The organism is Hymenobacter persicinus (assembly GCF_004167665.1).
GTDB lineage: Bacteria > Bacteroidota > Bacteroidia > Cytophagales > Hymenobacteraceae > Hymenobacter > Hymenobacter persicinus.
Genome location: NZ_SEWE01000012.1, coordinates 55,683 through 106,103 on the forward strand (window position 1 = coordinate 55,683; position 50,421 = coordinate 106,103).

A 50,421-nucleotide genomic window follows, 5' to 3' on the forward strand; every position below is an offset into this window, starting at 1 on the left:
CGACGGCCACATTTTCGACTCCTCGGTGGCCCAGGGCAAGCCGTTGCGGCTGCGCGTGGGCCGCGGGGAAGTTATTCCGGGCTGGGACGAGGTGCTGCTGCACCTGCCCGCCGGGGCCCGGGCCTGGGTTTCCATTCCGGCCCGGCTGGCCTACGGCGCCCAGGGCGTGCGCAACCCCGACGACGAGCGGCGCTACCTGATTCCGCCGGACACCAACCTGGTCTTCGAGCTGGAAATAGTTAAAGTCAAGTAGCCTCCCGCCGGAGTCAGCACCAACGAAAAGGCCCACCCTATCCGGATGGGCCTTTTGCTTGCGGGTAGTTTTCCTTTGGCCCTACTCAGCCAGCACTTCCGACAGCACGTCGAGAGAGCGAATGTCGCCGAGCTTCTCGATGTGAAGCTGGTAGTAGCGAATCAGCACGTCGAGCAGTTCGCGGCGGACCCGGCCGTTGGGAATGGTGGTGCGGGTGGGGTCGCGCAGCAGCTCGTCGAAATAGTGGTCGAATTCGCGGAAGCGCAGCGCGGCCGGGCCGGGCCCCTGGGCGCTGGTGGCCGGGGCGGCGCTGGCAAAAGCCACCTGGGAGGTCACTTCCTCGCCCGACTCGGGCCCGAAGCCCAGGTAGCCCGCAAATTCGAGCAGGAAGGCCAGGGCAAAGTTTTCGAAGCCCTCCTTCTGCTGGTCGAAGGCGAGAATGGAATCGTGCAAGAAGTTGAACAACGGCTCATTTTCCTCTTCCTCGAGCAGAGTGCGGCCCATAATTTCGGATAGCACCAGCACCACGCTGCTCTTGCGCACGTCGTAGGGCAGGGTGCTGAAGGGAATGGCGCACCGAAACTCCGAAAGCCGCGTGATGCCGCCCTGCCGGGAGGTGTAGGCCACTAGGTCGAGCAGGGTGAAGGGCTGAAACAGGGCAATGCGCCCCGGAGGCTTGGCCTTGCGCACCCCATTGACGATGTAGGTCTGCAGGCCCAGCCGCTCGGTATACACCCGGGCAATGATGGACGTTTCGCGGTACTTGATGTAGTTCAGGACAATGCCCCGGGTCTTGATAAGCATGCGTTGCTGGGCTGGATTCGTGGATGACGGGCCCGGACAGTAGAACACCGGCCGGCGCAAAAACAGTCCCGGCCGGCCCGGCGGCGCCTTATTTGGCCACTACCGCCACCTTGCTAATGCAGCCGTTCTTGCCTTCGGCATCAGAGGAGAGCACCAAGTATACGCCCGACTGCACTTTGCGGCCGTTGTAGTCGGTCAGGTTCCAGACCACGGTACCCCCGCTGGGCCGGGTTTGGTAGACGAGCTTGCCGGTCACGTCCGTGATTTTGACGTAGCCGTTGTTGGCCAGACCGGAAATACCCACTTCGCCGGTAAAATCAGTGCGTACGGGATTAGGCGACACTTTCGCGCACGAGACCTTACCCTCCGTCACCGTGGCCGAGCCCCGGTAGGCCACCACGCCCCCGGTCGTGGCCACGAAAACCTCGCCGGTCCGGTCGTTGATGTCAATATCGACGATATTGTTGGTGGGCAGGGGGCTGTTTTCGGTCGTGAAGTGCTGCAGGGCCTCGTCGGCGTCTTCGTTGAAGAGCCACAGGCCCCGGTCGGTACCAAACCACTTGCGGTTACCTCCATCCACGGCCACGGCGTGCACCACTTCGTCGCGCAGGGCCGGGAAGCCCGAGCTGGGGCCCCGGCGCACGATGGGCGTGCGGAAGTCGACGCCGTTGCCGGCCAGAAACACTTGGCTGGGGTCATTGTACACCGCCACGCCCTTACTGGTGGCCACCCAGATATCGCCTTTGCGGTCCTTCACCACGTCGTAAACCTCGCCCGAGGGCAGGCCTTCGCCGCCGCTGGCAAAGTAGCGGACGCCCTTGGTCTTATCGTCGTAGCACACCATGCCGTTGCCCCCCAGGCGCGCCTGCGAAACCCAGGCGTAGCCGTTGTCGTCGAGGGCCAGCCGCTCCAGGTTTTCCGAAGATGGGAAGTACGCCGTGCTCCGCCAGGTGTTGGCCGTAGAGTTGTAAATCACTAGGCCGGGAATACCGCTTTTCTGGTGGCGGTTGACCATCCACACGTTGCCCGAGCCGTCGGTAGCCACGTCAGTGATGCGGGTGTAGAGTGGGTCGTTGCGCAGGGCGTCGGCCGAGTACAACGGTACGCCGGGTGTACCCAGAGTGAACTGCTTGAACTGCCCGGGGCCCTTCCACTGCAGTAGCCCGTCGCCGTAGGTAGCAATGTAGAGCGTGCCATCGGGGGTGCGGGCGCCGCGGGTGAGGTCCTTCAGGTTGGGGTAGTCGGCCCGGCTCGGATAGTTCTCGTCCGTGAAGTTGGTCCAGCGGCCATCCTTGTACTCGTAGAAGCCGGCCCGGTAGTCCTGCTGCAGGTAGCGGTCAAAATAGCCCCCGCTGAAGATGTCAACGGTGTTGGTACGGGCGTCGGCCAGGATGCTGAACGAGCGGGCAAACGCGGGGGCATTGGCCACAAACTTCTCCACCTGCTGTCCATTGGTCGTCTTGAGCAGGCCGCTTTGCAGGTCAGCAATGTAGAACGTGCCCGACTTGTCCTGCAACGCCATCTGGGGCCGGGGCACCAGGGCGGCCGTGCCGAGGCGGCTAACGGTGTTATCGGCTTTCAGAATGGATAACGTCGGGGCACTATTGCTTTCACTGGCAATCAGCAGGCCGGCCGGAGAAGCCGTCAGCTGGCGGTACCGGTCGGCGTACACCGAAAACACGGGCTGCCAGCCGGGGCCCGAGCAGTTGTAGCAGAAGATATTGCTGAAGTCGGCCCCGACGTAAACCCGGTCGCCCATCACGGCCATGGTCCGGTACTTGGGGTTGGTGCCGCCGGAGTTGTCGGGCAAGTCGATGGTCCAGCGGCGGTAGTCAAACAGGTTGTCGGTGAGGCGGCCGCGCATAACCCCAAACGAAGTACCCGCAAACAGGGTCCCGTTGGCAATGGCCGTCACGTAGACCTGGGCGGGCTGCCCGTTGGGGCCGATGTTGCCGTAGGTGTCGCGCACTTCCAGCTTTACCATATCAACCACCGCCAGGCCGAAGTTGCACGAGAGGTAGGCCAGCTTGCCGTTGAAGAAAATGTGGTTGATGGATTTGCTGCCCGTGAGCTGCTTGCGGGCAATGTCGCTGATGTTGCGGATGGAGCCGTCGTCGCCGAGCACGTCCAGGTTGCCGCTGGTGTAGGCCACCAGGGTTTGCTTGGTGGTGGCATCGTAGGCCACGGTGCTCACGCCCACGTCGTGCAGACCGTCGCGGCGGGAAAGCAGCTGGGTGGTGTTGAGCTCCTTGTCGTAGACGAAAAAAGCGTCTTCAGCCGCCACGTAGATGCGGTTGCCGGCATCGGCTAGCACCCGGGCGCGGTTGTTGGGCAGGTGCAGCTGCCAGTCGCCGAAGCCGGCCGTGCTCTGGGCCCGAACGGCAGCGGCACTGGTCAGGAGCAGCAGGAAAGACAGGAGGCCGGACCACCGGCGGGCGCGTAGCAAAACACTCATGGGCAAGAAATAGCAGCGGATAGAAAACCTGGAAAGCTAACGCCTTCCCGCGCGGATTAGTGCTTAGCCGCGGCGCTGGTGGGCTCGGTATTTTTCTCGCGCATGCCGTCGAGAAAGCAGGGGCGGCAGCGGGCCTCGTACGAATCAGTTTCGCCGAGCAGGATCTTGCTTTCCGAGGCCGTGATGCGAAACGAGTAGGAGGCAATTTCGCCGCAGCACACGCACACGGCGTGCACCTTGGTCACGTACTCGGCCACGGCCATCAGCGCGGGCATGGGGCCGAAGGGCTTGCCCAGAAAGTCCATGTCGAGGCCGGCCACAATCACGCGGGAGCCGCGGTTGGCCAGCTGCACGCACACATCTACCAATGACTCGTCGAAGAACTGAGCCTCGTCGACGCCCACCACGTCGCAGGAGCCGGCCAGCAGCAGCATTTCCTGGGCAATGGGAATGGGCGTGGAGCGGATGCTGTTGGCGTTGTGCGACACCACGTCGAGCTCGTGGTAGCGCGTATCGAGGGCGGGCTTGAAGATTTCAACCCGCTGGCGGGCAATCTTGGCGCGGTTGAGGCGGCGAATCAGCTCCTCGGTCTTACCCGAAAACATGGAGCCGCAGACCACTTCAATCCAGCCCCGGCGGGCATTCATTTCGCGGCTGGTGCCGACGCGGGGTTCTATAAACACAAGGGTAGCAGTTTGTAGTGACCAGTGGTCCGGGGCCAGGCGGCCGGACGGAACGTCTAAAGTACGGCTTTCGGCCCGGCGGCCCAAGCCCGGTCCGGCCCACCAGAAAACAGATAACAGGCAGTCAGGGCGGTAGCGGCGCGGAAAAGATTTTGGCCCGGCCTCAGGGGGTGTAGCGCTGGTGGGGCAGCTGGGTAGCCTCGGGCGTGCGCCCCGTCACGTCGCCGGCGGGCAGGCGGGTCTGGCAGGTAAGCCGCTCGTGGGGCAGCAGGCGGCCAGCGGCGCGGTAGCGCAACTCCGCGTCGGTGGGCGGCGTTAGGTGTTCGAGGCCACTCACGACTTCAAGCCGGCAGGTGGTGCAGCGGCCCTTGGCCCCGCAGGCGTGCATCCAGTCGAAGCCGGCCGCGTGCAGGGCGGCGAGTAAGGTAGCGCCGGCGGGCACGTGGAGTACGGCGCCAGGCAGGTTTTGCACGGTTAGAGTGGGCATCTTTACCTAAATTGCCCGTTGAATCAGGCTTTCGATGAAAGACAAATATAGCCACGCCAAGCGCGAACAATACGGCCGCCGGCTGGCCGCCCACCTCTGCGACCAGCATTTTGCCACCCAGCCCACCGCCACCCTCGACGGCCCCGCGGTGCTTCGTTTCACTCCCATCCGGCAGGTCAACCTGTTTGTGGTGCAGCAGCTGCTGGCCCAGTGGACCGGCGAAATGGCCCGCCTGCGCAGTCCTTACTTCGACTTTGAGGCCGACGACGTGCGCCAGGCCCTGACCCAGTTTATGAACACCCTCTCGCGGCGCATCAAGGTGAGCCGCGAGGCGTTTGAGCCCCTGCTGGCCCGCGCCATCAGCGACACGCTCGGCGTGGTGACGGATTCGGGCCAGACGTTTGAGGACAAGCTGCTCGGCCCGCAGCCCACGACCACCGTGGAGCAGCTGCGCGACACGCTCCGCTACCTTGACATCGACAAGCCGCTGTTTCAGGGCTTTATCGACACGCTGACGCCGGGCACAGCCCTGGAGCGGGAGTTTCTGGCCGGCCGGTTCCGCCTCTACCAGGAAGCCAACTACAAAAACCACCAGCCCCTGGAAAAGCTCGTGGGTGAGTTCAGCGCCCTGCTGCCCCTGACCATTGCCGACCTGTGGACTGACGGCCCGGTGGCCGCCCCGGCTCCAGCGCCGGCGGCGCCCGCTGCTCCTGCCCCGCCCAGCGCTGTAGTGGAGCCAACGCCGGAGCCGGCCAAACCCGCGCCCGTAAGCCCGCCCGATGCGGCACCAACAGCTGCAGAAGCGTCGGCATCGGAAGTGGCCCCAACGCTGCCTGCGCCACCCGTGGCTCCTCCGCAATTCGTCACCCCGGCCCCCGCTCCGGCAGCGCCGGTGGCACCCGTGCAGGCCGCGGCGGCACCGGAAGCACCGCGGCGGCCCCTGGCGGAAACGGCTCAAACCGGCGCCGTACCGCTCTACCAGAAGCTCAAAGCTGAGCACGCCGCCCCAGCCCCGCTCAGCGAAACCCTGCGCGCGGAGCATCCCACGACGACCCTGGCCGATAAGTCGGCGCCGAAGGTGGAATCGTTGCGGGAGGCCATTTCCATCAACCAGCGCTTCAGCTTCATCAACGAGCTGTTCAATGGGGAGAATATGGAGTACCACACCGCCATTCAGCACCTTGATTCCCTGCCCGACGCCGACGCGGCCAAACGCTACGTAACCGAGGATTTGGGCCGGCAGTACGGCTGGGTCCGCAAGGAGGAGCACATCAATAAGCTGCTCAAGCTTATTGACCGCAAATTTGCCTAGCCGGGCTCGTGGCTGCTAACCGGCAGGTTGGGCCTGTGATGCGCTGGCGGCAGCTGCTGCTGGTGTATCTGCTGTGCGTGGGGGTGCTGGCTGGCAGCGCCTACACCATGTACGTGCACTACGACTTCTCCCACTCCCTCGACACGCGCAGCTACCTCAGCATTGCCCGTGGGGAGTTCAAGGGCGTCAGCCTCACGCGGCGCTACCGGGTGCTGGTGCCGGCCGCGGCGGCGGCGGCGGCTTGGCCCCTGGAGCAGGTCTATGCCCGCGTCTGGCCCCAGCGCGCCGCCACCGACTGGCCCCTGCGGCTGGCCTTCTATGTGGTCAACACCTTGGTTCTGGCCGCGGCGGGGCTGTTTATCTTCCGCAGCTGTTTGCAGTTTGGCGCCTTCCCGGGCGCGGCGGCGCTAGCCGTAGTGGCAGTGCTGGCCAGCCGCTGGGCCGTGTATATTGCCGGCCTGCCGTTGGTCGACAGCCTGTACATGCTCGTGTTTGCCTTGGCGTTTTTCGGGGCAACCAGTGGCTCTGCGGGGGCATTGGTCGCCTGTATCCTGCTGGGGCCGCTGGCCAAGGAGTCGTTTGTATTTCTCGTGCCGTGGCTGCTCGTGTTTGGCTCCCGCACCCTGGCCTGGCCCCGGCAATTGGCCTTGCTGGCCCTGGCTGGAGCCATAACTTACGCCGTGCGCCACTGGATTGACGGGCAGGCCGGCTCAGCTCCCCAGGAAAGCGTCGCTAATGCCCTGGACCACCTGCACAACCTGCTCTACTCGCTGCGGCGGCTGTTTTCGGTGAAGGGCGTGGGGGAAATCTTCAGCATCTTCGGCTTCTTCTGGCTGGTGCTGCTGGCCGGCTGGCGCGGCACCGCTGGCACCCGCCTGGCCTTGGGCTGGGCTGGGGCGTCATTCGTGGCCGTGGTGCTAGTGCATATGCTGCTGTCTGGCGACCTGGGCCGGATGGGCTACCTGGGCGCCCCGGTTTTTGCGGTGGCCTGCGCCCAGCTGCTCACTTTTCATCCGGCCTTCCGCTGGCTGCGCCTGGGTTCGGGGTCAGCGGCGACGTAGAAGCCGGCGGCAGAATCTCGGTCAGGTAGCGCGGCCCGAAGAATGTTGGAAAAGAGTCGAGGCGGACTGCGCGGAAGCCGCGCAGCAGGGCCGCGTTCTGGTCGCCATACACGAGTTGGGCCCGGTCGAGCAGGCGCGGGCTGCCGAGGCAGTCGGTGAGCACCCGGCGGCCAGCCCTATGCTGGGCCTGCACCCAAGCCCGCACCCAGGCCGCCGACTGCCCCGGCCGCTGCACTAGCAGCGTGGGCGCGGGCAGCACGTTAGGCGGCCCCACGGGATTTCCGGAGTAGTAGTGCAGCTGGTTCAGCACCAGGTTGTGATTGTCGAGCAGAAACCAAGTGCGGGGCTGGGCTGGAATAGCCGTCAGCAGGGCTGCCGTGTTGGTAAAGCGCAGAAAGTGACTTGGCACCAGCCCGAAGGCCAGGTTCCAGAGCAGCATGCCGGCGCCCGCCGCCCCCAGGCTGCGGGCCGGCAGCCACGCCAGGCCACTCCCCACCACGGCGAAGAGGGCCGGCAGCATCACCATAAACTCCGCGTTGCCTTCCGAGTAGGCCGCAAATGCCAGCTGCAGGATCAGAATCAGGCCGTGCGTGCGCCTGACGGCAGCCAGGGTCCCGGTCGGAGCCAACTCAGTCCTGGCCAGCCGGTTTTGGAAGCTCCGCCAGCCGCTCCAGGCGGCCCAGCCAAAGAAGCCCGCGCAACTGAATAGCACCAGATACAGCACCGGAAAGGCCCGGACCAGGACCGTCAGGGAGCCGTGGACCTGTACAAAGGTGCGCACCAGGTTAGCCACCGTCAGCAGAACGCCATGCCCGGACCCGGAGCCCCCCGCCAGCCCGGCGTAGTAGTCGTGAAACACGAACCGCCACAGGGCGGGCACCGTCAGCGGCTCGTTCCAGGCGGACAGGGCCGCCGCGTAGGCCGCCGGCACCAGCAAAGCCGGCAGCGCGAAAACGAGCAGTTCTAACCCTTTGCGGCGGCCGTACCAGCCGGTACCGAGCAGCAAGCCCAGCCACCAGAAAAAGTGAATCTGGTGAAACAGGCAGGCCAGTGCCGCCCAGAAGCCGGCCGCCAGCAGCGGCGGGAGGCGGAGAGCGGCGGCCAGCCGGTAGCGCGTCCAACTCAGGCTGCCCAACATTGAAAACAGCACCGGCAGCACGTAGGCTTCATTTTCGGTGGCAAAGCGCAGCAGCCCGAAGCTGGCGCCCACCACTAGCGTCCAGGCGGCAATGCGGCGGTCGGGCTGCCCAAGGCGGCGCAGCAGGCGGGTCAGGGTGAGCAGCGTGGCGCCGGCGGCCAGGGCGTTGAGCAGTTTCAGGGCGGCCAGCGTGTCGGGGAGCAAACCCAGCAGGTGCAGCAGCTTCACCCACAGCCAGCCCGCGGGGTTATAGAGCAGGTGGTGGGGCAGCAGCAGCTCATGCCCATGGCGTACGCAGGCCGCGTAGTACCAGGCGTCGAGCGTGGAGTTGCGGGTCGGCAGCAGCAGGCAGAGTAATAGAATTAGGAATGCTGAACTATGAATTATGAACTGGCGGTACCGCCCTGGCTGCAATTCAGAACTCATAAGTTACCATTCAGCATTATCGAACCAGGTCCTGCTTGCGGTAGGCGTCGATGGCCAGCAGGATAAACAGCAGGGTGGTAAACGACCAGAGCGAGGAGCCACCGTAGCTGAACAGGGGCAGCGGAATGCCCACCACCGGGGCCAGCCCGATGGTCATGCCGATGTTGATGGCGAAGTGGAAGAAGATGACGCTGGCCACGCAGTAGCCGTAGGTGCGCCCAAACACGGATTTCTGGCGCTCCGCCACGTAGAGTACCCGGCCCAGCAACGCCATAAAGAGCAAGATGACCACCGTGGTGCCCAGCCAGCCCCACTCCTCGCCCACGGTGCAGAAGATAAAGTCGGTGCTTTGCTCGGGCACGAAGTCGAACTTGGTTTGGGTGCCCTGCAAAAATCCCTTACCCACGAGCCCGCCCGAGCCAATGGCAATCTTGGACTGGGTCACGTTCCAGCCCACGCCCAGCGGGTCGGCGGAGGGGTTGATGAGCACCTCAATGCGCTTGCGCTGGTGGGGCTGCAGCACGTTGTTGAAGAAGAAGTCGACGCCGAAGACCATGCCGATGACTACGGCCCACACGCTCAGCGCCAGCGGCAGGTGGTGGCGCAGCACCTTGGTGTTGAAGGCAAATACGCCCCCCAGAATCAGGGTGAAGGCCCCGACCAGCCAGAGCTTGGGCACCAGCAACGCCAGAATCAAGATAACGGCGGCCGCGGCCAGGATAATCAGAATCAGCGGGGACATGCCCTCCCGGAAGTACGCCAGCAGGAAAGCGGCAAACACCAGCGCCTGCCCGGTTTCGTTGGCGGCAATGATGAGCAGCGGGGGCAGCAGCGTCAGGCCGGCCAGCACGAGCTGGTCGCGGAAGTTCTGGTGGCGCAGGTTGATGCTGGCCATGTAGCGCGACACGGCCAGGGCGGTAATGAACTTGGCAAATTCGGCCGGCTGCAGGCGCACCGGCCCCAGCTCTAGCCACGACCGGGAGCCGGCAATGGGCCGGGCAATGAAGGGCGTGACGATGAGCAGCGCAATCATGGCCCCGTAGAGCACGAAGGCAAAGGTATCGTAGGCCTTGTAGTCGACCACGACGAGCACCACGATGAGCACCAGGGCCGTGCCGATCCACAGAATCTGCTTGAACCAGTTGTACTGCATCAATTCGGCGAAGCTCTGTCCGCTGAACAGGCCGCCGGCCGGCGCGTCGGGCGAGTAGCTGGCCGCGTACACGTTCAGCCAGCCCAGGCCCAGCATCACCGCGTAAAGCAACACGGTGACCCAGTCAATGCTACGGGAGTATCGGGCGGGAGAAGAAGGCATGGGAAGCTAAACGGGGGCAAAGATGCGGGAAACAGGGCGCACTACCGGCTCGGCGCTAATGGTGGCGAATAAACCGGTCGGTGCCGGGGCCAATGAGCCAGTTTTCCCAGCGCGGGTTGTTGACTTTACCGCGCAGGTACTTCTCCATCATCAGGGCGGCCATGGGCGCGGCCGAGCTGCCGCCGAAGCCGGCGTTTTCGATGAAGACGGCAATGGCAATCTTGGGGTCGTTGGCCGGGGCAAAGGCGGCAAAGGTGGCGTGGTCCTCGCCGTGAGGGTTCTGCACGGTGCCGGTCTTGCCCGCTACGGCAATGCCGTAATGCGCCAAGCTGGCGCTGGCCCCAGTGGCTCCCCGGCCCCCGTCGACCACGGCGCACATGCCCGGAATCAGGGACTCAAAATGGCGCTGCTCCACGCTGGTGACGTGGCGCTGGGTGTACTCGGGCAGCGGACCGCCCTGGCCGATGCCGCGCACAAAGTGGGGCGTGTAGTAGTAGCCGCGGTTGGCAATGGTGGCCATAACGTTGGCCATCTGCAGGCCCGTGATGCCAATTTCGCCCTGGCCGATGCTGAGCGAGTACACGGTCTTGAAATTCCAGTGGTGGTAGCCGCGCAGCTTGTCGTAAAACTCGGGGGAGGGAATCAGCCCCTTTTTCTCGCTCGACATATCCACGCCCAGCTTTTCGCCCAGTCCAAACGACATCACCTGCCGGCGCCACTCGGCCAGGCCCAGGCGCGCGTCCTCGAACTTGTTGGTGGACCGGCCCCGCAGCACGCTGGCGCGCATCACTTGGTAGAAATACGGGTTGCAGCTGTTCTTGATGGCAATGCTCAGATTGCGGGGCGGCTCGTGGCGGTGGGTGCAGCGCACCAGCTTCCAGTTGCAGTCGAAGCCCGTCTCGGGCGTGACGACGCCCATCTGAAGGGCTACCAGCTCATTCACCAGCTTAAACACCGAGCCGGGCGGGTACGTCGCCATCAGGGGGCGGTTGAACAGGGGCCGCTCGGGGTTGTTGAGCAGCTCCATGTAGCGGTTGCCCATGCCCTTGCCCGTCAGGATGGATGGCTCGTAGAGGGGGGCCGACACGAAGGCCAGAATCTCGCCGGTCTTGGGGTCGAGGGCCACGATGGAGCCCCGTTTGCCGGCCATGAGCGTCTCGCCGTACTTCTGCAGTTCGATGTCGATGCTGGTGTGCAAGTCCTGGCCGGCAATGGAGAGCGTATCGAACTCCCCGTTGCGGAAGGCGCCCTTCTCGATGCCGCGCACGTTGACCATGCGGTACTGCACCCCGCGCCGACCCATGAGCTTCTGCTCATAGAACGACTCCAAGCCGGTGATGCCCAGGTTGTCGCCGGGCAGGTACTTGGCGTACTTGGGCTTTTCGAGGAAGGCGGGCGTGATGGCACCCACGTAGCCCAGGGCGTGGGCCAGGTTCTCGGTCTTGTAGGAGCGAGCCATGCGGGCCTTGATGCTGAAGCCGGGAAAGTCAATCAGGTTGTCCTGGATGGCGGCCAGCTCGGGCGTGCTCAGGTTCTGCACCAGGGGCGAAGCCTTGACGCGGGAGTAGGCGCGGGCGGCTTTGAGCGAGGTACGCAGCTCTTCCAGGGGCAGCTGCAGCAGCTGGCAGAAGCGGGCCGAGTCGAGCTGCTTGACTTCGCGCGGTACTACCATCAGGTCGTACACGGGCGTGTTCTGCACCAGGATCTGGCCGTTGCGGTCGTAGATCAGGCCCCGGTACGGCACCTGCACCAGACGCTGGAGCGTGTTGCGGTCGGCGGCCAGCTTGTAGCTGCCGTCGAGGACCTGAATGTAAAAGAGACGAGCCCCAAATACCAATGCCACCGCCAGGAAAATGGCATGCACCACGTATTTGCGGCCTTCGAGGTATTGCAAAGCGAGAAGAAACTGAAGGTAAACGTACTACGGCACTGCGGCCGGATTCACAAAGGTACGGAAGGGGAGATGGTGAAATGGTGAAATGGTGAGTTTTCGTTCTTCCCCGCCCCTGCTTACCATCCTTAACCTCAACCAGCCTAAAATCATTCGGCGGCCGCCCGGCCGACTACCCGCCCCGGGCTGGCTGGTCCAGCGCCCGGCCTCGCTGGCCGGCCGCTGCACTTGTGCTGGGCTTATCCGAAGCCCTTGGGATACACCCAGCACATGTGCAGAGGGTATCCCAAGCCCTTCCGACAGACTCTGCACCTGTGCAGAACTTATCCGAAGCCCTTCGGACAAGCCCAGCACACGTGCAGGACGTGTTCGAAGGCCTTCGGATACGCTTAGCACGTGACAAGGACGTATGCGTAGGGCTTCGGATAGGCTTCGGCTAGGTGCGAAACGTCCGCTGAGCCCTCAGTGACATAGTCGTACAGCGTTACCTATCCTGCAACCCGCTCCATTACCGGCTCCACCACCGCCCTAGCTCACCCAGGCTGCCCCAGCTACTTCACCGGTCAAATCACGCTTCACCATTTCACAGTTTCACCACCTCACCGCCCCTACCGCGTGCGGCGCGAGGGGACGAACAGCAGCTGCACGATGAGCAGGGTGAGGCCCGTAAACAAGGTGCTGACCACGATTTTGGCCAGCGTGAGACCGAAGGTGCGGAACGAGCCCAGCTCGAGCAGGAAGAAGGCCGCGTGGTGAATGCCGACCAGCAGGGCCAGGTACACCACGAACCACTGCCCGCCCATCTGGTGCACGTTCACCGAGTCGGCGGCGTCGTAGCCGTCGCGGGGGGTGAGCAGGCGCAGCACCCAGGGCCGCAAAAACGCCAGCAGCACGGCCGCCGCCGCGTGCAGGCCGCCGGTGTCGTAAAACAGGTCCATGGTAAAGCCCACCACGAAGCCCAGCCCGAGCTGCACCACGATGGGCGTGCCAATGGGCAGAAAGAGCAGAAAGCCCAGGTAGAAAAAGCACCAGCCCAGGTCGAAGAGCACCAGCTTGCTGATGATGAGCATGTGGATGGCCAAATAAGCGGCCAGCCGCAGCAGCTGAATCAGGATAACGCCGACTTCTCTCATGGCCGCGCCTCCTCCCCTTCCGGCTTCAGGCCGGCCTTGAATTCCAGCGTGTCGCGCTCCATCTTGGGGCGGCTGGTGACCACGTACACGTAGGTCAGCTTGGTAAAGTCAACGGCCAGCCGCACCCGTACGGTCCAGAAGTTTTTGTCGGCTTCCTTCACAAACGAGTCGACGGTGCCGATGCGGACGCCCTCGGGGAAAATGGCGTTGTAGCCCGACGTGACGATGGTGTCGCCGCGCACGAGCTTATTCTGGCGCGGAATGTAGTCGAGCAGCACGTGGGTGGGGTCTTCGCCCAGCCACTTGATAACCCCGAAGGTGCCGTCGCGCAGGATCTTGGCCGAAATAGCCGTCTTGGAGTGCAGCACCGACGTGACGGTGGCGTAGTGCTCACTGGTCACCTTCACCCGGCCCACCACGCCGGCGGCGGCCAGCACGCCCATACCCGCCCGTACCCCGTCCACGGTGCCCACGTTCAGGGTCAGGTAGTTGTCCACGTTGCGCAGCGAATTATTGATAACCCGGGCCGGAATCAGCGGGTAGTCGGGGTCCCGGGCCGGAATCTGCTTCAGCCCCAGCAGCAGGGAGTCGGGCCGGCCCAGGCGCTGCAGGCGCGCCTGAGTCAGGCTGTCCCGGCTCACGGGCAGCGAGTCGGCCACCCGGTTGCTGGCGTCGGCGCGGTAGAGCTGCTGGCGCAGGGCCGCATTTTCAGCCACCAGCCCCTGGTTGACCTGCACCAGCCGGAAGTAGTCGTAGATGCGCGTGCGCAGGTCGAGCACTTGGCCCACGTAGGCGTTGGAGGAGTTGAAGAAGGCGGCGCCGTGGTAGTTGCTGTTGCGCACCAGCAGCGTCAGACTCAGCACCTCCAACAGCCCGAACACCAGGATGCCCCGGTAGCGGAAAAGGAAGGCGAAGAGGTTGCGCATGATGAGGGAGACGTGAGAAAATGAGACATGAGAAGTGAGACAGACGACCTCGTTGGCTGATGCCGTCCCTCCCACTTCTCATGTCTCACGAGCTCAATTCTTAGGTCAGCAAAACGCCCTTAAAGGCCTGAATGTCCTTGATGGCTTTGCCGGTGCCGCGCACCACGGCGCGCAACGGGTCGTCGGCAATGTGGATGGGCAGCTTGGTTTTGGCGGCCAGGCGCTTGTCGAGGCCGCGGAGCAGGGCGCCGCCGCCGGTCAGGTGAATGCCGTTTTCGTAGATGTCGGCCGACAGCTCGGGCGGCGAAATCTCCAGGGCCTTGAGTACGGCTTCCTCAATTTTGGCCACCGACTTGTCGAGGGCAATGGCAATTTCGGATGAAGTCACCTTGATAACCTTCGGAATGCCGGTCATCAGGTCGCGGCCGCGCACCTCGAAGTCGGGCGGGGTCACGTCGAGTTCGGTCAGGGCAGCGCCCACCTCAATCTTGATCCGCTCGGCGCTCCGCTCCCCAATCAGCAGGTTGTGCTGGCGGCGCATGTAGTCGAGAATGTCCTGGTTGAATACGTCGCCGGCCGTCTTGATGGACTGGTCGCAGACGATACCCGACAGGGCGATAACCGCAATTTCGGTGGTGCCGCCCCCGATGTCGATAATCATCGAGCCCACGGGCTGCTCCACGTCGATGCCGATACCGATGGCGGCGGCCATGGGCTCCTGAATCATCCAGACTTCCTTGGCCCCGGCGTGCTCGGCGGAGTCGCGCACGGCGCGCTTCTCCACTTCCGTGATGCCCGAAGGAATGCAAATCACCATGCGGTGGGAGGGCTGAAACAGACGCCGACGGGTATCAATCATCTTGATCATGCCCTTGATCATCTCCTCGGCGGCGTGGAAGTCGGCAATAACGCCGTCTTTGAGGGGCCGGATGGTTTTGATGTTGTCGTGGGTCTTCTCGTGCATCTGCTGCGCTTGCCGGCCCACGGCAATTACTTTGTTCGTTGTGCGGTCTTTGGCAATGATGCTCGGCTCGTCCACGACGATGATGTCGTTGTGAATGATGAGCGTATTAGCCGTCCCCAGGTCAATGGCGATGTCGCTGGTAAGGAAGTTGAAGAAACCCATTGAGTAGCGGCAGGTTAAAAGAAGGCGCACGGATGGAGCCCGTGCAAAGTGGGCGCAAAAGTACGGAAGTTTCGGCGAAGCGCAGCCGGTATAATCATGGCATGCACGGGATCCGGCCGGAGGTATTGCGGTCATTGCGAGGCCCAACGCTGAAATCCGCCTTCTTCGTATTGTATCATTCCGTCCGCCTGCCGCTGAGCCGCAAAAAGCCCCAGCGCGAGCAGGCGCCGGGGCTTTCGGAGTTAATTTCAGACTAGACTACCGTCTCAGGGTTTCCGGAGATGGGCAAACTGAGCCTTGAGCTGCTCGCGGCGCATCCGGCGGGCCCGCCGCCAGCCCAGCAGCCGCCCGACGCTGCCCAGCAGAAAGCCGGCGCCCAGCAGCGTAAAGCCCAGGTGGGGACTGGCTAGGTGCCCGGCCCGGATAACCAGCCCGCTCAGCAGCAGCACGACGCCAACAACGTACAGCGTGATTTCGAGGGGGCCGGGTTTCATACGCTAGAGAATTAGGAGTGCAATGCAACCATCAAGTGTAGTGAAAACTCCGCTTTTGCTCCGTCTGGATGCTTGGCGCTTAGTGCTTGAAGTGACGCACGCCGGTCATCACCATGGCCATGCCGAGCTGGTCGCAGGCGGCGATGCTGTCGGCGTCCTTGATGGAGCCGCCGGGCTGCACCACGGCCCGGATGCCGGCCGCCCCGGCAATTTCCACGCAGTCGGGAAAGGGGAAAAAGGCGTCGGAGGCCATCACGGCCCCTTGCAGGTCGAAGCCGAAAGCTTTGGCTTTCTCAATGGCCTGGCGCAGGGCATCCACCCGGGAGGTTTGGCCCACGCCCGACGCCAGCAGCTGTCCGGCCCGGGCCAGCACGATGGTGTTGCTCTTGGTATGCTTGCAGATTTTGGCCGCAAACACCAGCGCCTCGATTTCCTCGGCCGTTGGCGGCGACTGGGTCACGACCTTGAAGTCGGCGGCCGTTTCGGACTGCCGGTCGAAGTCCTGCTCAATAACGCCGTTGAGCAGGGTTTTCACCTGCTTTTTGGGGAACTGCACCGGCTTTTGGCGGAGCAGGATGCGGTTTTTCTTGCTTTGCAGAATGGGCAGGGCCGCCGCCTCGAACTCGGGGGCAATGAGCACCTCGAAAAACAGCTTGTTGAGTTCCTGGGCCGTGGCCTCGTCCACCGGCCGGTTCACGATAATCACGCCCCCGAAGGCCGATACCGGGTCGCAGGCCAGGGCGTGCAGGTAGGCTTCGGTGAGCGTGGGAGCCTGGGCCACGCCGCAGGCGTTGGTGTGCTTGAGAATGGCGCAGGCGGCCGCCCCATCCTGAAATTCCTGCATCAGCAGCACGGCCGCGTCCACGTCGACGAGGTTGTTGTAGCTGAGCTGCTTGCCGTGCAGCTGGTCGAACAGGGCGGGCAGGTCGCCGTAGAACGTGCCGGCCTGGTGGGGGTTTTCGCCGTAGCGCAGGGCCGTAGCGGGCTTCTGGCTCACTTTCAGCGCCGTGCCATCGACGGCCGTGCCCTGGCTCAGGTACTGGAAAATGTGGGTGTCGTAGTGCGAGGTCGTTTCGAAGGCGGCGGCGGCGTAGTGGCGGCGGTCCTCGAGGTCGGTGGCGCCGTTCTTGGCCCGCAGCAGCTCCGTGACGGCCTCGTACTGGTCGCGGCTGCTGACCACGAGCACGTCGCGGTAGTTTTTGGCCGCGGCCCGCAGCAACGAGATGCCGCCGATGTCAATCTTCTCAATCGTTTCTTCCTCCGAGGCGTCGGCGGCCACAGTTTCCTCGAACGGGTACAAATCCACGATAACCAGGTCGATGGGCGCAATGCCGTGCTGCTCGGCCTCGGCCAGGTCACCGGCCTCGTGACGCCGGTGCAGAATGCCACCGAACACCTTCGGGTGCAGGGTCTTGACACGCCCGCCAAACACGGCCGGGAAGCCCGTCAGGCTCTCTACGGCGGTTACTTCGGCGCCCTGTTCTTCCAGAAACTGCTGAGTGCCGCCGGTGGAATACAGCTTCACGCCGTGTTCTTTGAGCAGCGCCACCAGAGGCTCCAGACGGTCTTTGTAATAGACGGAAACGAGGGCGGAGCGAATCGGCTGCGACATGGTACGAATGGTTTGGGCTGAACGATTTGGACGCACGAAGGTAGCCACCTCCCCGTCGGGGCCCCAACCCGCGGTGTTACCGAATTGTTACCCTGCCCCCATCTCAATGATTGAGTCGTACGTATCGATACCGTTGAGCCGGCCATTTGCTGCTGCTGCTGAAGCGCAGTTGAGTCCTTCCACCTCCTTTCCTACTTTCTATGTCCCTGCTGGCTTACCCCGCGGCCGATTCCGCCCCCGACGCTTCGCCGGAGGCGTCGGCTGCCGCTCCGGTTGCATCTTCCGTTTTGCCCGACCCCGAAGCCGCCGCTGCGGCAGTGGCCGGACAGCTGGCCAGTGCCGCAGCGGCCACCGACCAAGAAGGCGGCTTTCCCACCCAGGAGTTTGACTGGCTGCGCGCGGCGGGCCTGCTCACGGCCCCGCTCCCCGCTGCGGAAGGTGGTTTCGACCTCATGGCGCCGACGCATACGCTACGCTTGCTGCGCACGCTCAAGCACATCGGGCGCGGCAACCTGGCCGTGGGCCGGGTGTACGAAGGCCATGCCAACGCTTTGCAGCTTATTCAGCGCTTCGGGCGGCCCGAGCAGGTACGGCGCTGGGCTCAGGATGCCCGCGCCGGCCATCTGTTCGGGGTCTGGAACACCGAGGCCCAGGACGGCGTGCAGCTCGAGCCCCTGCCTGGGGGCCGCTACCGGCTGCGGGGCAGCAAAACGTTCGGCTCCGGGGCCGGCCACCTTTCCCGCCCGCTTATCACCGGCGCCCTGCCCGACGGCGGGGGCTGGCAGATGTTTGTGCTGCCCACCGATGAGCAGCCCACGACGCTAAACTCCTCGTTTTGGCAGCCCTTGGGCATGCGGGCCACGGCCAGCTTCCGCGTCGAGCTGACCGGGGCCGAAATCGGACCCGACGACCTGCTGGGCCAGCCCGGCGACTACTACCAGCAGCCCTGGTTCAGCGGGGGGGCCATCCGGTTTGCCGCCGTACAGCTGGGCGCGGCCGAAGCCGTGTTCGATGAAACCCGCCGCTTTTTGCGCGAGTTGGGCCGCCTCGACGACCCGTACCAGAAAATGCGGGTCGGGGAAATGGCCATGCTCATTGAAAGCGGCAACCACTGGCTGCGCGGGGCGGCTGAGCATGCCGCCCGCCCGCTGGCTCACGCCGAGGCGGAGGCCACGGTGGCCTACGCCAACCTGGTGCGCACGGCCATTGAGGAAATCTGTTTGCGAGTGCTGCCCCTGGCCGAGCGGAGCGTAGGGGCCCGCGGCCTGCTGCGTCCCGAGCCCTTTGAGCGCCTGCACCGCGACCTGACCCACTACCTGCGCCAGCCCGCCCCCGATGCCGCCGTAGCCGATGCCGGCCGCTTCGTGTTGCACCATGCTGCCCCGGCTTACTCGCTCTGGAATGCCTGATCCTGTTGTGCTGCCCTTCGCCGAATTTCCCCTCCAGCCTGCCGGCTTTGCCGCTACGTTGGGCTCCACGGTCGTCATTGCCCCTCACCCTGACGATGAATCGTTGGGCTGCGGGGGTCTGCTGGCGCTGCTGCGGCAGGCTGGCCAACCCGTTAGCACAGTGCTGGTCAGCGACGGAACCATGTCGCACCCCAACTCCCGCAAGTTTCCGCCCCTGGCCCGGCAGGTGCTGCGCGAAGCCGAGTTGCGTGAGGCTCTGCAGATTCTGGGCGTAGCGGCCGACGCGACCCTGCACCTACGCCTGCCCGACGGGGCCGTTCCCAGCCGCGGGGCAGCCGGATTTGAGCCGGCCGTGGCGCGCCTGCGGGCTTATTTGGCCGCCCAGCAGCCCCAGACCGTGCTGGTGCCCTGGCGCCGCGACCCTCACCCCGACCACCGGGCCACGAGTCAGCTGGTGCACGCGGCCTGCGCCGAACTGCCCGTTGCGCCCCGCTTGGTGGAGTACGTCGTGTGGGCCTGGGAGCGGGCGGCCGCAGCGGATTTGCCCCAGCCAGGGGAAGTGCACGGTTGGCGGCTCGACATTACGGCGGTGGTCGGCATCAAGCAGCAGGCCATTGCGGCCCACCGCTCCCAGCTTAGCCCCGTCATCGATGACGACCCCACGGGGTTTCGGCTTTCCGAAACGATGCTGGCGCACTTTGCCCAGCCCTTTGAGGTGTATCTGGAAGCCAAGTAGCCTACCCTGCCGCCGAGCCTGTGCTTAGGACCGGAGAGAATTCCGCAGCCCGGGCGCCGGTTTTTGCGTTTAGCCGGAGCAGCGCATCGTTGCCTTACTCCGCCCGCATGAATCAGAACCAGCCCCATACGTTGCCCGCCGGTTATTTCGACGAGGTATACCGCGCCAACACCGACCCCTGGAATTTTGAAACCAGCGCCTACGAGCGGAAAAAGTACGCTACTACGGTAGCAGCCCTGCCTAGCCCAACGTACCAGCGCGGCTTCGAGGTGGGCTGCTCTTTGGGCGTGCTGACTGAACAATTGGCCCAGCGCTGCGCCCACTTGCTGGCCGTGGATATTGCCGAAGCTCCGCTGAAGCGCGCCCGGCAGCGCTGCGCCCATCTGCCCCAGGTCGAATTTCAGCAAATGAGCCTGCCCGCCGAGTTTCCCGTCGGCGCCACGTTCGATTTAATTGTGCTGTCGGAGGTGGGCTACTACTGGGCGCTGCCCGACCTGGAACGCACGGCCGAGTTGCTTCTGGCCGCACTGGAACCGGGCGGCCACCTGCTACTGGTGCACTGGACCCCGCCCGTGCACGACTACCCCCTCACCGGCGACGAAGTGCACGACTTCTTTTTACGCCAGGCCACCCCGGCCGGTCCTCTGGAGCACCTGGAGGGCCAGCGCCACGAAACGTACCGCCTGGATTTGCTGGCCCGGCGCTAACGGGCTACGGGCGTTGCTTCCTGGCAGGCCACCAGCAGGCGCAGCTCCCGGACCGCCTGGGTTAGGGCCATGGGGGGCCAGCGCCGCAGCCAGCCAGTACGCGTCTGCTCCTGCTGCACCCAATGCCAGAGCTGTCCAAACGTGAAAGCCCAGCGCAGGCGCTGATCCAGGTCAAAAGAGTCGATGCCAAGCTGGGCACCCACGGCCTGCACCGCGTCGGAAGGCAGCCTGAGCATGGGCAGGCTACTCTGGTTGGTTTGCCGCCAAAGCTCCCGCAGCTGCCGACGGGCCTGCCAGAGGGCCGCCAGCCGGGCGGGGCTTTCCACCACAGGCTCCTGCTGCTGCTCGTGCAGGGCAGCCCACTGCCGCAGCTGCCACGAAAGCCCCACCTCCACCCTGCCCTCGTGCCGGTCGGAGGTGAACACGCGCACGGCCGGACTGTGGCGTACCCGCAGGTCGTGCCGACACAGGGCCTGGTAAAGGGCCTCGTCTTCCAGATAAGCTACCACGGGCAGCCCCCCCACCCGCCGGTAGGCCGCCGCCGTGATGGCGAAGCTGGCCCCGAAGTGCTGGTGGTGGCGGGGCCACGGGTCGGCGGCATCCGGGTCGAGCAGGGCCTCGAGGCGGGCGCGTAGCAGCTGATAAGCCGTGTCGCGCAGTTGATAACTCCGGGTGGCCGCGCCCGGCGTGGCCGGCAGCGTCAGAATACGGCCGCCCAGGGCATCGGCGCGGTAAGTGAGCATTTCGGCCTGGGTAGCCGCCAGCCAGTCGGGGGCCGCGCAGGTGTCACCGTCGGTGCTCAGAATCAGCCCGGCGCCGGGGCAAACCAGCTCCAGGCGCCGGTAGGCCTCGTCCATGAGCAGGCGGCGGGCCTTGCCCACGTGGGCCTCGGCGGGCGGCAGCGTTATTTCGGCCACGTGCACCACCAGGTCTGGATGGGTCGCGGCAAACCGCCGGGCCACCGCGGCCGTGGCGTCTTGGCAATTGTTGGCCAGCACCAGTACTTCGTAGCTGCCGGGGCTCAGCGGCTGCCCCCGCAGGTCGGTTTGCGCCGCCAGAGCCGCCAGGGCCCGGGGCAGGCTGTCGGCTTCATCCTTCACCGGAATCACGACGGTAGCCCGCAACTCCAGTCGGGGTGCCGGATTGCTCCGCCAGGGTTCGGCTGAAACGGCGGCTGCCGTAGCTTCCTGAGCGGCGTGAAAGCGAAAAGGGGCAGCGTGTTCCATCAAAGGCGCTTACGCCGAATGGGCGCCCGGGGATGGTCAGGCGGCACTTTTTCCCGGCATATCCACCACTTTTCGCGAGAGTCGGCAGCTGAGTAGCCAACACAGATTTAGCGCTCAACAAGTTAGCCCACCCCACCAGCCAGCGGCCGGACCTCCGCCCGGGTTAAAACGCCTCGCCGATGCTGAAGTAAAGGCCTGAAGAGCCGCCGCGGCCCACGCCGTAGTCAAAGCGGATGTTGAGCCGGTCGCGGCGGTTGAACTGAAAGCGCACCCCGGCCCCACCCGTGGCCTTGAGGCTGTTTTGGCCCAGCTCCGACACCGTGCGGCCCACCTGGCCCAGGCCGCCAAAGAGTACGCCGTTGAAGCGCCCGATCAGCTTGCAGCGCAACTCGCCCTGCACGGCCAGCATCTGCCGGTCACGGTAGCGGCCGTCGTAGTAGCCGCGCAGGATTTTGTCGCCGCCCAGGTTGGCCAGCTCCCGAAACGGCACGCTGCCCACGTTGAACTGCCCGACCAGCTGCACAGCCAGAATGGTTTTGTTCTGCTGATCCAGGGGCTGGAAGTGGCGGGCATCGAGCAGGAAGCGGCTGAAGCGAAAGTCGCTGCCCAGGACGCCGCCGTTGAAAAAGCTGCTTACTTCTAAGTAATTGCCCCGAAAAGAGCTCAGGATATTGTCGCGGCCGTCGTACACCACCGAAGGCCCGAGGCCGGAGACGAACGTGCTTTGTTCGTACTCGCGGGCGGGGCGTCGCAGTAGCAGGCTGGGCCGCTGCTGGGGCGTGCCCTCGTCGATGTTTTCCTTGATCTGCACGTCGCGCAGGTAGGTGCCGCGGTATTGCAGGCCCACAAACAGGTTGCGGCGCACCTGCCGCAGCACCCGCTCGGCCACAATGAGCACCTTGTACTGAATCACCGACTTGTCGTCACGGCTGGTGCTGGGGCCGTAGCCGTAGTAGTTGATGGGAAACTTATAGTAGTTGCTGATTTCACTGGTCAGCAGAAACCGCTCCCCGGGCGTAAACACGTTGTGGGTCAGCTGCACCAGACTTTGGTTGCGCTGGGTGCGCCAGGCCAGCAGGCGGGCATTCGATTTGCGCGAGGCGGTATCGGTACCAAAGCGCCATACGGGCAATACTGCCAGGCCGTAGCCCAAGCCGGTTTCGGGCTGAGAAAACACGATGGGAAACGGAATAAAGCTGGGCTTGTCGCGCCGGCCGGCCGGGGCCACGGCAGCCCCCGTGGCCGGGTCGTCGGGGCCGGGCGGGCTGGTTTGGGCGTAAGCGGGGCAGGCCAGAAAAGCCGTCAGCAGGAGTAGCGGGTAGAGTTGACGCATAGGCAGCAGGAGCGGGAAAGTCGCGGCCGGATCAGGCGGCGGCGGCGGAAGATACAGGTTTGCCACCAACTCCGCCGGCCGGGCTCACCAGCGGCAGCCCGGCAGCAACTCCGGCGCGGCTTCAGCCCAAAAAAAGCCCTTCCGACGCATCGAAAGGGCTTTTCTGATTACCTGCGTTCCGCTTTAGAAGGCTTCGCCGACGGCGAAGATGATACCCGAGTTGCCGCCCGAGCCCACGCCGTAGTCGAGACGGATGTTGAGCCGGTCGCGGCGGTTGAAGCGGAAGCGGCCACCGAAGCCGGCCGCCACTTTCGTGTCTTTGAACTTGTAGTCGGAAAGGTTGTAGCCCACCTGGCCCAGGGCGCCGAACACGGCCCCATCGATGCGCCAGAACAGCTTCTGCCGGATTTCGGCCTGCACGGTGGTAAACTGCCGGTTGCGGAAGCGCGCCTCGTAGATGCCGCGCATCAGGTAGGCGTTGTTGTAAGCGGCCCCGCCGAGCGTGGCGCCCATGCCGCCCAGCTCCCGAAACGGCACATTACCGGAATGGTACTGGCCCATGAACTGCGCCGCGAAAATGGTGTTGTTCGAGCCAAACAACGGGTTGAAGTGGCGGGCGTCGAGCTGGTAGCGGGTAAACTTGTAGTCGCTGCCCAGGCCCGAGCCATTGAAGAGCACGTGCGCATCCACGAAGTTGCCGGTGTAGGTGGCCAGCTGGTTGTCGCGGCCGTCGTAGAGCAGGGCCGGGCCCACGCCGGAGCTGATGCCGCCGTCGCGCTGGTCCTGGGGCAGCCGGTAGTACACGTTGTCGGGGTTGCCGGCCTCGCCGCCGTCCTTGAGCTTGACCTTACCCAGGCTCGTGAGCCGGTAGCGTAGCCCCACAAACAGGTCAGGCGCCACGATTTTGAGCACTTTTTCGTCGAACACAACCAGCGGATACTGAATCGTAACCTCGTCGCGCTTGACGGTATTGTTGCCGATGCCGTAGTAGTTGAAGGCCAGATCGTAGTAGCTCAGCTCCCCGGAAAGGAAGAATTTCTCCTCCGGCGTGTAGATGTTGTGGGTGAGCTGCACCGTCGTCTGCTTTTTCTGCGAAATCCAGCTGATCAGGCGGGCATTCGATTTGCGTACGGTGGTGTCGGTGCCGAAGCGCCACACGGGCAGAATAGCAATGCCGCCGGCAAAACCGGTTTCCTGCTGGTAAAAGGCAATGGGCACCGGAATGAAGTTGGGCTTCTTGTCCCGGCGGCCGTCATCATCGTCGGCCGCGGCCCGGCCGGGGATGGTGGGGGCGGGCACCGAAGTCGGGGCCGCGTCGGGGGTGGCAGGAACGGACTGGGCACGGGCCACGGAGGTCAGCAGACCGGCGGCCAGCAGGGGGTACATGAAGCGCATAGAAGGGAGGTTGGGCAGGAAATACGGCTCGCCGCCCAGCGGACCCACGGTCCGGCCATTGCGGCGGCGATATATGCTAACGCAACCGTTGGGCTTACGGTTTTAGCCCACTCCCACCAACGTCATCGACAGCACCCCGGCCAGCATGATCCACTTGCACCAGGCGCTGAGGCGGGCAAAGTCGCGGCGGCGGTCGGCGCGGGCCAGCTGCCGCCCTAGCCCCAGCAGCGGGCCCACCACGGTCAGCAGCAACCAGCCACTGAGCAGCCAGTGCTGCTGCTGCCCGGCCCGCACGGCCGCCCCGATGACGAACCCGAGCAGCCCCAGCAGAAAAAACGCGGCCACCCACTTCGTCCGGGCCACGCCCCACACGATGGGCAACGTGCGACAGTCGTGCTCCGCGTCGCCGCGCATATCCTCCACGTCTTTCACGATTTCGCGCACCACGGTCAGCAGAAAGGCCGCCAGCGCGTAGCCCCACACGGTGGGCTGGCCGGTGCGCAGCTGCAGTTCGGGCAGCAATACCAGCGCGGCCGTGAGCGTGGCAATGCTCAAGTTGCCGACCAGCGCCAGGCGCTTGAACCGGGCCGAGTACCCCCACAGCAGCAGAGCCGAGCCCAGATTGACCAGCCCCAGCAGCGGCGACAATGCCCCGGCAATGAGCACGCCCAGGCCCGAAAGCAGCAGGTGGGCCAGCATAGCCCGGCGGCGGTTGACCACCCGCCCCACCACCAGCCGGGTGGGCCGGTTGATGGCGTCAATCTTGACGTCGTAGTAGTCGTTGATAACGTAGCCGGCCGCCGCAATGCTCAGCGCCGCCAGCGCCAGCAGCGCAAACCGTCCGCTGACCAGCGCCGAATCGAGCAGGCAGGCCCGCACCAGAGCCAGGCTCAGGGCCATGATGAGCAGGTTGGGCAGGCGCACGAGTTGCATCAGGGCCGCCAGCCGGCCCGGTTCGGCAGGCGGACCGGGCGCAGGGGCAGCGGCGGAAGAGGCGGCAGGCAGCATGATGACTCGAAAAGGCGGGCACAAAGATGGGCAGTCCGGGGCTGGCAAGCACCCCACCCCGGCAAAAAGAAAGCCCCTCCAGGCGGAGAGGCTTTCTGACAAGCTATAATAACCTGGGTAGGAAAACCTACACTTTCTTCACGTTAACTGCATTCACGCCCTTGCGGCCTTCCTGCGTTTCAAACTCCACGCGGTCATTTTGTTGGATCTGGCCCCCGTTAAGGCCGGTAACGTGCACGAAGAAGTCTTCCTTCGTCGTGTCATCAGTAATGAAGCCGTAGCCCTTCGACTCATTAAAGAATTTTACGGTTCCTGTTTTCATGAAAAGAAAAAAAAGAATGAATGGATGATTGGGTAAATATAAAGGGATTTTAGAAAACCACAATCCGGTTTTGCCCCCACCCGACCGGTCAAAACGGTGAAGCAGCGGCGGTTATCTGCGCCGCCCCTACCAAGTTTGCTGGAGCTTCATGACGGCCTCAATCAGCTCGCGCACCGCCCCGCGGCCGCCGGGTAGGGTCGCCACGTAGTTGCTGATTTGGTGCACGTCGGCGGCAGCATCGGCGGGGCAGGCCGCCACGGCGCAGCGCCGCATCACCTCAATGTCGGGCATGTCGTCGCCCATGTAGGCAATGTGGGCCGGGTCGAGGCGGTAGGTGTTGATGTAATTGTTGAAGATCTTCATTTTGTCGTCGACGCCCAAAAAGATGTCGTGCACGTCGAGCGACTCCAGGCGCTTGCGCACCCCTTCCTCTTCCCGGCCCGAGATGACCACGATGCGGTAGCCGCGCCGCAGCGCGTGCCGGATGGCGTAGCCGTCGCGGATGTGGAAAGCCCGGGCCTGCTCCCCGGAGTTGAAAGCCAGCAGCGTGCCGTCGGTCAGCACCCCGTCAACGTCCAGAACGAAGGCTTTGATAACGGATAAGTCGGGGGCCATAGCGGGTGAACTCATAACGGGCAAAGGGAAACAGAAAAGGCGGGCGCCGGGCTGCGCCGACAGGAAAAAACGCCGCCCCGAAATGAAGTCCGGGCGGCGCCAACAGGTTTACTTACAAAGCAGCGTGCCGACGGAAAGCCGACCAGCGGGCGCGGCTTATTTCTGGTTGTCGCGCCACTCGTACACCCACTTAGCCTGGATCTGCTCCAGGTGGCCTTCGTTGGACTGCTCCCGGGTGCCGGCGAAGTTGGGCAGACTCATAATCCAGTCCAGCAATTCGGTGAAGCGGATACGGTAGATTTTGGCCTCGCCAAATTCGTCACCAAACTTCTCGTAGAGAGCCATGGCAATGTCTTCATGATCATTCCACTGGATCGGGGGCTCGAAATGGGCCATATTTTTTCGGTTCAGAGTTGAGCATTACCCGTTGCAGGTTGGCGGTTGGGCAGTCGAAGTGGACTGGCAACCGGCCCCTCGGAACGGGCAACGGAAAGGTTAGTGCCCCAGAAACTCCTGGGGAGGAATCATAATGACCAGGTCTTCGCTGCCGCCCTGCACCACGCATTGGCAACCCAGGCGGGAGTTGATGCGCGGATTCACGGCCCGGTCGATGAAGTCTTCCTCTTTGTCGCTGATTTCGGGCAGATCATTCTCGCCCTGCATCACATAGACGTGGCAGGTGCTGCAGCCGCAGACGCCGCCGCAGTTGTGCTGCAGCTGGATGCCATTGTTGAGCGCGACGTCCAGTACCGACTCGCCCTGCGCCGCAACGTGCGTCTGCTCGGGCTGGCCGTCCTGGAATTTAAAGGTGATGTTAACGACTTTCACAATGGAGGTGCTTGGGAAGGCAAAATGCGGGCACGAAGGTACGCACCCCGGTTTCCGAATCAAAGCTGCGAAGGCTCCCCGTTGTTTGCCCCCGCCCCCGGATTTTGCGCCTGGATACTAGCCGTCAACTCATTATATACCGTCAGCCACCCCGGGTGCGGGGCCAGCGCCGCCCGGTGAAAGTCAAGCGTAGCCGAGTCGTGGCGCACGGCGGGGCCGGTCTGCACGCCGAAGGGCGGGTGGTGCAGAGCTTTTTCCACCGTTTCCCGAATCAGCGGGTGCAGCAGCTCAAAGGGTACGCGAGCCTGCTGGGTCAGGGCGTGGCTGATGCCCAGCAGGTGATTAGTGAAGTTGCTGGCAAAAACGGCCGCCACGTGCAGCGCCTGTCGCTGGGGCGTGGCTACCGTAAACACCGTTTTGCTCAGGCTGCGGGCCAGCGCCAGCAGCGTTGCCTCATCGGTGGCCGCACCCGCCTCCACGCACAGCGGCACCGTCGTCCAGTCGATGGCACGGCCGGGGCTGAAGGTTTGCAGCGGGTAAAACACCCCGCCCCGCAGATTAGCAAAGCCATCGAATACGCTCAGCGGCAGCGCCCCGGCCGTGTGCACGACCAGCGCCCCGGCGGGCAGCGCGGCCGCAGCCAGCACCGCCGCTACGGCTGCGTCGGGCACGGCTACGATGTACAGGTCGACGGGCGGTAAGAGCTTCAGGTCGGGGCCGGTAGCGGCCACGGCGCCGGGAATCTGGTCAGCCAGGGTGGCGGCGCCGGCCGGAGTCCGGTTCCAGACCCAGGCCACGTGGTGCCCCGCCCGCCAGAGGGCCGGGCCGAGGTGGGAGGCAACCCGACCCGCTCCCAGCAGCCCGATGCGCAGCGAGGAAGAATCTGCGGCCATAAATAATAAGGACTAAAGAGAGGATGAAAGGTACTAGGTCGAGATAGAAGTTACCTCAACAAGGTTTTTTTTTCCGGGAAATTTAGCACCTTGTACTCGCGAAGCCTTGGTAAGAAATCAGGATTATTGGCTTCCGCAGTTTCCCTCCGTTTTTCAACGTTTTTCATTCCACCTTTTTTCATCACAACACCCTTACTTTATGACAAACTCGTACACTACGGGTCGTTCGGCACAACGCTGGCGGCAACTGGCCCTGGCAGCCCTGCTGGCTACCGGAGCCACGGCAGCCCAGGCCCAAACGCTGAACTACGGCCTCGGCGGCGCTCAAAACCTGGCGGGCACGTACACCGACCTCGGCACGACGGGTACCGTTATTGCCACCCCAAACAACGACGACGCCAACTCGGCTGCCACGCCCATTGGCTTCTCGTTCAGCTTCAACGGCACGGCTTTCACCGACTTCGTGCTTAACACCAACGGCTATCTGAAGCTGGGCACGGTAGCTCCGGTAGCGCCGTACTTCTCGGCTGGCCCGCAGGATTTCACCGCTGGCCCTATCCAGGCTGCCGGTCAGAACAACCTGCTGCTGCCCTTCAACGTGGACCTCACCGACGCTACGGCTGCTCCAGCTGAGTTCCGCACCATCACCACGGGTACGGCTCCGAACCGGGTCTGCACTATCCAGTGGAAGAACGTGAAGGACAAAGCCAACACCATTGGCACCCAGTACGACGCCTTCGCCTTCCAGGTGAAGCTCTACGAAACCACCAACCGCGTGGAGTTCGTCTACAACACCGGCGCAGCTGGTGCTGGTCCGGACGCCTTCAAATACGTAAACGTAGGCATTAAGGGCTCGGGCAGCGGCGCTGGCCAGCTCGTGCTGTGGACCAAAGGCTCCACCGGTGCCTGGTCGACGGCTACCCCGCTGGCAGGTGACTACACCACCGGCGTAGGCAACGCCCACAACATCCGCAGCACCGTGCGCCCCGATGCCGGCCGCACGTACCGCTTCTCGCCTGCTGCCAACAACGATGCTGCCGTTCAGGCCATCTACACCCTGGGCAAACTGCCCATTCCAATTGCCGTACCGCACACCATCCAGGCGGTTATCCGGAACGTGGGCTTGAACGCCCTGACCAACGTGGGCGTGACGGCCACCACGCCCGCACCTAACGCCTACTCCAGCACCAAGACCATTGCTTCGCTGGCTGTAGGTGCTTCGGCCACCGTTACCTTCGACCCCTATACGCCTACCACGGCGACCTCGCAGGCCGTAACGGTAACCCTGGCCGGCGACGATAACACCCTCAACAACGTCAGCACGTATCAGCAGCTGGTCAACACGACCACGTTTGCCTACGCTCAGCCAGGCGTAGCTCCGGCTTCGGCCACGAGCGGCATTGGCTTCAACACCGGCTCCGGCATTCTGGCCGTGCGCTACAACACCAACGCTCCGCGCACCGCTACGGGCGTAACCGTACGTCTGGAAGATGCTAACAGCGTAGGCCGCACCGTTTACGGCGTGGTAACCGACGCTGCCGGCACCATCATCGGCCAGTCGGCCAACTACGTGGTAACCACCGCTGACCTGAACACGGACCACGTCTTCAACTTCACCACCCCGGCTGCCATTGCCGCTGGTGACTTCTACGTGGGTCTGGCTCAGACGGCCAACGCTACGGGCTACTTCCCAGTAGGCTACCAGACCGAAAACCCAAGCCGTCCGCTGGCTACCTACAGCATTCCGCTGGCTGGTGGCGCTCCGGTCGACCAAGTTGCCGGCAACCTGGGCACGCTGATGATTGAGGCCATCACGGCCGCTCCTGCCAGCTGCACGCCTCCAACGGCCGTGACCGTAACCGGCACGACTGCCAACTCGGCTACCATCACCTTCACGGGCCCAAGCAACGCAACCAACTACACCGTTATCTACGGGGCTACGGGCTTCAACCCTGCTACGGGCGGCACGTCGGTAACGGCTACCAGCTCGCCGTTCACCATCACCGGCCTGAACTCGTCGACGACCTACCAGTTCTACATCCGCACCAACTGCGTGGCTCCTGATCAGAGCACCCTGGTTGGTCCGTTCAGCTTCTCGACGTCTTGCGTAGCGCCAATCATCACGGCCTTCCCGTACACGGAGAGCTTCGACGGCGTAGCTGCCGGGGCCCTGCCCTGCGGCATTACGGTTCTGGACGTCAACAACGACGCCAAGACCTGGCAGGTAGTAGCCAGCAACCCAGCTTCGGGTGCTAACTCGATGCGCTACTCCTACAACGCCGCCAGCGCCGCTGACGACTGGTTCTTCACCCCGGCCTTGTTCCTGCGCGCCGGCAGCCGCTACCAGCTGCAGTTCAAGTACCGCGCCTTCGGCTTCCCCGAGAAGCTGGAAGTGAAGCACGGTGCTACCGCTACGCCAGCCGGCATGACCACGACCATCTTCCAGAACGCCAACATCACCAGCAGCACTTACGCTACGACGGTGGCTGGTACCGGTGCTGGTCAGGTTAACGCCATCACGCCTACGGCCAACGGCAACGTGTTCATTGGTTTCCACGCCTACAGCGACGCCGACCAGTTCAACCTCTACGTTGACGACATCAGCATTGCTCAGGTAACCGGCACGTCGGCTGCTCTGGACCGCGCCATCAGCGTGTTCCCGAACCCATCGACGGGCGTAGTAACCCTGGAAATCCGCGGCGCTAACGCCAAAGGTGCCATGCAGGTGGAAGTAATCAACGCCCTGGGTCAGCGCGTTCACTCGGAAATGGTTAGCGACAACGCTCCCAACAAGATGGACCTCTCGAACCTGGCCGCTGGTCTGTACACGCTGAAAGTGAAGTCGGGCAACGACTTCTCGATCCGTCAGCTGGTGATTCAGAAGTAATTTCTGAACTCCTCCGCACTGAAAAGGGCAGCCACTTGGCTGCCCTTTTTTTGTGCCCTTTAAAGAAAACAGCCCGACCCTGATCAATGCTGGTAATAGCGTATTTAACCCCACCGCGCGGCTCAGAAGCGCGAGGCCGCAGCTTCGAGGTGAAGTCTCGCGCCGAAAAGGTGCAAGGTCGCGGCTAACGGGGCAGCAGCTGAAGGATCTAAAGCCGCGGCTACAAGGTGCAAGGTTGCGGCTACAAGGTGCGGGGTCGCAGCTAGGCGCCGCGACTCTGCCACTTGGAGCTGTAGTTGGCCACTGTTGAGCAGCAAAATGCCCGAACCAGGCTGGTTCGGGCTTTTTTTGAAGAGCGCCTCAGGCAAGCTTAGGCAATCGGCGCGGGTTGGCGGCTGACTCTCGGCTTTTTCACAACCGGAGTGGCGGCCTGGGGGGCGCGCCTCGCCTCGCGGCGGTGCTTGGCAATGGCCATACCGAAGCCCAGCGCCATGAGCAGCGTGCCGCTCCAAAGCAGGTTGATAAATGGCTTCTCGGTGGCCTTCAGGATGATGTAGTCCTTCTGGGTGGTGCTCACGCCGAAGGTAAACTTCTTGTTCGTGGGGTCCACGTTGACGAAGCTCAGGCGCAGGCCCAGGTCCTCCACCTCATCCGGCACGCGGCCGATGAGGCGGTTGCGGACCACGAACACGGGGTGCACGTGGTACTGCTTTTTCTCCCCCGATACCACAAAGTCGGCTTGGATGGCAATGTCACCTTTGGTCAGGCCCAGGCCGGCCGTTTCGTGGGCGGGCTCCACGTTGCGGAACACGGCGAAGTAGTCATTCAGGTAAATCGTGTCGCCGACGCTGAGCACGTGCTCCTTGACCTCACTCCAGTCTTTTTCCTTGCTCGGGTCGGGCACGGAGCTGATGTGGGAGTAGATATCATGGCCCAGGAACTTCTTGATGTCGGGGGAAGCCAGCAGGCCGCCCATTTCCTCGTTGACCTGGGCCCGCGGGTAGAGCGTGAAGGCTTCCCCGGACTTGCGGTCCTTGTACTCGACGCGGTAATAGGTGTTTTCGGGCAGAATTTCGACCGTGTCGCCGGCCTTGTAGTAGAGCTTGTCGCCGAACTTGATGTCGGAGCGGGCCAGGGCTTTGTACTCGTCGTCGGTGCGGAAGAGAACTTCTTTGTTGACGTACTCGGGTACGCCGGGCACGTCGAAGTACTGGCCGGTGTAGCTGATGTCGTAGCCGTCCATGGGCGCCATTTCGTTGCGCCAGAGCAGCACGTTGTCCCGGTTCAGCTCCTCGGTGAACTCCTTGGAGTAGACCATGCCCGACACGTTCTTGGAAATGATGTTGGAATAGCCGGCCGAGGCCAGAATACCAAGCAGCATCAGGGCAATGCCGACGTGGGCCACCGCCCCGCCCGAGAGAGCCACGCGGCGCTTGAGCAGGGTGAAGATCATGCCCAGGTTAGCCAGCACCCCAAACAAGGCCGTGGTGAGCAGGGCAATGTAGGCCGGGCTCATGGTGAGCTTGTTATAGCGCACAAGCAGAATCACGAGGGCCGCGCCGAGCAAGGTCAGGATGCCGGGCACGGTGAGCGAGTTGGTCAGGGTTTCCTTGTCGTTGCGCTGCCACCACATGATTTGGGCCAGGCCCGAGAGGAAAGCCACGAACACGCCCATCCACAGCTGGATTTTGGTGTAGTGGGCAATCTGGTCGGCGGGCAACGCCAGGTTCGACTTGATGCCGATAAAGCCCAAGAAAGCGTTGTAGACCGGAATGCTGGTCGTGAACAATACCTGGAACGCGCCCAGGCAGAGCACCGTGGCGCCGATAAACACCCACAGCTCGGGGCTGTAGGTCGTCAGCTCCTTTTCCGACACCGGAATGTCCTTCCAGCGGCTCACCAGCAGCCCAATGGCCAGCACCACGAAGGCGCCGAGGTAAATCAGCAGCTGACCCGACAAGCCCAGGTCGGTGAAGGAGTGTACGGAGGCGTTGCCCAGCACGCCCGAGCGGGTGAGGAAGGTAGCGTAGAGAATGAGCAGGAAGGTGGCAATGACCAGCACGAAAGAAGTGCGCAAAGCCGTGCGGCTGCGCTGCCACAGCACCAGGCCGTGCACCGAGGCCACCAGCACCAGCCAGGGACTGTACACTGCGTTTTCGACCGGGTCCCAGTTCCAGTAGCCGCCGAAGTTCAGCGTTTCGTAGGCCCAGTAAGCACCCATTACAATGCCCACGCCCAGGATGAGGCCGCCGAACAAGGACCAGGGCAAGGCCGGCTTCACCCAGGTCGTCAGTTCCCGCTTCCAGAGGCCGGCAATGGCGAAGGCGAAGGGCACCAGCGTGAGGGCAAAGCCCAGGAACAGCGTGGGCGGGTGAATTACCATCCAGTAGTTCTGCAGCAGGGCGTTCAGGCCGGTGCCGTCCTTGGGCACGAAGTTGGGGTTGAGCTTGAAGACGGGCAGATCCGTGAGAAAGTCGCGCAGCAGGATAAACGGCGAGGATCCAATCTTCACGTTGAAGATGACCACGCCCAGAATCATCGAGGTCAGAAACAGCTGCACGAAGGAAAACACGGCCATAACCGGGGCTTCCCACTTGCGGTTGAAGCGCATGATGGCCAGGCCAATGACCACGTGCCAGAAGATCCAGAGCAGGAAGGAACCCTCCTGCCCTTCCCAGAAGCAGGAAATCATGTAATGCACCGGCAGGTGGTTGCTGGAGTGGCTCCAGGCGTAGTAGTACTCGTACCGGTGCTCGTAGATGATGTTGAACAGGCACAGGATGATGGCCACCACGGCCGCCGAGTGCACGAAAAACGCCCCCCGGGCCAGCCGCAGCCAGCCGGCGTCGGTGTCGCCCAGGGCCCGGCCCTTGCTGGCCATGAAGTAGGAGTACGCCGCCACCGTGGCCGCCACGAAGGCCAGAATGACACTCAGGTGCCCGGCGTCGCCGATGAAAGTGTTGAGCATGTTGTCAGAATTATGAATTCTGAATTCTGAATTATGGATTGCAAACCGGCCGGCGCAAGCCCGACCAATTCAGAATGCATAACTCAGAATTCATAATTACCGCGAAGCGGTAGCGCCCTTGATGTCCTTCTCCACGTACTTGGAAGGGCACTTGAGCAGAATCTTGTCGGCCACGAACACGTCGTTGCGCATGGCCCCGGTGATGACCACCTGCTCCGACTTGTCGAAGTCCTGGGGCTTGGGGTTGAAGAAGATGACGCGCTGGGCAATACGGTTGGTGTCGACCAGCGTAAAGGCGAAGTAGTTGGGGTCCAGGGTCGGGTTGTACTCCAGGCCCATGATGTTTTTCTGCCCGTCGCGGGGCAGGCGGCCCACCACGTGCACCTTGGTCAGGTTGCCCTCGGCGGCCCGCTCCCGGGCTTCGCGGAACGAGACGTACACGCTGGCGTCGCCCACCGTACTCATGATGATGCCGATGGCTACGGCAATGACGGCAATGGCAAGAATGTGTGATTTTTTCATGATGCTTCCACGGCACCGCTCCACCTCGGGCGGCTTTGTTGAACAACCAATTAGCCCCGAAAAATCCGTCGGGCCGGAGACATTTTGCAATTAACTGCGCTGGGTGCAAACCGGCCATGAGAATAATCAGGTGGCCGGCAGCAGTTGCGCCCTAGTCTTTCAGTTCCCGCTCGAGGCGGCTCACTTTCCGGTCCAGGGACACGAGCAATGCCAGCAGGCCGGCCAGCACCACCGTGATGACGGCCACGACCACGTAGATCTTGCCGTCGTGGCGCAGAGCGTCGGCCATTTCGGGCGTGTCGGCGGCCGACTGGGCGGCGGCGTGCACAACGGGCAGCAGCAGGGCCAGGAGCAGCAAAAAGGCCGGACGGAGCTTAGACAAGCTGTTTCTCATATACTTTTTGTTTGAGCAAGGCAATGCGGCTGGCCACCTGCGCCAGCCAGAAGGCCAGCAGGGTCCAGCCAATCACGGCGGGGTAAAACACGAGCCGCATGTCGTTGTCGAGGTCGTAGCGGGCGAAGGCCGGGTTGCCGCCCGCGCCGGGGTGGAGCGAGTCGGTCAGCCGGGGCAGGATGTAGAACAGCGGCATGGCCGTGGCGAAGGCGAAGATGTTGTAGATGGCCGACACCCGGGCCCGCTGCTGCTCGTCGGTGAAGGAGGAGCGCAACACCAAGTAAGCCCCGTAGATGAGCATGGCAATGGCCGCGCCGTTGAGCTTGGGGTCGTTGGTCCACCACGTGCCCCAGGTGTATTTGGCCCAGATGCTGCCCGTGGCCAAACCCACGCAGCCCATCAGAATGCCGGTGCGGGCCGCCTCGTGGGAGCGGATATCGAGCTCCACGGAAGGGTTGCGCAGGTAGCGGACGGAGTACACCACTGAGGCCACCAGGATGAAGGTCATGCCGAACCACATCGGCACGTGGAAATACAGGTTGCGGATGGTTTCATTGAGAATGGCCAGCCGCGGTACCGGCATCAGCAGCCCCGCCACCGCCACGTAGAGCAGCAGCACGACCGTCAGCGCCTTCCACCAGTTTTTTTTCATCGGGTACAACTTGAAATATCAGCGCGGCTTAGCTGCGCCACAGAAAAGGAAACAGCAGGTACGACACGGCCACCACAATCATGTTCAGGGCCACCAGCGTGAGCAGGGAGCTGCGGCTGGCTTCCATCTCCAAACCATCCAGGGCATTTTTGGATACTTTAATCAGCAGCAGCAGCATCGGAATCATCAGCGGGAAGCCCAGCACGGCCATCAGAGTACTGCTGTTGGTGGCCTTGGCCGCAATGCCCGACACGAGCGTGAGGGTGGTGGCGAAGCCCAGAGCTCCTAGGGCGACGTTGCCCACAAACAGCAGACTGTTCTGGACGGGGTTGCCGAGCACCATGGCGTACACCCCGAAGCCCACCAGCGCCAAACCCAGCAGCAGCAGGGCGTTGTAGATGATTTTGGCCAGAATTACGGCCTGGGGCCGTACCAGCGTGTAGTAGTAGAGCAGCCGGCCCCGACTTTCCTGCAAAAAGCCCTTGGCTACGGCATTCACGGCCGTGAAGAGCAGGATAATCCAGAACAGCGCATTCCAGGCCGGGACGGGCAATTCACCACCGCGCAGGGCAAAGCTCAGGTAGCAGACGAACACCGTGCTGCCCACGTAGAGCAGCATGCCGTTGAGGGCCGCGCGCTGCCGCCATTCCAGGCGGAAGTCCTTCTGAATCAAATACCAAATCTCGCGGAAGAGCAGCACAGCAGCGCAATTGGTGAACAAGGCCGCAAAGATACAACCCAACTCCCGGATGGGCTGCACTGCCCGTCATTATTCCACAGTCCGCGCCGCCCCTGCTTACCCTATTCATGCAAAAAGCCCGACACGCTGCGTGCCGGGCCTTTTATAGGCTTTTCAGGATGTAATTGCGCTAGCGGGCCACCACAAACTTACCGGTAGCCACCGCCCGGTCTTGGGTGAGGCGGTAGGTGTAGAGGCCGGGGGCCAGGCCGGCCACCGACCAAGTGAAGCGGCCCTGTACGGGCTGCACCGGCTGGACGGCCACCACCCGGCCCGTCAGGTCCAGCACCTGCAGGGTTACGGCCTGGGCAGTAGCGGGCAGTTCAAACGTGAGCTGGGAGGCCACCGGGTTGGGGTACGCGGCGGCTGCCAGCGGCTGCGCCGCCGCCGTGCGCGTCACGACCGGCGTGAGGAAAGGCTGGAAGTCGACCAGGCCCAGGGCGGCGTTGTCGGGTTGGTGGTAGATGTGGGTTTCGATAACGGCGGCCGAGGTAGAGCCCCAGTTGTTATTTTCGGCGCTGAAGGCGTCCGGGGTGTTGTTGTAGAAGTCGTAGACCTGCCCGCCGTTGCCGTTGCCGGTCAGCGTGTTGCGGCCCACGTCGGTGGAGTCAGTGCTGGCCAGGTTGCCGAAGCTCACCCGCGGGCCGGGCGAGGCCGCCGCCGAGCGCAGCATGGTCACGCCGTAGAGGTTGCCGCGGATAATATTGCGCGACACCACCCCGGTCTGAGTCTGGCCGCCCTGGAAGTTCAGGCCGCTGCCGCCGGTCTGGGCGTTGGGGTTGATGTTGTTGTTTTCCACCACGTTCTGGGTGATGAAGCTGTTGATGCTGCTGCCGATAATGGCAATGCCGTAGCGGTTGTTGCGAATCACGTTGCGCCGGATCTGCACCTGTGTCACGGCCGAGCTGCCCAGCAGGTTCGACACGCTCACGCCCCCGGCCATGTCGTAGCGGCCCACCACCACGTTGCCCTGGATGATGATGGGCGTCGGGCCACCCACGCCGAGGTTGATTTGGGGGTAGTTGGCATTTTCGGTGTCGTTAAAGGCAAACAGGTTGTTGCGAATGATAGGCGAGGTAGGTCGGTTGGCCGGGCTCAGAATGGCCGAGCGGGCATTGCCGTAGAGGCGGCAGTTGGTGATGCTCGGCGTGCCCCCCGACAGGTTGATGGCCCCGCTGTTAGTCGACTTGGTGCCGATGCGCGACACCTGGTAGCGCACCACGCAGCTGTCCAGGATCAGGCTGGCGTCCACGACCTTGATGCCGCCGCCGTACTCGACCACCGTCCGGCGCAGGCGGGAGCCGTTGCTGGTGGCCGAAAACCAGAAGCTGTGAAACGGATTGGCCGGGTCAATGGCGGTTACTTTCACCGAGTCGCGCGGGTGCACCAGCAGCACGCCGTCGACGTAGAACAAGGCCAGCGAGGCCATGCGAATGGTGGCGTTGGTGCTGATGTCGAGCGTGTCGGTGGCGGCCAGCCGAATCGTGTCGTTGACCTGGAACACGCCGGCCCCGCCGGTGACGTAGCCCCCGGAGGCGGCGGCCAGCTGGGTCAGGTTCCAGTGGCGGCCGGTGCCGGGCGTCTGATACTGGGCGTAGCCGGGGCGCAGGCCGGCAGCGAGGAGCAGCAACAGGAGGAGAAGTTTTTTCATAGCAAAGCAGGTGGAGTGGAAAGCTGAAGCCTGGGAAAGGTATTGCTAAAAATACAAAAAAGCCGCCCAGGCTGTCCCGGGCGGCTTTGCTGAGCGTGGGCGGAGCTTCTGACCTAGAAGTCGTAGCCCAGGGTGAAGTAGAATTTGGGGCCCTTCTCCACGTAGTCTTCCTGGCCCCAGGCCACGTCGGCCTTGCCGTAGAAGCCCAGCAGGGTGGTGCGCAACCCGAAGCCATAGCCCAGCAGCATAGGGTTGCGGAAGTTGACGACCGTGGCGCTGAAGGCGTTGCCGTTGCCGCCGGTAATCTGGGTGTTGAAGGAGTTGTTCTCGTTGAACGGGTTCGGACCCGAGTAGGCCGAGCCAGCGTCGCCGAAGGCCGTGAGCTGCAGGTTGCGGAAGAAGCCCGAGTAAATCGGCTTGCGCGACAGGTACTGCACGATGGGCACGCGCAGCTCAGAGTTGAACAGCACGTATTTCGGGCCCGTGCGCTTGCTGTAGTTGAAGCCCCGCAGGTTGGTCACAAACTGCTGGTAGAACATCTGCGTGGGGTCGGCCGGGAGCTGGTAGCCGTCCTCGTAGCGGGCGTTGAGCCAGTTGTCCATGCCGCCGAGGCGGAAAGTCTGGCTGGCGTCGCCGAAGAACTGCCCGTAGCTGGCGCGGTTGGCCCACACAATCTGGCGGTGCAGCTTCTGGTAATGACGGATGTCGACGTAGAGCTTGCCAAAGTTCTGGTGGCCCTCATCGAGGTTGTTGAGCTTGAGCATCCCGATTTTCATGCGGGTGCCCTCCATCATGTTCACCCCGGTGGCAATGGCGTTGTCGAACACGATTTCGCCGCTCACACCCGCGTAGTTGCGGTTTACGTCGAAGGTATTGGTAAACTCGTCGAGCACCGTGCGCGACACGTTCACAAACCGCGGCCCGCCGCGCACGCTCAGGTTGTGGGTGAGCGGGTAGGCAATGGTGGGCGACACCTCGTGCCGGCCGAAGCGCAGGCGGAAGCCGCCGTCGGTGGTGAAGAAGTAGGCCTGCTTCTGGTAGCCGATGCTCCAGTCGTAGCGGTGCACCAGGTTGGTATACTGGGCCGTGATGTTGCTGGTGCGCAGGTCGGTGAGGGCGAAGATGCCCGCCTGGATCCGGTGATTCTCAAACAGGTCCGACATATTGGCCTGGGCCACAATGCCCACGCCCAGAATCGGGTCGGCCGCCAACGACGACACCACGTTGTCGACGCTGAAGCGGTTGTCGTACCGATACGGGCCGCTGATGCTCGACGCATCGGCCGGCGGGGTGGTCGGCAGCGCCACTACCGTTGCGCTACGCTTGCGCTTGGGCGCCGTCCGGGTGGGCGTGTCTTCCTCGAACTGGTAGTCGTTGGTGTTGATGGAGCCGTCGTTTTTGTCCGAGTTCCGGGCCGGGGCATTGTCGGTCGGCTCCCCGGTTACGGCCGGCGCGGGCTTGGGCGCCGCGGGCTTCGCCGGAGCCTTTGAGCGGTCTTCCAGGGTCTCCTGCCGGGCGGTCTTGTAGAGCGTCACGTTTTCGGGCAGGGTGTAAGTCGGATACAGATACACGAAGCTGCGGGCCCGGTCGGCGGCCACGAAGCCCAGCGCCCCGGTAGCCGCGTTGTAATCGTAGTCGTTGATGTTTTGCAGAAACGTGCTGACGGGCGTGCTCTGCTTGGTGCGCAGGGAATACTTGTAGAGGCTGCGCACCCCGCTTTCCTCGCCCAGGTACAGCACTTCCTCATCCGACAGCACCCGGGGACGGCCTTCGTTGGAAATGGTGCTGACCAGCGTTTCCACGGGCTGGGCGCGGCCGTCGAGGTGGTAGATGAACAGGTCGTAGTTGTTGACCACATTGGCAAAGTTGCCCTTGGCCGTGCCGGCCGAGTCGAGCCAGCGGTTGGAGCTGAACACGATGCCGCCGCCCCCGGGCAGGAAAGCAGGCTCCACGTCGTCGAACACGTCGTTGGTAAGCTTTTCGGGCGTGCGGCTGCCGGCCCGCAGCAGGTATAGGTCATTTTGCCCGTTGCGCACCCCGCTAAATACCAACGACTTGCCATCGGGCGAGTAGCTCAAGTCCAGGATTTGCGAAAACGGCTTGAAGATGGTGGAGGCGCCCCGGTTGAAAATGGCGTCGACGACCTGCGAAATCATGTTGGTGGGCCCGCCACTGGCGTCGCGCAGGTGCAGGCTCATGAATCCCTTGTATTCCTCGGCCACGGCTACCTGCCCGTTGCTACGCCAGGCCAGGGCCGGCAGGCGGGTTTCTACCTGCTGATCCGGGGTTTTGTAACCGCCCCGGTGAATGGTGTGCCGCTTCGAGCCGTCGCGGTTGGCCACCACAACGCGGTAGCGGCCCCGCTCGTTGCTCACGTAGGCCAAGCGCGCCCCATTCGGGCTCAGCACCGGCTGCGAGTACAGAATGCCCTTGCGGTTGTGCCGCACCAGGGCGCGGTTTTCCTCGGGCAGCACGTAGGCCGTCTGGGGCTGGGCGTTCAGCTGGCGGTAATAGGCCAGCCAATCCTTCAGAAACACCTTGTAGGGCACGTTCAGCGAACTGCTGATGCCCACTTCCACGTCGCGGGTGATGCGCGTCAGGTTGAGGATATTCTGGATGGTGGTGTAGCCGTAGCGCTCCGCAATGTAGTTCCACAAACTCTGGCCGGCCAGCTGCGGATTGCGCAGAAAGAACTGGGAAGCCTTGTTGCTTTCCTCCTTCTGCACCATGTCGCGCATGTAGTTGTCCATTTCCACGCTCCAGCCCTCGGCCGTGTAGGCGGAGGCCCCACTGATAAACCACTCGGGCAGCTGGAGCAGGTAGCTGCTCTGGATGACTTCCTTCAGCGAGCCGCCGTACATCATGTCGTTGAGCAGCACGCGGGTAATCTGGGCGCTCAGGTCGCGCTTAAACACGGTTTGCTGGCCCTGGAAGGCAATCTGCACCTTGCTCATGCGCACCAGCGAGGTTTCGCCGCCGGTCTGGTACTTGTCCGCGTCGAGGCCCACGTTGCTCTGCCGCAGGTCGCCCACGGAGTTGTAGAGCATGATGGTGGTTTTCGAGTACGGGTAGTAGCCAATCAGGGACGTGACGCGCTGCAGCTCCTTTTCGGCGTACTCCGCCGCCCGCCGCGCCGTGGTTTCGCCCCCGGCGTAGTAGTAGAAGTTGAAGTTCTGGGTGCTGAGCATCTGCCAGTCGAAGTCCTTGTACTGAATGCGGACCCGGCCGAACGGCTCCTGGGCCGACTGAGCCCGGGCCGTTTGGGGCAGCAGGCCGGCCAGCAGCAGGGCCGGTAGGGCCAGCTGCCGCAGGCGGCGCGTCAGAAGTAAGGATACGTGCTCCATAGAAAAGGCCAAAAGCAGGGAAAATCAGAGAGAACTACCGGCCAGCGCACGACCAGCTACATATAACGCATAATACCGCAGAATATTGACTTCGGGCCACAATTCCGCCGTGCCTTCCAGCGCGTCGGCCAGGTGCGCTGCCAGCCGGGGAGCCAGCATCACCCCCGTGGACCCAAATCCGTTGCAGACGCTCACCGCGGGCAGCTCCGGATGGGTGCCGAGCAGGGGCTTCCGGTCGCGCACCGCGGGCCGCACCCCGGCCCACTGCCCGGTTACCGTAAACGGCAAATCGGTGAGGGCGGCCAGGCGCTGGCTGAGCTCGGTGCGGGCCTCCTCGGTGGTACCGGCGGCAAAAGGCGGCCAGCGGTAGGTGGCGCCCACCTTGAACCGGCCTTCTCCCAGCGGCACCACGTAGGCGCCCTTGTTGAGCACCTGCGCTTCCGACAACCCGTTGCACTGCACTTCCAGCACCTCACCCTGGTTGGGCGTGATGGGAAGCCACTTAAAATAAGGATTCTGCACGGCGGCGCTGCCTTCGCAAAACACGACGCGGCTCGCGCCCACGTCGCCCGCGTACGTGACGCCAGCCGGGCTGACAACAAGCTGCCGCGGGTCAAAAGTTTCGTGCCGCAGCCACCCGTTTTGGCGGCCTTCGGCGGCCAGGGCGGCCAGCACTTCCTTCACCGCCACGTACCCGCCGCCGCGCACCCAGACGCCCCCGAAATCTTGGCGGACGCCGGCGGGCGGGGCTTCCCGCGGATTAATTTCTTCCACGTAGTGTTGCCAGGGATGGTCGGCGCTGCGGGCCAGCATCGTGTTTTGCTCGGCCACCGACGAGAACAGCTTCAGAATGGGCGCTTCAAACAAAAACTGCTGCTGAAAGCGCTCCTCCAGCTCCCGGTAAAACGCCCGGGCCGCGGGCAGCAGCTCATCGGCCCGCCAGGCCAGGGCAAAGCGCTTGCCGGCCACCGGGTTCATCAGGCCCGCCGCCACGTTGGAGGCCGAGTGCGGGTTGGGCGCGTCGAGCACCAGCACCCGCCGGCCCCGCCGCCGCAGTTCGTAGGCCAGCGTGGCGCCGGCAATGCCGTGCCCGACAATCAGGTAATCGTAAGTGGTCATGTGGCGGGCAAGGTAAGAGGAAAAGCAGAGTCGGGCCGGGGCCGGACGAGCCGCCGCGCCGCCGAGCCGGTCCTGGCGGCCCCGGAAAAATGGTCGTCTGGGCCGGTATCCTTCCCTACTACCCGCGCGGGGCCACGTATGTTCACGGCAAGACTCGTAACTTACCCACCCATTCTGACCGGCGCCCGCCGGCCCCATTTTATCTGCTGCATGACCGTTTCTGGGTTTACTTTCAACGCCTTTTCCGAAAACACCTACCTGCTCCACGACGCCACCGGCCAGTGCGTAGTCGTGGACCCCGGCTGCTACGACCGCGCCGAGCAGGAAGCCCTCCGCCAGTTTGTGGCCGACCAGGGCCTGCAGGTGGTGCTGTTGGTCAATACCCATTGTCATATTGACCACGTTTTCGGCAATCAGTTTATTCTCGACACCTATAAAGTGCCGTTCCTGATTCACGAGGCCGACCTGGGCACGCTGCGCGCCGTGCCGGCCTACGCGCCCAGCTACGGCTTTGCGCACTACTCCCCCGCCGAGCCCACGGGTTTTCTGACGCCCGGCGAGCCGGTCCGCTTCGGCGACACCGAGCTTGAAGTACGCTTTGCCCCCGGCCACGCCCCCGGCCACGTGGTATTCTACCACGAGCCCACCCAGACCGTTATCGGCGGCGACGTGCTATTCCAGGGCAGCATCGGCCGTACTGACTTGCCCGGCGGCGACCACGCCACGCTCATCAGCAGCATCCGCACCCAGCTGCTCACCCTGCCCGACGCCGTGACGGTGTACCCCGGCCACGGCCCCGCAACCACCATTGGCGCCGAGCGGCGCACAACCCCTTTCTGCGCTAGGCGCGTCCGTTAGCTTCCTACATGAAGAATCATCTTCCCAACGCCGTTACCTGTCTGAATCTGTTTGCGGGCTGCTTGGCTTTGTGCAACGTATTTGCCGGCCACCTCGAAACCGCTGCTTACCTGGTGGGCTTAGCCGCCGCCTTCGACTTTGCCGACGGCCTGCTGGCCCGGGCCCTGCACGCCTCCTCCCCCATCGGCAAGGACCTGGACTCCCTGGCCGACATGGTTTCGTTCGGGGTGGTGCCGGGTGCTATTCTCTACCACCTGCTGGGCCAGTCCACGGCCGGGATGCCGACCTGGCTGCCGTACGCGGCGTTTATTGTGACGGTATTTTCGGCCCTGCGCCTGGCCAAGTTCAACAACGACACCCGGCAGACCGACTCGTTTATCGGCTTGCCTACGCCGGCCTGCACCCTGGTGGTGGCGTCGCTGCCGCTGATTCTGGCCCACGACACGTTCAACCTGACCTCGGCCATTCTGAATCCCTGGGTGCTGCTGGGCCTCACGCTGCTGCTGTCGGGGCTGCTGGTGGCGGAAATCCCGCTCTTCGCCCTGAAGTTTAAAAACCTGTCGTGGACCGACAACTCCCTGCGCTTCGTATTTCTGCTGTTGGCCGTGGCGCTGCTGCTGGTACTGGGAGCCGCGGCCATCCCGCTCATCGTGTTGCTGTACGTGCTGCTGTCGGTGGTGCGTCCTGCTTTTGGCTAATCTTTTGAATAGAAAGTCCACAATATTTCCCCGTTTCGGTAGTTAAGTACCCGGCCGGCAGGTGAACCGCTTCCGGCGCCTGCGTGTTGCAGAGCCACTGTTCCCCTTCCTTCCGTCCAACGGCAACGAAATCAACTCTATGCGCTACTTTACTTTCCTGGTATTTATTGGCTTTCTGCTCGGGGGCGGCGCTTTTCCGGCGGCGGCCCAGTCGGGTCTGACCGTGCAGGGGCGGCTGAGCTGGAAGGGCACGGCCCAGACCCTGAAGCGCAACGGCCAGGTGCAGGATGTACCCACCTTTGCCGGCGCCGTGTACCGGCCCGGTGAAGAAGCCGGCCGCTACCTGCTGCGGGTGGCGGGCAAAGTAGCCGAGGGCCAAGTGCGCAACGCGGTGTACGCGCCGTTTACGCCCGCCGAGGCCCGCTTAATCAATCTGAATAATCTGGCCACCGAAACTCCCGTGGTGCTTTCCAGCGGCCTGCAAAAGCGCCAGCCCGTGACCATGGTGGCCGTGCTCAGCGTGCGCCGCAGCCCCCAGTCGGGCCAAGCCGAAAAGCTGATTTCCTTCGACTATACCTACTCCCTCGACGAAACGCCTCAAGCAGCAGCCCGGGGTATCAAGAGCCGCACCCACGTGGCCACTTCGGCGCTTAATCAGGGCCAGTGGTTTAAGGTCGGGGTGCCCACCAGTGGTATCTACAAGCTCGATAAAAGCGCGCTGCAGGCTCTGGGCGTAAACATGCAGGGCCTCGACCCGCGCCGCCTGCGGGTGTACGGTAACGCCATGGGCACCCTGCCCCAGCGCAACAACGCCTACCGCCCCGACGATCTGGCTGAAAACGCCATCTACGTGGCTGGTGAAAGTGACGGTAGCTTCGATGATGCCGACTACGTGCTGTTCTACGCCCGCGGCCCCCACACCTGGAGCTCGAACGCTACGGCCCGCCTGTTCCGGCACAACTTTAATGTCTACACCGACACGGCGTACTACTTCGTGACGGTGGGCAGCTCGGCCGGCCGACGGGTAGCCACCGCCCCGGCCGTAGCGCGCCCGGCCTCGGCCACTATCACCCAGTACGCCTACCACGACTTCTACGAGCGGGACCTGATCAACCTCAGCAAGTCGGGCCGGCAGTGGCTGGGCGAGGGCTTTACCACGGCTTCCGAGCCCAAGTCCTTCAGCTTCAACGTGCCCAACCTGGTGCCTTCCTCCGCCTTGCGGGTCACGTCGATGACGGCTTCCAACTCGGCGTTCGGGTTTGATGCGCGCTTCACGCTGCGGGTTAACGCCACGGCCATCGGCTCCCAGACCGTGAAGGGCGTAGGCCGGAGCGACTATCCCGAAACGGCCAACGTGAGCCTGAACACCTTCTCCTACGCGGTGCCCGCCAACCCGACGGCCGACGTCCGCGTGGACCTAGCTTACTCGGGCGGCAACGACCCGGCAGCCCAGGGCTGGCTTGATTACCTGGAAGTAAATGCCCAGTGCCAGCTGCGCCTAGTGGGCAACCAGACCGACTTCCGCGCCTTCGACAACATCGCGCCGGGCGCCGTCAGCCAGTTTCAGCTGGGCGCCCCGGCCGGCACCACGGTGTGGGAAGTCACCAACCCACGCCGGGCCCGCGCCTACGCCCTCGACGGCAGCGGCAACTTTGCGGCGCCCACCGACAGCCTGCGCGAGTTCGTGGCCTTTTCGGGCAATGCCTTCCCCACGCCGGTTAATTTCGGCCGGGTCGGCAACCAAAACCTGCACGCCCTGAACCTGGACGGCCGCCTGGATATGGTGGTCGTGACGTATCCGCCATTTTATGCCGAAGCGGAGCGGCTGGCCGCCTACCGCCGCAGTCACGACGGCCTCGACGTGCGCGTGGTGACCACGACGCAGGTCTACAACGAGTTCAGCTCGGGCGGCCAGGACGTGACGGCCATCCGGGACCTGATGAAGCTGGTCTACGACCGGGCGCCGGCCAACAAGACGGTATTCCTGCTGCTGTTCGGCGACGCCTCCTACGACTACAAGGCCGATGTGGCCAACAGCACCGAGAAGGGCCGGGAGCCCGACTGGTGGGCGGCCCGCTCTCCGTTCAACGCCAATAAGACCAACCAGAACTTCGTGCCGACCTACCAGTCGCGCGAGTCGTTTGCGCCGGCTTACAACCGTCCCAACTCCAACCCACCCGGCTACGGCCCCTCGTTCAACTCCGACGACTACTACGGCCTGCTCGACGACACGGAAGGCTTCTGGGTGGAGCGCAACGACACAGCGGCGGAGTTTATCGACATCGGTATCGGCCGCCTGCCCATCCGCACCCCCATCGACCAGCCTCGCTCCACGGCCCAGGCCGCGCTGGTAGTCGACAAGCTCATTGCCTACGACACCCCCAAGACGGCCTACGGCAAGTGGCGCAACCGTATCACGTTTGTCGCTGACGACGGCGACAACAATTACCACTTCAAGGTTTCCACCGAGTGGCCGATTGATACGCTCGTTAAGTATCATCCCGAGTACAACATTCACAAGGTCTACCTCGACCTGTACCCGCAGATTATTTCGGCGGGCGGGCAAAGCTCCCCGGAGTGTAACCGCGCCATCGACGAGTCGATTGAGCAGGGCTCCCTGATTGTGCAGTACAGTGGGCACGGCGGCCCCAAGGGCTGGGCCGACGAGCAGATTCTGACCAACGCCTCGGTGCTGCAGCTCCAGAATGCGGACAAGCTCACGTTCATGCTCACGGCCACCTGCGACTTCAGCACCTACGACAACCCCGGCTTCACCTCGGCCGGCGAGCAGGCCCTAACCGATATTCGGGGGGGCGCCGTAGGCTTGCTCACCACGACCCGGTTGGCGTTTACGGGCCAGGGCAACAACGACGGTATCGTGACGGCCTTTTACCGGGGCATGTTTTTGCCGGTCAACAACAAGATGCCTCGCATGGGTGACATCATGTACGAAACCAAAAACGACCGGTACACTTTCGCCCTCGAAAATCGCAACTTCACCCTGCTCGGCGACCCCTCGATGCGCCTGGCCTATCCTGAGCAGCAGGTGACGCTCGACTCCATCAACGGCCGCCTGATTACGGCCGCCCACATCGACACGCTCAAGGCCCTGTCGACGGTTACGATGGCCGGCACCGTCCGCAACGCCGGGGTGCTCAACAACCGGTTTACGGGCAAGGCGCAGGTAACCGTTTACGAGAAGCCCAACACGGTGATGACCCTGGGCAACGAAGGCGTGAACGGTCCACCGACCCCAATTTCCATCCAGGAAAACATCATTTACTCGGGTGAAGCCTCTGTCACTGGCGGCCGCTTCCGCCTGCGCTTTATTGTCCCCAAGGACATCAACTACAGCCTGGGCCTGGGCAAAGTCAGCTTGTACGCCTGGGAACCCGAGGGCAAGGATGCCAACGGCGCCCGCGCGGTACCCGTTGGCAGCGTCGACGACAACTCCTTCGTGGCCCGCGACACGATTTCGCCCAACGTCCGCCTGTTCATGGACGACACCACTTTTGTCTTCGGCGGCCTGACCCGTACCACGACCGTGCTGCTGGCCAATTTGCAGGACAACAGCGGCATCAACACGGCGGGCTCCGGCATCGGCCACGAAATCACGGCCGTCCTCGACAACGACCCGAGCAAGCTGACCATCCTCAACGATTTCTACACGGCCAGCGTCGACAACTTCCGCAAGGGGCAGGTCAAGTACACGTTCAAGGATCTGACGCCGGGCCCGCACATGCTGCGCCTCAAGGCCTGGGACACGTTCAACAACTCCGCGGAAAAGGAAATTGAGTTCATTGCGGCCAAAACCGAAAAGCTGGCCCTCGAGCACGTGCTCAACTACCCGAACCCGTTCTCCACCTCCACCACTTTCCATTTCGACCACAACCGGGGCCGAGTTGGCGAGGACCTCGAGGTGCAGGTGCAGATTTTCACCATTTCCGGCCGCCTGGTGCGCACCCTACGCGCTACGACCACCGGCAGCGAGGCCCATTTCAAGTCCCTGACCTGGAACGGCCGCGACGAGTTCGACGATCAGCTGGCCCGCGGCGTGTACGTGTACCGGGTGAGCGTGAAGTCGCAAACCGACGGCGCCACGGCCTCCAAATTTGAAAAACTCGTCATTCTGAACTAAGTCCCCGGCACGCTGTTGCCAATTTCGCTTACCTTCCGCCCCCATTCGTTTCCCGTTATGACCTCATCGAAGTTGCCGTTGCGCGTAGTGCTTCTCCCCGGGCTGCTGGGCCTGTCCTTCGCGGCGGCCGCCCAGACCGACCCCAAGACCATCACCACGGCGGTGCCCATCCTCACGATTAGCCCCGATGCCCGCTCGTCGGCCCTTGGTGATGCAAGCGTGGCAATTTCCCCCGATGCCAACTCGGCCTTCTACAATGCCGGCAAGCTGGGCTTCGTCAAGAATAAGTACAGCTTCTCGCCCTCCTACTCGCCCTGGCTGCGCGCCATCACCGACGACATGGGCATTGCCGGCCTCTCGGGATACGCCAAGATCGGGCAACGCTCCGCCGTGTCGGGTTCCCTGACCTACTTCGATTTAGGCACGATTTCGTTTCGTGACGAGCGCAACAACGACAACGGCAACTTCAACCCCAAGGAGTACGCCGTGGCCTTGTCCTACGGGCAGAAGCTCAGCGACAACTTCGGCGTAGGCGTTACCACGCGCTTTATCCACTCCAACCTGACCGGCAACTCGATTTCCACCGATGCCAAGCCCGGCAACTCGGTAGCCGTCGACCTGGGCGCATACTACACCAAGGACCTGACCATCGGTCCGCACGACTACAACCTCGCCCTGGGCGGTGCCATTTCCAACATCGGCACCAAGATGACCTACACCGACCCCACCCAGGCCGACTTTCTGCCGACCAACCTGAAGCTGGGCACCGCCATTACCCGGGAGCTGGATGCATATAACAAGATTACCTTCACCGTGGATGCCAACAAGCTGCTGGTGCCCTCGCGTTACTACGAAAATGGCGTAGCGGCCAACGACACCGTGGCAGCCCGCCGCAACAAGGCCAAAAACGACGAAATCCGCGCCAAATCGGTGGTTAGTGGCATCTTTGGCTCTTTCTCCGACGCCCCCGGCGGGTTCAAGGAAGAGCTCCAGGAAATCAACCTCTCGGCCGGGATGGAATACTGGTACAACGACCTGCTAGCCGCCCGCGTGGGCTACTTCTACGAAAACAAGAACAAGGGTGACCGGCAATACCTGAGCTTCGGCTTGGGGGTGCGTTACCAGGTATTCGGCGTCGATGGCTCCTACTTGGTGCCCAACTCCCGCCAGAACCCGTTGGCCCAAACAATCCGGGTTTCCCTGCACTTTAACTTCAACAAACTCGAAGAAGCCTTCGGACCGGGCAACGATTCGTCCCCGGTCAACTAACCTCTTTCTATGCTCGACCGTCAAGTCGCTCCCCCCGTTCAGCCGTTGGCCAGCGTTACGCTGCCAGCGGCTGACGTGTTTTCGCTCCCTAATGGCGCGCGCCTGCACGTGCTCCACAATGATGCCCAACCCATTCTGCGCCTCGAAATAGCCTTTCGGGCCGGCAAGTGGTACGACCCTTCCCCGGGCGTTTCCCTGCTCGCGGCCCGCATGCTGCTCGAAGGCACCCGCACCCGCTCCGCCCGTCAGATTGCCGATGAGGTGGCCTTCTACGGTGCTTCCCTAGAGTGTGAGCAAGGCTTCGACCGGGCCACACTCACGCTCTACTGTCTGAGCCGCCATCTAGAAAAGCTGCTACCCCTCATTGCCGAGGTTATCACTGAGCCCACGTTCCCCATTGTGGAGCTCGATCTGCTCAAGGCCCGCACCATTCAGAACGTGCGCGTGGAGCGGCAGAAAACGAGCTATCTGGCCTCGGAGAACTTTTCGCAGAATCTGTACGGCCCGGCTCACCCCTACGGTGTGAAATTTAATGAAGAGGCCTTCCGCCTGGCTCCGCGCGAAGCTGTGGTAGCTTATCACGCCTCGCACTACCGGCTTGGCAGCAGCGAGATATTCCTCTGCGGCGACGTCAGCGCAGCTCAGCAAGCTCTCGTGCAGGCCACGCTGGGTACTATCTCCGATACGGACTCTCCAAGCCCTATAGCCTCTCTGGTTGATGCGCACAGCACCCTGGAGCCGACTTATGTAGTCGTTCCTGAAAGCTCCCAGTCGTCGCTGCGCATTGGACGCCTATGGCCCAGCCTGCACCATCCCGATACGCACCCACTCCAAGTGCTAGTCAAGGTGCTGGGAGGTTATTTCGGCTCCCGCCTGATGAAGAATATCCGCGAAGACAAAGGCTTCACTTACGGCATCTACTCCAGCATTGGCGCCCGGGAAAACACCACGAACCTAGTCATTGGTGCGGATGTAAACGCCGCTAGTACTAAAGCTGCCATTGCGGAGGTGCACCACGAGCTGACCCGCCTACAGCAAGAAGCTATTCCCGCCGACGAGCTCCAAACAGTCAAAAACTACATGACCGGCAAATTTGCCAATGAGCTAGGTACCGTCTTCGAGCAGTGCGACAAATACAAAAACATTGTCTTCCTGGGTCTACCAAAGACCTACTACAGCGACTTTCTGGCGCAAGTATCCAGCGTTACAGCACCAACTTTGCAAAACTTGGCTCAACAATACTTGTCTCCCGCAAGCATGACGGAGGTGGTAGCCGGCCCCGGATATAACGCCTGATTAATAAATCTGCGTTCAACAGAAAAGCCACTGTTACACCACACGTAGCAGGGGCTTTTCTGTTGATGAGAGACGATAATCTAACTGGCACAAAACCCCGCACAATTTCAGTCAATATCCAAATCACAACCGCCCCAGCCGTTTAGTGCGACTGGGGCGGTTTTACGAGGGGGGAGCTTATCCTGCCTGCCCCGTCCCGCGGCGGCTAGCCCGCGGCGGCGGGGGCACCCGGCCGGGCGCGGGAGAAGCCGGCGCGCGAGGCACGGGGCACGGGGCCGGCGCGCGTGCGCGGGGGGTG

41 protein-coding genes (1 of these 41 cut by a window edge) are annotated in these 50,421 nt (G+C 63.3%); 12 read left to right on the plus strand and 29 right to left on the minus strand.

Annotated features, from left to right (window positions below):
* A protein-coding gene (locus EWM57_RS21545) for an FKBP-type peptidyl-prolyl cis-trans isomerase (RefSeq protein WP_129920594.1) crosses the window boundary here: on the plus strand, positions 1-253 show its 3' portion. 197 nt of this gene lie to the left of the window's left edge; only the last 253 of its 450 coding nucleotides appear in the window; its start codon lies off the left edge, out of view; its stop codon occupies positions 251-253.
* Between the two features lie 81 nt (positions 254-334).
* On the opposite strand, the gene recO is transcribed toward EWM57_RS21545, so the two are convergent.
* From recO to EWM57_RS07920, 4 genes are all read right to left on the minus strand, one after another.
* Positions 335-1,057 carry a DNA repair protein RecO gene (gene recO, locus EWM57_RS07905; protein WP_129920595.1) on the minus strand — a complete coding sequence of 241 codons (723 nt, stop codon included), beginning with the start codon at positions 1,055-1,057 and terminating at the stop codon, positions 335-337.
* A gap of 88 nt (positions 1,058-1,145) precedes the next feature.
* Positions 1,146-3,512, minus strand: a complete 2,367-nt coding sequence (gene porZ, locus EWM57_RS07910; protein WP_129920596.1) for a type IX secretion system anionic LPS delivery protein PorZ — start codon at positions 3,510-3,512, stop codon at positions 1,146-1,148.
* A gap of 56 nt (positions 3,513-3,568) precedes the next feature.
* A complete protein-coding gene (locus EWM57_RS07915; protein ID WP_242510014.1) occupies positions 3,569-4,195 on the minus strand; it encodes a thymidine kinase in 627 nt (208 codons plus the stop codon).
* Between the two features lie 163 nt (positions 4,196-4,358).
* Positions 4,359-4,682, minus strand: a complete 324-nt coding sequence (locus EWM57_RS07920) for a 2Fe-2S iron-sulfur cluster-binding protein (protein ID WP_129920597.1) — start codon at positions 4,680-4,682, stop codon at positions 4,359-4,361.
* A gap of 34 nt (positions 4,683-4,716) precedes the next feature.
* Here EWM57_RS07920 and EWM57_RS07925 point away from each other — a divergent pair, with 34 nt between their 5' ends.
* Together EWM57_RS07925 and EWM57_RS07930 are read left to right on the plus strand one after the other, a co-directional pair.
* Positions 4,717-5,994, plus strand: a complete 1,278-nt coding sequence (locus EWM57_RS07925; protein ID WP_129920598.1) for a hypothetical protein — start codon at positions 4,717-4,719, stop codon at positions 5,992-5,994.
* An 8-nt stretch (positions 5,995-6,002) separates the two neighbouring features.
* A complete protein-coding gene (locus EWM57_RS07930; protein ID WP_129920599.1) occupies positions 6,003-7,055 on the plus strand; it encodes a hypothetical protein in 1,053 nt (350 codons plus the stop codon).
* On the opposite strand, the gene EWM57_RS07935 is transcribed toward EWM57_RS07930, so the two are convergent.
* The 8 genes from EWM57_RS07935 to purH form a co-directional block, all read right to left on the minus strand.
* Entirely contained in the window at positions 6,997-8,619 is a 1,623-nt protein-coding gene (locus tag EWM57_RS07935) for a hypothetical protein (RefSeq protein WP_129920600.1), read from the minus strand. The genes EWM57_RS07930 and EWM57_RS07935 overlap by 59 nt on opposite strands.
* Positions 8,620-8,635: 16 nt before the next feature.
* A complete protein-coding gene (rodA, locus tag EWM57_RS07940; protein WP_129920601.1) occupies positions 8,636-9,934 on the minus strand; it encodes a rod shape-determining protein RodA in 1,299 nt (432 codons plus the stop codon).
* 55 nt (positions 9,935-9,989) lie between these two features.
* Entirely contained in the window at positions 9,990-11,828 is a 1,839-nt protein-coding gene (gene mrdA / locus EWM57_RS07945) for a penicillin-binding protein 2 (protein ID WP_129920602.1), read from the minus strand.
* Between the two features lie 605 nt (positions 11,829-12,433).
* The gene (locus EWM57_RS07950; RefSeq protein ID WP_129920603.1) at positions 12,434-12,958 is read right to left on the minus strand and encodes a hypothetical protein; all 525 of its coding nucleotides are present in this window, start codon (positions 12,956-12,958) and stop codon (positions 12,434-12,436) included.
* On the minus strand, positions 12,955-13,884 hold the full coding sequence (mreC, locus tag EWM57_RS07955) for a rod shape-determining protein MreC (protein WP_129920604.1): 930 nt from the start codon (positions 13,882-13,884) through the stop codon (positions 12,955-12,957). Before mreC ends, EWM57_RS07950 begins: the two co-directional genes overlap by 4 nt.
* Before the next feature lie 100 nt (positions 13,885-13,984).
* Positions 13,985-15,010, minus strand: coding sequence for a rod shape-determining protein (locus EWM57_RS07960; protein ID WP_129920605.1), 1,026 nt, complete (start codon positions 15,008-15,010; stop codon positions 13,985-13,987).
* 266 nt (positions 15,011-15,276) lie between these two features.
* The gene (locus EWM57_RS07965) at positions 15,277-15,504 is read right to left on the minus strand and encodes a hypothetical protein (protein WP_129920606.1); all 228 of its coding nucleotides are present in this window, start codon (positions 15,502-15,504) and stop codon (positions 15,277-15,279) included.
* Positions 15,505-15,583: 79 nt separating this feature from the next.
* On the minus strand, positions 15,584-17,116 hold the full coding sequence (gene purH / locus EWM57_RS07970) for a bifunctional phosphoribosylaminoimidazolecarboxamide formyltransferase/IMP cyclohydrolase (RefSeq protein WP_129920607.1): 1,533 nt from the start codon (positions 17,114-17,116) through the stop codon (positions 15,584-15,586).
* Between the two features lie 200 nt (positions 17,117-17,316).
* On the opposite strand from purH, the gene EWM57_RS07975 reads away from it, so the two are divergent.
* From EWM57_RS07975 to EWM57_RS07985, 3 genes are all read left to right on the plus strand, one after another.
* Entirely contained in the window at positions 17,317-18,525 is a 1,209-nt protein-coding gene (locus EWM57_RS07975) for an acyl-CoA dehydrogenase family protein (protein ID WP_129920608.1), read from the plus strand.
* On the plus strand, positions 18,518-19,261 hold the full coding sequence (locus tag EWM57_RS07980) for a PIG-L deacetylase family protein (protein ID WP_129920609.1): 744 nt from the start codon (positions 18,518-18,520) through the stop codon (positions 19,259-19,261). The genes EWM57_RS07975 and EWM57_RS07980 overlap by 8 nt, the downstream gene beginning before the upstream one ends.
* A gap of 107 nt (positions 19,262-19,368) precedes the next feature.
* A complete protein-coding gene (locus tag EWM57_RS07985; RefSeq protein WP_129920610.1) occupies positions 19,369-19,968 on the plus strand; it encodes a class I SAM-dependent DNA methyltransferase in 600 nt (199 codons plus the stop codon).
* Here the strand turns inward: EWM57_RS07985 and EWM57_RS07990 are convergent.
* The 9 genes from EWM57_RS07990 to EWM57_RS08030 all read right to left on the minus strand — a co-directional run bounded on the left by EWM57_RS07990 (position 19,965) and on the right by EWM57_RS08030 (position 27,588).
* Positions 19,965-21,194: a glycosyltransferase gene (locus EWM57_RS07990; RefSeq protein ID WP_129920611.1), complete on the minus strand. Its 1,230-nt coding sequence runs from the start codon at positions 21,192-21,194 to the stop codon at positions 19,965-19,967. The genes EWM57_RS07985 and EWM57_RS07990 overlap by 4 nt on opposite strands.
* Positions 21,195-21,357: 163 nt before the next feature.
* Positions 21,358-22,527 carry a BamA/TamA family outer membrane protein gene (locus EWM57_RS07995; protein WP_129920612.1) on the minus strand — a complete coding sequence of 390 codons (1,170 nt, stop codon included), beginning with the start codon at positions 22,525-22,527 and terminating at the stop codon, positions 21,358-21,360.
* Positions 22,528-22,710: 183 nt separating this feature from the next.
* Entirely contained in the window at positions 22,711-23,922 is a 1,212-nt protein-coding gene (locus tag EWM57_RS08000; protein WP_129920613.1) for a BamA/TamA family outer membrane protein, read from the minus strand.
* Between the two features lie 102 nt (positions 23,923-24,024).
* Complete coding sequence (locus EWM57_RS08005) at positions 24,025-24,930, minus strand: geranylgeranylglycerol-phosphate geranylgeranyltransferase (RefSeq protein ID WP_129920614.1); 906 nt, start codon at positions 24,928-24,930, stop codon at positions 24,025-24,027.
* Positions 24,931-25,057: 127 nt separating this feature from the next.
* Positions 25,058-25,252: a cold-shock protein gene (locus tag EWM57_RS08010; RefSeq protein WP_073112714.1), complete on the minus strand. Its 195-nt coding sequence runs from the start codon at positions 25,250-25,252 to the stop codon at positions 25,058-25,060.
* A gap of 126 nt (positions 25,253-25,378) precedes the next feature.
* Positions 25,379-25,882, minus strand: a complete 504-nt coding sequence (locus EWM57_RS08015; RefSeq protein ID WP_129920615.1) for a KdsC family phosphatase — start codon at positions 25,880-25,882, stop codon at positions 25,379-25,381.
* Between the two features lie 141 nt (positions 25,883-26,023).
* Complete coding sequence (gene iscX / locus EWM57_RS08020) at positions 26,024-26,263, minus strand: Fe-S cluster assembly protein IscX (RefSeq protein ID WP_129920616.1); 240 nt, start codon at positions 26,261-26,263, stop codon at positions 26,024-26,026.
* A gap of 99 nt (positions 26,264-26,362) precedes the next feature.
* On the minus strand, positions 26,363-26,695 hold the full coding sequence (locus tag EWM57_RS08025; RefSeq protein ID WP_129920617.1) for a 2Fe-2S iron-sulfur cluster-binding protein: 333 nt from the start codon (positions 26,693-26,695) through the stop codon (positions 26,363-26,365).
* 59 nt (positions 26,696-26,754) lie between these two features.
* The gene (locus EWM57_RS08030; RefSeq protein WP_129920618.1) at positions 26,755-27,588 is read right to left on the minus strand and encodes a Rossmann-like and DUF2520 domain-containing protein; all 834 of its coding nucleotides are present in this window, start codon (positions 27,586-27,588) and stop codon (positions 26,755-26,757) included.
* Between the two features lie 199 nt (positions 27,589-27,787).
* On the opposite strand from EWM57_RS08030, the gene EWM57_RS08035 reads away from it, so the two are divergent.
* Positions 27,788-30,475, plus strand: coding sequence for a T9SS-dependent choice-of-anchor J family protein (locus EWM57_RS08035; protein WP_129920619.1), 2,688 nt, complete (start codon positions 27,788-27,790; stop codon positions 30,473-30,475).
* A 370-nt stretch (positions 30,476-30,845) separates the two neighbouring features.
* Here the strand turns inward: EWM57_RS08035 and ccsA are convergent, their stop codons facing one another.
* The 8 genes from ccsA to EWM57_RS08075 form a co-directional block, all read right to left on the minus strand.
* Complete coding sequence (ccsA, locus tag EWM57_RS08040) at positions 30,846-33,443, minus strand: cytochrome c biogenesis protein CcsA (protein ID WP_129920620.1); 2,598 nt, start codon at positions 33,441-33,443, stop codon at positions 30,846-30,848.
* A 96-nt stretch (positions 33,444-33,539) separates the two neighbouring features.
* Positions 33,540-33,965 carry a cytochrome c maturation protein CcmE domain-containing protein gene (locus EWM57_RS08045; RefSeq protein WP_129920621.1) on the minus strand — a complete coding sequence of 142 codons (426 nt, stop codon included), beginning with the start codon at positions 33,963-33,965 and terminating at the stop codon, positions 33,540-33,542.
* Between the two features lie 151 nt (positions 33,966-34,116).
* A complete protein-coding gene (locus tag EWM57_RS08050; RefSeq protein ID WP_317128168.1) occupies positions 34,117-34,347 on the minus strand; it encodes a CcmD family protein in 231 nt (76 codons plus the stop codon).
* Positions 34,340-35,011 (minus strand): cytochrome c biogenesis protein, encoded by a 672-nt coding sequence (locus tag EWM57_RS08055; protein WP_129920623.1) that lies wholly within the window; start codon positions 35,009-35,011, stop codon positions 34,340-34,342. The genes EWM57_RS08050 and EWM57_RS08055 overlap by 8 nt, the downstream gene beginning before the upstream one ends.
* A gap of 28 nt (positions 35,012-35,039) precedes the next feature.
* Positions 35,040-35,681 carry a heme exporter protein CcmB gene (locus tag EWM57_RS08060; protein ID WP_129920637.1) on the minus strand — a complete coding sequence of 214 codons (642 nt, stop codon included), beginning with the start codon at positions 35,679-35,681 and terminating at the stop codon, positions 35,040-35,042.
* Positions 35,682-35,880: 199 nt separating this feature from the next.
* Positions 35,881-37,401, minus strand: coding sequence for a T9SS type A sorting domain-containing protein (locus tag EWM57_RS08065; RefSeq protein WP_129920624.1), 1,521 nt, complete (start codon positions 37,399-37,401; stop codon positions 35,881-35,883).
* A gap of 113 nt (positions 37,402-37,514) precedes the next feature.
* On the minus strand, positions 37,515-40,745 hold the full coding sequence (locus EWM57_RS08070; protein ID WP_129920625.1) for a PD40 domain-containing protein: 3,231 nt from the start codon (positions 40,743-40,745) through the stop codon (positions 37,515-37,517).
* 24 nt (positions 40,746-40,769) lie between these two features.
* On the minus strand, positions 40,770-41,864 hold the full coding sequence (locus EWM57_RS08075; RefSeq protein ID WP_129920626.1) for an NAD(P)/FAD-dependent oxidoreductase: 1,095 nt from the start codon (positions 41,862-41,864) through the stop codon (positions 40,770-40,772).
* 210 nt (positions 41,865-42,074) lie between these two features.
* Between EWM57_RS08075 and EWM57_RS08080 the strand changes: the two genes are divergently transcribed.
* The 5 genes from EWM57_RS08080 (at position 42,075) to EWM57_RS08100 (ending at position 50,123) form a co-directional block, all read left to right on the plus strand.
* Positions 42,075-42,722: an MBL fold metallo-hydrolase gene (locus tag EWM57_RS08080; RefSeq protein WP_129920627.1), complete on the plus strand. Its 648-nt coding sequence runs from the start codon at positions 42,075-42,077 to the stop codon at positions 42,720-42,722.
* A gap of 8 nt (positions 42,723-42,730) precedes the next feature.
* Complete coding sequence (locus tag EWM57_RS08085) at positions 42,731-43,420, plus strand: CDP-alcohol phosphatidyltransferase family protein (protein ID WP_129920628.1); 690 nt, start codon at positions 42,731-42,733, stop codon at positions 43,418-43,420.
* Positions 43,421-43,559: 139 nt separating this feature from the next.
* Positions 43,560-47,558, plus strand: a complete 3,999-nt coding sequence (gene porU, locus EWM57_RS08090) for a type IX secretion system sortase PorU (protein ID WP_129920629.1) — start codon at positions 43,560-43,562, stop codon at positions 47,556-47,558.
* A gap of 57 nt (positions 47,559-47,615) precedes the next feature.
* Positions 47,616-48,827: a type IX secretion system outer membrane channel protein PorV gene (gene porV / locus EWM57_RS08095; protein ID WP_129920630.1), complete on the plus strand. Its 1,212-nt coding sequence runs from the start codon at positions 47,616-47,618 to the stop codon at positions 48,825-48,827.
* A gap of 9 nt (positions 48,828-48,836) precedes the next feature.
* Positions 48,837-50,123, plus strand: coding sequence for a M16 family metallopeptidase (locus tag EWM57_RS08100; protein WP_129920631.1), 1,287 nt, complete (start codon positions 48,837-48,839; stop codon positions 50,121-50,123).
* Positions 50,124-50,421: the final 298 nt, after the last annotated feature.

Bases quoted from the DNA above. Each gene is read 5' to 3' on its own strand.
- recO (WP_129920595.1), bottom strand. From the start codon at position 1,057: ATGCTTATCAAGACCCGGGGCATTGTCCTGAACTACATCAAGTACCGC.
- porZ (WP_129920596.1), bottom strand. From the start codon at position 3,512: ATGAGTGTTTTGCTACGCGCCCGCCGGTGGTCCGGCCTCCTGTCTTTC.
- EWM57_RS07920 (WP_129920597.1), bottom strand. From the start codon at position 4,682: ATGCCCACTCTAACCGTGCAAAACCTGCCTGGCGCCGTACTCCACGTG.
- EWM57_RS07925 (WP_129920598.1), top strand. From the start codon at position 4,717: ATGAAAGACAAATATAGCCACGCCAAGCGCGAACAATACGGCCGCCGG.
- EWM57_RS07935 (WP_129920600.1), bottom strand. From the start codon at position 8,619: ATGAGTTCTGAATTGCAGCCAGGGCGGTACCGCCAGTTCATAATTCAT.
- rodA (WP_129920601.1), bottom strand. From the start codon at position 9,934: ATGCCTTCTTCTCCCGCCCGATACTCCCGTAGCATTGACTGGGTCACC.
- EWM57_RS07950 (WP_129920603.1), bottom strand. From the start codon at position 12,958: ATGAGAGAAGTCGGCGTTATCCTGATTCAGCTGCTGCGGCTGGCCGCT.
- mreC (WP_129920604.1), bottom strand. From the start codon at position 13,884: ATGCGCAACCTCTTCGCCTTCCTTTTCCGCTACCGGGGCATCCTGGTG.
- EWM57_RS07960 (WP_129920605.1), bottom strand. From the start codon at position 15,010: ATGGGTTTCTTCAACTTCCTTACCAGCGACATCGCCATTGACCTGGGG.
- EWM57_RS07965 (WP_129920606.1), bottom strand. From the start codon at position 15,504: ATGAAACCCGGCCCCCTCGAAATCACGCTGTACGTTGTTGGCGTCGTG.
- purH (WP_129920607.1), bottom strand. From the start codon at position 17,116: ATGTCGCAGCCGATTCGCTCCGCCCTCGTTTCCGTCTATTACAAAGAC.
- EWM57_RS07975 (WP_129920608.1), top strand. From the start codon at position 17,317: ATGTCCCTGCTGGCTTACCCCGCGGCCGATTCCGCCCCCGACGCTTCG.
- EWM57_RS07980 (WP_129920609.1), top strand. From the start codon at position 18,518: ATGCCTGATCCTGTTGTGCTGCCCTTCGCCGAATTTCCCCTCCAGCCT.
- EWM57_RS07985 (WP_129920610.1), top strand. From the start codon at position 19,369: ATGAATCAGAACCAGCCCCATACGTTGCCCGCCGGTTATTTCGACGAG.
- EWM57_RS07990 (WP_129920611.1), bottom strand. From the start codon at position 21,194: ATGGAACACGCTGCCCCTTTTCGCTTTCACGCCGCTCAGGAAGCTACG.
- EWM57_RS07995 (WP_129920612.1), bottom strand. From the start codon at position 22,527: ATGCGTCAACTCTACCCGCTACTCCTGCTGACGGCTTTTCTGGCCTGC.
- EWM57_RS08000 (WP_129920613.1), bottom strand. From the start codon at position 23,922: ATGCGCTTCATGTACCCCCTGCTGGCCGCCGGTCTGCTGACCTCCGTG.
- EWM57_RS08005 (WP_129920614.1), bottom strand. From the start codon at position 24,930: ATGCTGCCTGCCGCCTCTTCCGCCGCTGCCCCTGCGCCCGGTCCGCCT.
- EWM57_RS08010 (WP_073112714.1), bottom strand. From the start codon at position 25,252: ATGAAAACAGGAACCGTAAAATTCTTTAATGAGTCGAAGGGCTACGGC.
- EWM57_RS08015 (WP_129920615.1), bottom strand. From the start codon at position 25,882: ATGAGTTCACCCGCTATGGCCCCCGACTTATCCGTTATCAAAGCCTTC.
- iscX (WP_129920616.1), bottom strand. From the start codon at position 26,263: ATGGCCCATTTCGAGCCCCCGATCCAGTGGAATGATCATGAAGACATT.
- EWM57_RS08030 (WP_129920618.1), bottom strand. From the start codon at position 27,588: ATGGCCGCAGATTCTTCCTCGCTGCGCATCGGGCTGCTGGGAGCGGGT.
- EWM57_RS08035 (WP_129920619.1), top strand. From the start codon at position 27,788: ATGACAAACTCGTACACTACGGGTCGTTCGGCACAACGCTGGCGGCAA.
- ccsA (WP_129920620.1), bottom strand. From the start codon at position 33,443: ATGCTCAACACTTTCATCGGCGACGCCGGGCACCTGAGTGTCATTCTG.
- EWM57_RS08045 (WP_129920621.1), bottom strand. From the start codon at position 33,965: ATGAAAAAATCACACATTCTTGCCATTGCCGTCATTGCCGTAGCCATC.
- EWM57_RS08055 (WP_129920623.1), bottom strand. From the start codon at position 35,011: ATGAAAAAAAACTGGTGGAAGGCGCTGACGGTCGTGCTGCTGCTCTAC.
- EWM57_RS08065 (WP_129920624.1), bottom strand. From the start codon at position 37,401: ATGAAAAAACTTCTCCTCCTGTTGCTGCTCCTCGCTGCCGGCCTGCGC.
- EWM57_RS08070 (WP_129920625.1), bottom strand. From the start codon at position 40,745: ATGGAGCACGTATCCTTACTTCTGACGCGCCGCCTGCGGCAGCTGGCC.
- EWM57_RS08075 (WP_129920626.1), bottom strand. From the start codon at position 41,864: ATGACCACTTACGATTACCTGATTGTCGGGCACGGCATTGCCGGCGCC.
- EWM57_RS08080 (WP_129920627.1), top strand. From the start codon at position 42,075: ATGACCGTTTCTGGGTTTACTTTCAACGCCTTTTCCGAAAACACCTAC.
- EWM57_RS08085 (WP_129920628.1), top strand. From the start codon at position 42,731: ATGAAGAATCATCTTCCCAACGCCGTTACCTGTCTGAATCTGTTTGCG.
- porU (WP_129920629.1), top strand. From the start codon at position 43,560: ATGCGCTACTTTACTTTCCTGGTATTTATTGGCTTTCTGCTCGGGGGC.
- porV (WP_129920630.1), top strand. From the start codon at position 47,616: ATGACCTCATCGAAGTTGCCGTTGCGCGTAGTGCTTCTCCCCGGGCTG.
- EWM57_RS08100 (WP_129920631.1), top strand. From the start codon at position 48,837: ATGCTCGACCGTCAAGTCGCTCCCCCCGTTCAGCCGTTGGCCAGCGTT.